The sequence below is a fragment of the Nonomuraea sp. NPDC004186 genome (assembly GCF_053603495.1).
Genome location: NZ_JBSGFQ010000106.1, coordinates 1 through 43,317 on the forward strand (window position 1 = coordinate 1; position 43,317 = coordinate 43,317).

Annotated in this window: 46 protein-coding genes and 3 pseudogenes; 13 read left to right on the forward strand and 36 right to left on the reverse strand. The window is 70.5% G+C overall.

Annotated elements, in window-relative coordinates; all coding sequences use genetic code 11:
* Positions 1-385: 385 nt before the first annotated feature.
* Positions 386-772, reverse strand: a complete 387-nt coding sequence (locus ACWEPL_RS51025) for an aromatic amino acid lyase (protein WP_452440687.1) — start codon at positions 770-772, stop codon at positions 386-388.
* Positions 773-1,066, reverse strand: coding sequence for a DUF1330 domain-containing protein (locus ACWEPL_RS51030; RefSeq protein ID WP_397374440.1), 294 nt, complete (start codon positions 1,064-1,066; stop codon positions 773-775).
* Between the two features lie 188 nt (positions 1,067-1,254).
* Between ACWEPL_RS51030 and ACWEPL_RS51035 the strand changes: the two genes are divergently transcribed.
* Positions 1,255-2,157 carry a LysR family transcriptional regulator gene (locus ACWEPL_RS51035; protein ID WP_452440651.1) on the forward strand — a complete coding sequence of 301 codons (903 nt, stop codon included), beginning with the start codon at positions 1,255-1,257 and terminating at the stop codon, positions 2,155-2,157.
* Positions 2,158-2,288: 131 nt separating this feature from the next.
* Here the strand turns inward: ACWEPL_RS51035 and ACWEPL_RS51040 are convergent, their stop codons facing one another.
* The 3 genes and pseudogenes from ACWEPL_RS51040 to ACWEPL_RS51050 form a co-directional block, all read right to left on the reverse strand.
* On the reverse strand, positions 2,289-2,624 hold the full coding sequence (locus ACWEPL_RS51040) for a MerR family transcriptional regulator (protein ID WP_452440688.1): 336 nt from the start codon (positions 2,622-2,624) through the stop codon (positions 2,289-2,291).
* A gap of 129 nt (positions 2,625-2,753) precedes the next feature.
* Complete coding sequence (locus ACWEPL_RS51045) at positions 2,754-2,912, reverse strand: hypothetical protein (RefSeq protein WP_452440694.1); 159 nt, start codon at positions 2,910-2,912, stop codon at positions 2,754-2,756.
* A gap of 136 nt (positions 2,913-3,048) precedes the next feature.
* A pseudogene (locus tag ACWEPL_RS51050) lies at positions 3,049-3,384 on the reverse strand (Tn3 family transposase); the annotation flags it as partial.
* Positions 3,385-3,600: 216 nt separating this feature from the next.
* Here ACWEPL_RS51050 and ACWEPL_RS51055 point away from each other — a divergent pair.
* A complete protein-coding gene (locus ACWEPL_RS51055) occupies positions 3,601-3,981 on the forward strand; it encodes a hypothetical protein (protein ID WP_452440653.1) in 381 nt (126 codons plus the stop codon).
* 102 nt (positions 3,982-4,083) lie between these two features.
* Here ACWEPL_RS51055 and ACWEPL_RS51060 read toward each other — a convergent pair whose 3' ends face one another.
* The 6 genes from ACWEPL_RS51060 to ACWEPL_RS51085 all read right to left on the reverse strand — a co-directional run bounded on the left by ACWEPL_RS51060 (position 4,084) and on the right by ACWEPL_RS51085 (position 9,558).
* A complete protein-coding gene (locus ACWEPL_RS51060; RefSeq protein ID WP_452440654.1) occupies positions 4,084-5,304 on the reverse strand; it encodes a tyrosine-type recombinase/integrase in 1,221 nt (406 codons plus the stop codon).
* Positions 5,301-6,194 carry a hypothetical protein gene (locus tag ACWEPL_RS51065; RefSeq protein WP_452440655.1) on the reverse strand — a complete coding sequence of 298 codons (894 nt, stop codon included), beginning with the start codon at positions 6,192-6,194 and terminating at the stop codon, positions 5,301-5,303. Before ACWEPL_RS51065 ends, ACWEPL_RS51060 begins: the two co-directional genes overlap by 4 nt.
* Positions 6,191-7,342, reverse strand: a complete 1,152-nt coding sequence (locus tag ACWEPL_RS51070) for a tyrosine-type recombinase/integrase (RefSeq protein ID WP_452440656.1) — start codon at positions 7,340-7,342, stop codon at positions 6,191-6,193. The genes ACWEPL_RS51065 and ACWEPL_RS51070 overlap by 4 nt, the downstream gene beginning before the upstream one ends.
* A 132-nt stretch (positions 7,343-7,474) precedes the next feature.
* Positions 7,475-8,044, reverse strand: a complete 570-nt coding sequence (locus tag ACWEPL_RS51075) for a Tn3 family transposase (protein WP_452440657.1) — start codon at positions 8,042-8,044, stop codon at positions 7,475-7,477.
* On the reverse strand, positions 8,044-8,607 hold the full coding sequence (locus ACWEPL_RS51080) for a hypothetical protein (RefSeq protein ID WP_452440658.1): 564 nt from the start codon (positions 8,605-8,607) through the stop codon (positions 8,044-8,046). Before ACWEPL_RS51080 ends, ACWEPL_RS51075 begins: the two co-directional genes overlap by 1 nt.
* Positions 8,608-8,610: 3 nt before the next feature.
* Positions 8,611-9,558 (reverse strand): DUF4158 domain-containing protein, encoded by a 948-nt coding sequence (locus ACWEPL_RS51085; protein WP_452440690.1) that lies wholly within the window; start codon positions 9,556-9,558, stop codon positions 8,611-8,613.
* Between the two features lie 14 nt (positions 9,559-9,572).
* On the opposite strand from ACWEPL_RS51085, the pseudogene ACWEPL_RS51090 reads away from it, so the two are divergent.
* From ACWEPL_RS51090 to ACWEPL_RS51125, 8 genes and pseudogenes are all read left to right on the forward strand, one after another.
* Positions 9,573-10,445 (forward strand): annotated as a pseudogene (locus tag ACWEPL_RS51090) (IS701 family transposase); the annotation flags it as partial.
* 1,116 nt (positions 10,446-11,561) lie between these two features.
* Positions 11,562-12,476, forward strand: a complete 915-nt coding sequence (locus ACWEPL_RS51095; protein WP_452440659.1) for an NAD-dependent epimerase/dehydratase family protein — start codon at positions 11,562-11,564, stop codon at positions 12,474-12,476.
* Entirely contained in the window at positions 12,473-12,640 is a 168-nt protein-coding gene (locus ACWEPL_RS51100) for a hypothetical protein (RefSeq protein ID WP_363985601.1), read from the forward strand. The genes ACWEPL_RS51095 and ACWEPL_RS51100 overlap by 4 nt, the downstream gene beginning before the upstream one ends.
* Positions 12,641-12,831: 191 nt before the next feature.
* Positions 12,832-13,092, forward strand: a complete 261-nt coding sequence (locus ACWEPL_RS51105) for an aldehyde dehydrogenase family protein (protein WP_452440660.1) — start codon at positions 12,832-12,834, stop codon at positions 13,090-13,092.
* A 250-nt stretch (positions 13,093-13,342) separates the two neighbouring features.
* Positions 13,343-13,717 carry a transposase gene (locus ACWEPL_RS51110; protein WP_452440691.1) on the forward strand — a complete coding sequence of 125 codons (375 nt, stop codon included), beginning with the start codon at positions 13,343-13,345 and terminating at the stop codon, positions 13,715-13,717.
* A gap of 3 nt (positions 13,718-13,720) precedes the next feature.
* Positions 13,721-14,620, forward strand: a complete 900-nt coding sequence (locus ACWEPL_RS51115; protein WP_363985597.1) for a helix-turn-helix domain-containing protein — start codon at positions 13,721-13,723, stop codon at positions 14,618-14,620.
* A 121-nt stretch (positions 14,621-14,741) separates the two neighbouring features.
* Positions 14,742-15,749, forward strand: coding sequence for a hypothetical protein (locus tag ACWEPL_RS51120; protein ID WP_452440661.1), 1,008 nt, complete (start codon positions 14,742-14,744; stop codon positions 15,747-15,749).
* A gap of 18 nt (positions 15,750-15,767) precedes the next feature.
* Positions 15,768-16,664 carry an MBL fold metallo-hydrolase gene (locus tag ACWEPL_RS51125; RefSeq protein ID WP_452440662.1) on the forward strand — a complete coding sequence of 299 codons (897 nt, stop codon included), beginning with the start codon at positions 15,768-15,770 and terminating at the stop codon, positions 16,662-16,664.
* A 105-nt stretch (positions 16,665-16,769) separates the two neighbouring features.
* Here ACWEPL_RS51125 and ACWEPL_RS51130 read toward each other — a convergent pair whose 3' ends face one another.
* The 13 genes and pseudogenes from ACWEPL_RS51130 to ACWEPL_RS51190 all read right to left on the reverse strand — a co-directional run bounded on the left by ACWEPL_RS51130 (position 16,770) and on the right by ACWEPL_RS51190 (position 28,665).
* A complete protein-coding gene (locus ACWEPL_RS51130) occupies positions 16,770-17,486 on the reverse strand; it encodes an ABC transporter ATP-binding protein (protein WP_452440663.1) in 717 nt (238 codons plus the stop codon).
* The gene (locus tag ACWEPL_RS51135; RefSeq protein ID WP_452440692.1) at positions 17,459-17,722 is read right to left on the reverse strand and encodes an ABC transporter permease subunit; all 264 of its coding nucleotides are present in this window, start codon (positions 17,720-17,722) and stop codon (positions 17,459-17,461) included. The genes ACWEPL_RS51130 and ACWEPL_RS51135 overlap by 28 nt, the downstream gene beginning before the upstream one ends.
* A 189-nt stretch (positions 17,723-17,911) precedes the next feature.
* A complete protein-coding gene (locus ACWEPL_RS51140; RefSeq protein ID WP_452440664.1) occupies positions 17,912-18,256 on the reverse strand; it encodes a 4Fe-4S binding protein in 345 nt (114 codons plus the stop codon).
* A complete protein-coding gene (locus tag ACWEPL_RS51145) occupies positions 18,253-19,836 on the reverse strand; it encodes an FAD-dependent oxidoreductase (protein WP_452440665.1) in 1,584 nt (527 codons plus the stop codon). Before ACWEPL_RS51145 ends, ACWEPL_RS51140 begins: the two co-directional genes overlap by 4 nt.
* A gap of 10 nt (positions 19,837-19,846) precedes the next feature.
* Positions 19,847-20,602 (reverse strand): DUF427 domain-containing protein, encoded by a 756-nt coding sequence (locus ACWEPL_RS51150; protein ID WP_452440666.1) that lies wholly within the window; start codon positions 20,600-20,602, stop codon positions 19,847-19,849.
* 1 nt (position 20,603) lies between these two features.
* Positions 20,604-21,629, reverse strand: a complete 1,026-nt coding sequence (locus ACWEPL_RS51155; protein WP_452440693.1) for a 2-oxoglutarate and iron-dependent oxygenase domain-containing protein — start codon at positions 21,627-21,629, stop codon at positions 20,604-20,606.
* On the reverse strand, positions 21,626-21,784 hold the full coding sequence (locus ACWEPL_RS51160) for a hypothetical protein (RefSeq protein WP_452440695.1): 159 nt from the start codon (positions 21,782-21,784) through the stop codon (positions 21,626-21,628). Before ACWEPL_RS51160 ends, ACWEPL_RS51155 begins: the two co-directional genes overlap by 4 nt.
* A 67-nt stretch (positions 21,785-21,851) precedes the next feature.
* Positions 21,852-22,298 (reverse strand): annotated as a pseudogene (locus ACWEPL_RS51165) (alpha/beta fold hydrolase); the annotation flags it as partial.
* A gap of 22 nt (positions 22,299-22,320) precedes the next feature.
* Positions 22,321-24,315: a dipeptide ABC transporter ATP-binding protein gene (locus ACWEPL_RS51170; protein WP_452440667.1), complete on the reverse strand. Its 1,995-nt coding sequence runs from the start codon at positions 24,313-24,315 to the stop codon at positions 22,321-22,323.
* Positions 24,312-25,145, reverse strand: a complete 834-nt coding sequence (locus tag ACWEPL_RS51175) for an ABC transporter permease (RefSeq protein WP_452440668.1) — start codon at positions 25,143-25,145, stop codon at positions 24,312-24,314. Before ACWEPL_RS51175 ends, ACWEPL_RS51170 begins: the two co-directional genes overlap by 4 nt.
* Positions 25,142-26,092, reverse strand: coding sequence for an ABC transporter permease (locus ACWEPL_RS51180; protein WP_452440669.1), 951 nt, complete (start codon positions 26,090-26,092; stop codon positions 25,142-25,144). Before ACWEPL_RS51180 ends, ACWEPL_RS51175 begins: the two co-directional genes overlap by 4 nt.
* Positions 26,092-27,747, reverse strand: coding sequence for an ABC transporter substrate-binding protein (locus tag ACWEPL_RS51185; protein WP_452440670.1), 1,656 nt, complete (start codon positions 27,745-27,747; stop codon positions 26,092-26,094). Before ACWEPL_RS51185 ends, ACWEPL_RS51180 begins: the two co-directional genes overlap by 1 nt.
* 423 nt (positions 27,748-28,170) lie before the next feature.
* Entirely contained in the window at positions 28,171-28,665 is a 495-nt protein-coding gene (locus ACWEPL_RS51190) for a beta-class carbonic anhydrase (protein ID WP_363985569.1), read from the reverse strand.
* Between the two features lie 126 nt (positions 28,666-28,791).
* Between ACWEPL_RS51190 and ACWEPL_RS51195 the strand changes: the two genes are divergently transcribed.
* Together ACWEPL_RS51195 and ACWEPL_RS51200 are read left to right on the forward strand one after the other, a co-directional pair.
* The gene (locus ACWEPL_RS51195) at positions 28,792-29,280 is read left to right on the forward strand and encodes a MarR family winged helix-turn-helix transcriptional regulator (protein ID WP_452440672.1); all 489 of its coding nucleotides are present in this window, start codon (positions 28,792-28,794) and stop codon (positions 29,278-29,280) included.
* An 83-nt stretch (positions 29,281-29,363) separates the two neighbouring features.
* Complete coding sequence (locus ACWEPL_RS51200; RefSeq protein ID WP_452440673.1) at positions 29,364-30,182, forward strand: SDR family NAD(P)-dependent oxidoreductase; 819 nt, start codon at positions 29,364-29,366, stop codon at positions 30,180-30,182.
* On the opposite strand, the gene ACWEPL_RS51205 is transcribed toward ACWEPL_RS51200, so the two are convergent.
* From ACWEPL_RS51205 to ACWEPL_RS51260, 12 genes are all read right to left on the reverse strand, one after another.
* Positions 30,157-30,486, reverse strand: coding sequence for a hypothetical protein (locus ACWEPL_RS51205; protein WP_452440674.1), 330 nt, complete (start codon positions 30,484-30,486; stop codon positions 30,157-30,159). The genes ACWEPL_RS51200 and ACWEPL_RS51205 overlap by 26 nt on opposite strands.
* A gap of 157 nt (positions 30,487-30,643) precedes the next feature.
* A complete protein-coding gene (locus ACWEPL_RS51210) occupies positions 30,644-31,111 on the reverse strand; it encodes a GNAT family N-acetyltransferase (protein WP_452440675.1) in 468 nt (155 codons plus the stop codon).
* Between the two features lie 39 nt (positions 31,112-31,150).
* Positions 31,151-32,200 (reverse strand): LLM class flavin-dependent oxidoreductase, encoded by a 1,050-nt coding sequence (locus ACWEPL_RS51215; protein ID WP_452440676.1) that lies wholly within the window; start codon positions 32,198-32,200, stop codon positions 31,151-31,153.
* Between the two features lies 1 nt (position 32,201).
* A complete protein-coding gene (locus tag ACWEPL_RS51220; RefSeq protein WP_452440677.1) occupies positions 32,202-33,221 on the reverse strand; it encodes an aldo/keto reductase in 1,020 nt (339 codons plus the stop codon).
* Positions 33,218-34,252 (reverse strand): aldo/keto reductase, encoded by a 1,035-nt coding sequence (locus tag ACWEPL_RS51225; protein ID WP_363985555.1) that lies wholly within the window; start codon positions 34,250-34,252, stop codon positions 33,218-33,220. Before ACWEPL_RS51225 ends, ACWEPL_RS51220 begins: the two co-directional genes overlap by 4 nt.
* Positions 34,253-34,263: 11 nt before the next feature.
* Positions 34,264-35,457: an acyl-CoA dehydrogenase family protein gene (locus tag ACWEPL_RS51230; protein ID WP_452440678.1), complete on the reverse strand. Its 1,194-nt coding sequence runs from the start codon at positions 35,455-35,457 to the stop codon at positions 34,264-34,266.
* A complete protein-coding gene (locus tag ACWEPL_RS51235) occupies positions 35,454-36,416 on the reverse strand; it encodes a hypothetical protein (RefSeq protein ID WP_452440679.1) in 963 nt (320 codons plus the stop codon). Before ACWEPL_RS51235 ends, ACWEPL_RS51230 begins: the two co-directional genes overlap by 4 nt.
* A 7-nt stretch (positions 36,417-36,423) precedes the next feature.
* Complete coding sequence (locus ACWEPL_RS51240; RefSeq protein WP_452440680.1) at positions 36,424-37,677, reverse strand: LLM class flavin-dependent oxidoreductase; 1,254 nt, start codon at positions 37,675-37,677, stop codon at positions 36,424-36,426.
* 9 nt (positions 37,678-37,686) lie between these two features.
* On the reverse strand, positions 37,687-39,342 hold the full coding sequence (locus tag ACWEPL_RS51245; protein WP_452440681.1) for a dipeptide ABC transporter ATP-binding protein: 1,656 nt from the start codon (positions 39,340-39,342) through the stop codon (positions 37,687-37,689).
* Complete coding sequence (locus tag ACWEPL_RS51250) at positions 39,339-40,214, reverse strand: ABC transporter permease (protein ID WP_452440682.1); 876 nt, start codon at positions 40,212-40,214, stop codon at positions 39,339-39,341. The genes ACWEPL_RS51245 and ACWEPL_RS51250 overlap by 4 nt, the downstream gene beginning before the upstream one ends.
* Positions 40,215-40,227: 13 nt before the next feature.
* Entirely contained in the window at positions 40,228-41,172 is a 945-nt protein-coding gene (locus ACWEPL_RS51255; protein WP_452440684.1) for an ABC transporter permease, read from the reverse strand.
* Positions 41,169-42,884 carry an ABC transporter substrate-binding protein gene (locus ACWEPL_RS51260; protein ID WP_452440685.1) on the reverse strand — a complete coding sequence of 572 codons (1,716 nt, stop codon included), beginning with the start codon at positions 42,882-42,884 and terminating at the stop codon, positions 41,169-41,171. Before ACWEPL_RS51260 ends, ACWEPL_RS51255 begins: the two co-directional genes overlap by 4 nt.
* A gap of 214 nt (positions 42,885-43,098) precedes the next feature.
* Between ACWEPL_RS51260 and ACWEPL_RS51265 the strand changes: the two genes are divergently transcribed.
* The coding region (locus ACWEPL_RS51265; RefSeq protein ID WP_452440686.1) for an LLM class flavin-dependent oxidoreductase at positions 43,099-43,317 on the forward strand (219 nt) is incomplete at its 3' end.

Here is a 43,317-nt window from a genome sequence, read left to right on the forward strand (position 1 = left end):
GTGCCCAGGACCGCGTACAGGTTGGCGTCCATCAGCCCCCGGGCGTGGGCGTCCAGGTCCACGTCGGTCATGACGCCGGCCCCCGCTGGACCCGGTGGACAACGGCCATCGGGGCCCCCGCGGCGCGTTCGGTGATATTGCGTCGAATACGGCAGGCAGAGCGGTGGCGGCGATCGGCTCTGCTGGGCCGGTCGGCCGGCCAGTCCGCGGGCGGGTGCCGCCCTTCAGCAAGCAACGGCGTCCAGCGGATCGAGAGCCCGTCCATGACGCTCACCCCGCATCCGGGAACACGGTCGGGTCGGGCATCGTGACCTCCTTGTTCGACGGTGTACGGCCAGTCTGGCGGGCGGCACGCATCTGGACATCCGCGCTGCACACGGTGCCACTACCGAGCCGCTACGGAACAGCCACTGACGTACGCCATGTTGGCTTCGATCTCCAACGTGGTACGCGCCTGCTGGACGGGGTCCAGGCAGGGGCCGAGAACCTGCGGCATGCAACGCACCGAATACGGATCCTGGATACGGTTGCCGGCACTCGCCTCCCGATAATCCCCGGATGGGAGCAGCTGTCTGAGGATGGACGCAACCCGCACCTGCCCCGGGTGCGGTCGCAATTCCTGCACGACAGAACTGAACGGAGCAATTGACCCGAGCGGTGCTTCAACCGACATCGCACCGGTGATCAGTGCGGCGGCCTCGTCTCGTGAGTCGTCGTTCAGTACCGTGTGCGTTTCAGGTGACGGATGCTCAGCGATGGCTGGGACCGCCAGTCAGTCGATGCCTTCGATGATGCGGAAGTCGCGCTCGACGCCGTCGGGGAGGGCCACCAGCGCCTTCTGGTATGCCTCGCTCTCGTATGCCGCGACGGCCTGTTCAAAGCTGTCGAACTCGATCAGAACGACGCGTTGCGTGATTCCGGCCTCGTGGGCGACGACTCGACCGCCACGGGACAGGGTGCGCCCGCCCCCAGCCCGGACAGCCGGACCGGCCAGCTTGTCGTAGGCAGTCAGCCTCTCAGGGTCGGAAATGGCGGGGTAGACACTGACCCAGTAGCCCTTAGCCATGGAAACCTCCTGTGTTCGGCCGGACAGGTCCGACTTCGAATTGACACTCAGATCGATCGATCCCGGCGACGGGTACTGCGGTCAGTTGAATCGCCATATGCGCAGGTTAGGGCTTGATGTGCGGCCGAGGGAAAGACCGGTACGGGATAGACTCAGAACGGATCGTTATCAATCGGCAGGGAGGGCACGTGGCGCCGGATACGGTGAGCCTGCGGTACTTCCTGGTGCTGGCGCAGGAGTTGAACTTCACCCGCGCGGCCGCACGGATCGGTATCGCACAGCCCGCACTCAGCGCCCGGATGCGCCGACTGGAGGCGGAACTCGGTACGGCCCTGCTGGTCCGCAACACGCGTAGCGTCGTATTGACCACGGCCGGTGCGGCTTTGGCGGAGTCCGCGCCGCCCGCGCTGGCGGCGCTGGACCGGGCATGGGACACCGCCCGGAGCGCGGCGGCCGGTGAACTGGGCACGCTGCGCATCGGATACAGCCTCAGCGCCGGGGCCGAGACGGCACCGGCCCTGGTGGACAGGCTGATTCGCGGCAACAGCGGACTCGAGGTCGGCGCGGTCCCGATGGCGACACCGGAGATCTCCCCCGCGGTCGCCGACGGCCGCATCGATGCCGGGATCACCCGCGGTGAACAGCCGGGCCGTGGCGTGCGCCGGTTCCCGCTGCGGCGTGCGCGCATCGGGGTCCAGCTGGCGCAGCACCATCCGCTGGCCGAACACCCGGAGATCGAGATCGCCGACGCGGCCGCGTATCCGCTGCGACTCCCGGACCGTGCGGCCAACCCCGTGATCCACGATCAGCTGTCCACACTGTTCCGAGACACCCGGCCACACCCCCGATTCCACACGCCCGCAGTCTCTTTCGACATGTCTCAGCGCGACCTGCGCGACGGGGTCACCCTCGCCCCGGCCGGAGAAGCCGCGGCCACGGCACAACCGGCCGGTCTCACCTGGCGACCGCTGCGGGGCGCGCCCAACCTGACGTTCCACCTGGTCCTCCCACGCGAGCAGTCGCCACTACACCGCCGCATCCGTGCCGTCGCCAAAACCCTGGCGCACGAGCTGCACTGGTTGCCGGACTGACGCGCAAGAGGTCAAGCGAGACGGACGCCTGCGGTGGCGAGGCCGAAGGCCTTGCGCCCGGCGGACTTCGCGGTGATGACGACGACGGCGGTCTTGCTGAATGTCCGACACGACCTCGCTACGCCGGCGGATCAGCATCCGAAAGCCTGAGCACGAACGCGCCTTCGAGGTACCTGCCGAGCGGCTGTACCAAGCACTCCAACGGACCCGAGCCGACTGGGCTGCCGACTGCGCGCGATGGCACCGAGACCACGAACCTGCCTAACAGACCCTTGGATATCAGTCAGGCAAGTTCGCTCCGGAGTACTTGCCTGACTTGCCTGACACCTGCTGGGCACCCTAGATGACCCCAGCTGCTTGGCCCCGCCGATGAACGCCAGCCGCTCGACCGCGTCCTCGCCGTAGACCCGGTAGCCGGAGGAGGTCCGGTCGGCCGACAGCAGCCCGGCGGCCTCGTAGAAGCGCAGGGTGGTCGCCGGGACACCGGTGCGCTTCGGCGAGCCGGGAGATCCGCATCAGGCTCATACCGGCGACCGTAGACCTTCGAGCCGACTGGAAGGTCAACCCCGGGCCACAGCGACGAGCGGCCGGCGCGGTCAGTCCTCGGCGTCCTCGTCGTCGTCCGCCTCGGCCGCCTCGCGCAGGGGCCGCAGCTGCCCTCCGGACGGGCCGGAGGGCCGGAAGCTGTAGCGGCCGAGCACGTTCAGGTTCGCGTGCCGCAGGGGGGAGAGCCGGGCGACGTCCTCGTCCAGCACCTGGTGTTCGCGTTCCTCGGCCGGCAGCGCGCGCAGCTGCTCGACCGCGGCGTCCAGGTAGCGGGTCGTCCACCGGATCGACCACCCGCAGCAGGTGCAGCGTCTTGGCGATCCGCCCGTACTCGGCGAACGCGGTGCCCAGCGGGGTGGGTCGGCCCTCGCGGCCGAACATCCGCAGCAGGTCGTAGGCGCGGACCTGGCCGGTCACCAGGGAGCCGGCCACCCGCAGCATGTCCGGCCAGTGCACGGTCACCTTGGCGAGGTTGACCCGGTTGCGGGCCAGCGGCTCCAGCGGCCCGTAGTCACCGCCCGGTGTGCCGGGTAGCTCGGCCCGCCAGAACTGCTGGTCGGCGAGGTCTCGGAAGCGTGGCGAGAAGTTGTAGCGCAGCATCGAGAACAGCCCGAACACCATGTCGGGGTTTATATGGACACTGTCAAGGCTTGTCGCCCGCTCAGGCCGACCGATCGCCATCACTCCGGTACCCGCCTGCCAGGCTGGGGCGCTCGCCGCGCGAGGCCCACCACTCGGGTCAGCCCGACCGGACGCAAGCTAGCGCTGAGTAACATCGATTACGGTCAGTGCTCGCAGAAGTGAACCAGCGCGGGCCTGCGACTCTTATGTGATCATTGGCGAGTGCAACCTGTAGGTGAGACTTCCCGGCCATCTGCGCTGAAGCGGGTGACACTCGTGGCGGCCATCGCCGCCACGCCTTTCCTCCTGCTGTACGCCGCCGCGATGGCCCCCCAGTGGATCACCGATCACCGCTTGGCAAGCCTTGAGAATCGAGCCCTCGAGCATCCGTTGCCACCAGGCACGACGTTCGGCAGGTCCGAACCTCAGGGGCCCGTGACCGGAGACTCCGGGGACTGCTGGGCCGGCTTCGCCTTCAGCCTCCGCACCGAACGCCCACCCGAGGAGATTAAGCGGTACTACGAGGCGGCTCCCTTCATGCGGACGGACGCGCACTTCTTCGAGCTGAGCGTCAGCGCCTTGCAGGAGTCCGCCGACCACGTATCGGTCGCCGTCGACACGATTTCTTCTGGCACCGGAGACCTCCGCTGCTGGTGAACGCCGCTTTCGGGTCCCAGATTCCAGATGTAACTCTCAGTTATTCTTCCTCGGGTGACATCAACCCGAGGGGTGGGTTCGCGATGGATGTGATCGGCTCGCTCAGTCCGTCGACGTGCATGACGACCTTCCTGAAGAGTTGCCGTCACCCGGAGCGGTGGTCTCGCCGAGGTCGGTGAGCAGGCCGGTGAGACGGCGGGCGACTGCGGTGTGCCGTTCGACCTCGCGGGTCCAGCCGCGTTCGTCGGCGTCCTGGACGAGCTGCTGTTCAACCTCCAGGCGGGCCAGGAGTCGTGGGGCGTAGTCCGGGGTGGTGACGAACCTGGCGCAGGTCAGGTAGAGGTCGCACTCGCAGGGGCCTTCGGCAGGTAGGCGCAGGCAGTGGCCGAGCTCGAGCTCAGTCTTGAGGAAGTTGCTCTTCAGCCAGTCAACAGCCTCGGCGGGCAGCGTCCCGAACTTCAGCTCCTCAGCCGCGGGGCCGGCGACGACGGCGCCGGGTTCGAGGACGGACTTATAGTCACGCAGCACTTCATGGTCGCTGACCTGGGCATAGACCAGTGCCATGGAGACCGAGGAGTGGCCAAAGACCTTCATGATGGTGTGCAGCTTGGCACCGCGTTCGGCGAGCTGGGTGCCGACGGTGTGCCGGAATCTGTGCGCGGAGACGGTGCCGCGTTCTTTGCCCTTCCAGCCGCCCGGGCCGACCAGGCCGGCCGCCTTGCTGGCCTTTTGGAGCGGAGTCTCGAACAGGTAGGAGCTGGAGAGGAGCTTGCCGTGACGGACGAACAGGTAGCGGATCTGTTCGCCGGTGCGCTCGTCGGTGAAGGGCTTGTCTCGCCCGGGTCTGCGTAGGTCGATGAGCTGTTGCAGAGCGTCGGCGGCGTCCTGGTGCAGCAGCACCATCCGTTCCTTGTAGGTCTTGCGGGCCGGGAGCCGGAGCCGAGGTGTTCCGTCGGGATAGCGGTCCAGGCAGTCGAGCGGGAGCCTGCGGATCTCGTCCCGGCGCGCCCCAGACCATCGGACCGTCAGTAGCGCGGCGCGCTGGAACGGGCAGGAGATTTCCTCGATCACGGGCATCAGCTGGTCGAGTTCATGATCGGGAATGAAGCGGGGCAGCCGCTGCGGCGCCTTGGGGGCATCGCCGATGGTGATGAGGGCGTAGCCAGGGACGTCGTCGTACTCCCACGCCGCAGTCTCCCGGAACAGTTGTGATAACCCGGAGATGCGCTGCTTGCGACTGATTACCCCCAACGGCTTGCCCGTCATCTTCGACGGCGTGTCGGCAAGGTACTGGATCCACTCCAGGCAGTGGTCCCGGCTCACCTCGGCCCAGGACTCGATGCCGGGTGATGCTCGCTGAGCCAGTCACCGAAATTCCGCACCGCCAGTTCCAGCTGCTCCACGGTGGACTTCGCGTCGGTCAGTCGGCGCGTCGCCAGCCACTTGTCGGCCACCGCCTGCATCCGGGGAGGCAACGCCAAGGGCGGCTTGCGGTCGGGCATCCGCTTACGCGGGCGGACCGGAACTTGCCCGCGGTGGAACAGCACGACGTGAAGCTGATGCAGGTGAGTGACCCATAGTTTCTGCGCATTGTCGCGATACCTCTGCGCCGACGGATAGAAGGAGCGCAGGTCATCGCGTTCGCTGAACAGACGGACGGCCTCCAGCGCCTCGTCGATGTGGTCCTTGGTGATGCCGTCAACATGGAGCACTCCGGTGCGCAGAGCGATGCGGCCGACCGTCCAGGTCATCGCCTGTTGCGCGGACCGCCGGTTGAAGCCGAGCTCGGCGGCTTCCTCGACGAGGGCGGCGACGCCCATGTCGATGCCCAGTGACATGGCAGTGTCGACGACTCGCAGCTGCCCGGCCGCGAGGGTGAAGGGGTAGTCCAGCGTGGTGTAGCCGTGCAGCGCCAAGTACATCAGGTAAGGGCGGGCGCGAAACGACAGCGGATAGGAAGCCTGGTGGTGAGGCTCGCCGGGAAGGCGACCGACCCGCTCCACCAGCGGCTCGTCGAACCAGTCTGCCAGCGACGGCCACCGGTCCATGAACGCCTGGTAGGAACGCAGCCGCGCTCCTAGATACTGCGGGTGCAGATTCAGGCCGTGCAGATGATCCACGTACTGCGCCGCCGGGCAGTGCTGCGGACGCGGTCGTGGAACCGGGCGTGCGGTCGCGGTGAGGGCGGCAGCCGACACATGACGGGCGCTCACCGCGTCCCGTCCTCACGATTGCCGCCGAGGGCCCGGTTGTAGTCGGCGACCACCTCGGGATCGGAGACTCGGGTGTAGATCCGCAGCGACTCCGGGGAGGCGTGGCCGAGGCGTTTCTGCAGCGTCAGCTCCCGCATGCCGCCCTCCCACATGCGTGTGGCATGGGTATGGCGGCAGGCGTGCGGCGTCACCCATGGTTCCCGGATCCCGGCCTTGGCGGCCGCCCGGGCGAACATCCGCACCAGGCCGTCGTAGCTGAGCGCCTCCAGCCGGCGCTTACCGCCCCCGCCGATCAGGAAGACCAGCGGACTGTCTGCGTCAGCTGGCCGCTCCTGCATCACGTACGCGCTCAACATCGCCAGCGTCTCGGCCTCGTGCAGGTCGACCACGCGCTCAAAGCGGGACTTGGACCGGGCTCCCTTGGGATGGTCGTCGCGATGCCGCACGACCACCCGGCGGCGACCGTAGGCGATGTCCTCCAAGTGCAGGCCGAGGACCTCACCAGGGCGCAGGCCGCCCTGGAGCATCAGCAGCACGATGGCCCGGTCACGCAGCCGCTTGAGCTGCACCAGCAGCGCTTTGACCTGGGCCTCGTCCAATGGTCGCGGGATCCGCTGGACGGTTTTGACACGGACGCTGCGGCGGATCGGCTTTTGCCGACTGGCCCTGCCCATGAACGGCCGGTGGCGTTCCGAGACGCGCTGCAGGGCGGGATCGGGGCGCTTCTCGATCGGGTTCGACCGGTCGAACTGCCCAGCCATGATCACGTACTCGTAGAAGGAGGAGACCGCGGCCAGGATCCGGTTCACGGTCGTCGCGGCGAGCTTGGTGCCCGGTCCTTCCGCATCAGCCGTGGCGACGGTCAACGTCATCCGCTGCCGAGGCCGGCGAGAGGGGACCGACCGCAGGTTCTCCAGCAGGCGCAGCGCGTGCGGCGCTGCGAACTCCTGCCAGGTCAGGTCCTCACGAACGAAAAAGTCCCACAGATGCCGAAGGTCATGGGCGTAGGAGACCAGCGTGTTGGGCGAGTAATCCCGCGCCGCCAGCGACCGCAGGAACCCCGAGACGACCTTGACCGGCTCACCTTCGTCGTCAAGGAGCTCGACATGGAGACTCCCGCTCTCCGAATGTTGCTTGCGGACCCGCATCGACACCTCCGAAGACGGTGTCCCACCCGATCGGCGAACTGGCAGGAACCAGATCCCAGTGGGGCCTGTGGGACAAGAGGTGTCCATGTAACAACATAGGAGGCGTTGTCGGTGGCGACCATCTCCGGGCGTTCAGCCACGTGATGCCGCGCTTGAAGTGGTAGTACTTCGGCGACGGCCCGGCGCTGATCGTCCGCTTGGGCACCACGAACCGCAGCCCGTCCACGGAGCGAGCAGGCCCTCGCCCCAGTGCGCGACGATCGGCACCCGGCCCAGGGCCGTGATGAGCCTGGCGTTCGCGGCGGCGATCGTGTCGGCCCGCAGGTAGTACAGGTCCACGTGCACCAGCCGGGCCCTCGTCAGCGCCTCGTCGTCCGCGTCGATGACCGGGGTGTAGCCGATGTTGCACGCCTCGGCGACCAGCAGCACCACCAGCGAGGTCTTCACCCTCTCCATCCGGGGCCGGCCGTCGTCCAGGTGCACGAAGGCGTCCAGGAACCCGGTCCAGGAGTCCACCTCGAACAGCAGGTCCGGCAGGTCGATCCGCGGCAGCATCGCCCCGGTCATCCGGCGCAGCCACCGCAGCGACTTCGACTCGCCCAGCGCGCCGAGCCGGTCCACGTTCAGCTTCAACCGGCCGTTCGGCTGCACCTCGAAGCTCAGCTTCGCGTCCTGCCCGGCCTCCTGAAGCCGCTCGGCCATCAGCCGCCAGGCCGCGTCCAGCGCGCCGACCGCTCGGCCAGGTGCTCGGCCACCGGCTGATCCAGGCTCAGGCCGTGCAGCACGTCCGCCTGCACCGCCTCCCACTGCGGCCCGTCCAGCAGCCGCGCCCGCGGATCCGACCAGCGCGCGGACGGGGTGGCGAACACGTCCCGGCGCCCGAGCGCCCGGTAGAGCTGTTCCAGCACGCACACCACGTAGGCGTCGCGGTCCACTGACCCCTGCGGCAGCTCGGGGTTGGAGAACACCGCCTTCTTCCAGGCCGGCGGCACCAGCTTCTGGTCGATCTCGCGCGGCAGCAGCGGCTTGGCCTTCACCTTGCGCCGGGCCAGCGCCGGCAGGCGCTTGACCGCCTCCGGCACCCGCCGCCCTCCCGAGGCCGCGCCCAGCGCGCTCGACTCGCCGAGCAGCGACAGGAACGGGCGCACCGTGTTGTAGCGGCCGGCAAGCTGACGGCGCATCTCCGCCTCCGCCTCGTCGTCGCCCGGCGGCAGCAGCTCGTCCAGCAGCCGGGCCGCGGCCTCGACCTCGGAGCGCGGCCCCACCTCCTACTCCAGGGCCCGGTACATCGCCACCGCGTCCAGGTCGGCCCCGGCCTCGGCGACCAGGTCCAGCTGCCCGCTCCACAGCCGGTAGGCCGCCTGCACGGTGCGCGACGCCTTCGCCAGCCGCGGCCGGGAGGCCAACCAGACCTTGTCCGTGGCCCGCTTCGCCGCGCTCAGCAGCTTCACCTGCATCAGCAGCGCGAACACGTCCAGGGCGTCGTCGATCGCGGACGCCTCCAGGTGCCGCACCATCGAGGTCAGCAGCGCGGTGCGCTTCGGCTCCGGAGTGCGCTGAAGGATCGGCGCCTTCGACCCCAGCCCGACCCGGGCCAGCGTCGCCAGCCGGTTCGGCGGCACCTTGTCCACCCTCACTCGGCCCAGCCGCAACGCCGAGATCTCCTCCACCCGCTCCAGTGCCTTGGCCATGCTCGTGCCGGTCGTGCGCGTCGGCGGCCGACGCAACCGTTCCAGCTCCGACACCCGCCGACCCTCCGGCACCTCCAGCAGCGCCACCAGGTCCCCAGGCAGCGCGCCGCCCGCCCGCCGGGCCGCGTTGGCCACCGTGGCGTGCAGCCGGTCCTCCGCGACCTTGCGCACCGCGGCGACCTGCTTGGCCAGCACCGAGACGCCCGGCAGCAGCACCCGGTGGCGCCGCAGCCACCCGACCGCCTGGTTGAACAGCGCCACCGGCCCCTCGGCGTGCGTCCAGGCCCGCCCGTGCAGGAACGTGCGGAACCGCCGGCCCCACTCGTGGTCCTCGAACGGGTGGTAGCCGTAGGCGTCCCGGATCTCCCAAGCGTGGTCGTAGGCGGTCTGCCGGCGCTCGGCGTACCGCTTCACCACCGAGGGATCCTCGACCCCCAACTGCACGGCCAGGTGCTCGACCACCGGCAACGGCACGTCCAGCGGATCGTCCATCAGGAACCGGCCCACGTACCGGACGGTGCACATCTGCACCGCGAAGCCACCGCGACGGCGTGCTGATCGTGGATGAGACCGGGTTCCTGAAGAAGGGTGACAAGTCGGCCGGGGTGCAGCGTCAGTACTCCGGCACCGCGGGCCGGGTGGAGAACTGCCAGCTGGGCGTCTTCCTCGCCTACGCCTCCCCGTCAGGCCGGGCGCTGATCGACGCCGAACTGTATCTGCCGAAGTCCTGGACCGATGATCGAGCTCGATGCGCCCAGGCCGGCATCGGCGAAGAGGTGCAGTTCGCCACCAAGCCCGTACTGGCCCGGATGTTGCTCACCCGTGCTCTGGAGGCGGGCGTACCGGCCTCGTGGGTAACGGCCGATGAGGCATACGGCCTGGACTTCAAGTTCCGGCGCTTCCTGGAAGAGCACCACCTCGGCTACGTGGTCGCGGTGCCCAAGAACCAATGGATCGGCAAGGCGTGGGGCGGCCAGATCCACGCTGAGGCCGCGACCGCCCAGGCCCCGCCCGAGGCATGGAAACGCCGCTCCTGCGGCAACGGCGCCAAAGGGCAGCGCCAGTATGACTGGGCCCTGGCCACCGTGCACTTCGAGACCGAGCCCGGCTACCAGCGGTGGCTACTGGTCCGCCGCAGCCTGACCCCCAACGCCAAGGGCGAGCTCGAGCTGGCCTACTACTTGTGTCATGCCCCCGTCGGCACCAGCCTGGAGGGCCTCATCGCCGTCGCCGGCGCCCGCTGGGCCATCGAGGAATGCTTCCAGAGCGCCAAGAACGAGACCGGCCTGGACCAGTACCAGGTCCGACGCTATGACGCCTGGCACCGGCACATCACCCTCGCGATGCTCGCCCACGCCTACCTTGCCGTCACCGCCGCACACGCCCCAAAAGCCCAAGCGGCCTGGTCCGCTGGTGGAGGACGCGACCTTGGTGCCCAGGGTGACCAGCTCTGCGACTGCCGAAAACCACATCCATGCACGTCAATCGGGCTCTGCATCACTTTCGAAGCGACTACAAGTTCTGCTGGCAAGCAAACGCACATCGCCTACTGATGGCTGCTCGGTGGTTGCTCGTACGCGTTCGATCTGCCGTGGGACTGGGGCTTCGTCACGAAATCCTGACCCTACATAGCCGTGCCGAGACAGGGGACAAATGGCACATAATGGCGATGGTCAAGCACGCATGGTTGCTCGCGTGTACGCGATACGGCGCGGTATCCACCGTCACTTCCCGGCACGATGACAGGGATGCTCTGGGACACAGTGATAGAAAGCGTCATCCCGCGGCACGGAGTAGCACCAATCGAGCCGACTCATAATCCGTGGGTCGTGGGTTCAAGTCCCACCCGCCCTACTCTTCAATACCGCGTTCGACCTGGTATTTCTCGCCGGCCTCGGATCACGTTGTTGATCTTGGTTGGTTGCTCGGTGGTACGCGACTTGCATGCCTATGACGATTTCTCTCTCACCGCGGATCGAAAGCCCGGTATGACCGTCCTCACGGTAAGCCTGGTTCATCACTCTACATACAGCCGCTGACCCTGCATGGCGAACTTGACGTCTCTTCCTCGGGTCTCATCCCGCCTGCCATCGACACGTTGATCGATACCGGTCGGCAACGCCTCACGGTGGACACCGCCGATCTGACCTTCTGCGACTCCCAGGGGCTACGGACGCAACCCTTCTCGTCCACCGGCATGTCCCCTGAACCACTGGCATGCGCCTGCCGCCGCGAAGGCGGATGCCAGCCCGCACCTCATCTCGCCATAGCCGGTGTAACCACGGGGTTGCAGCTCAGGCGCTTCCTTGCCCTCCACTCAACCCGAGGCATCCCAGAGTCTTCACCGATCCCGGAGCGGTTCAACCTGGCGCCGCGACAGCACGGCCCTCGACGAGTTGGTCATGTGCGGCCCGACCCCGTCGATCAGATCAGGGAACCGATATGAGAGCAGTGCTCTTGAATTTCGAAGCCCGATGAGAGAGCATTGCTCTCGCAAGGAAGCACCAGTATCAAATGAAGGAGACACCATGGGCAGGCACGTCATCGCTGGAGCCGGACAGGTCGGCAAGCACCTCGCCGCGCACCTTCTCGCCCAGGGCCACGAGGTCACCGTGATCACCAGGTCCGGCAACGGCCCCGCCGGAGTCGAGGTCATCGCGGCTGACCTCACCGACCGCGACCGGCTCACCCAACTCGTCAAGGGCGCCGACGCCCTGCACAACTGCGCCGGCCCCGCCTACACCCGCTGGGCCCAGGACTGGCCCTCACTGGCCGCCGCGTTACTGGCCGCCGCCCAGGACACCGGCGCGGTACTCGTCACCGCCGGCAACCTCTACGCCTACGGACCCGTCACCGGGCCGATGACCGAGGACCTCCCCCTCGCCGCCACCGGTACCAAAGGCCGCGTCCGCGCCCGGATGTGGACCGACGCATTGGCCGCGCACCAGGCCGGCCGCGCCCGCGTCACCGAGATCCGCAGCTCCGACTACTTCGGGCCCGGCGCCAGCGACCAGACCCCCGTCGGCACGCGTTTTGTGCCTTCGCTGCTCGCCGGTAAGCGCACGTCCTTCCTCGGCGACCCCGACCAGCCCCATTCCTGGACCTACCTGCCCGACGTCGCCGCCGCCATGGCCATCGCCGCCACCGACGAACGCGCCTGGGGCCGCGCCTGGCACACCCCCACCAACCCCGCGCTGTCGGCCCGCGCACTGGCCGAGCAGCTGTGCGCACTCGCCGCAGCGCCCGCACCACGCCTCAACCGTCCCCCGGCGCCGATCCTGCTCGCCCTCGAACTGACCAACCCCGTCATCCGCGAACTGAAAGAAACCCGCTACCAGTTCGACCGCCCCTTCATCGTCGACTCCTCAGCCTTCGAGAACACCTTCGGCCTGACCGCCACCCCGCTCCACGCCGCGCTCCAGGCCACGATCAGCGCCACATGAACCACCTGACGATCGACCGACCAAACGTCCGCGTGGCAGTTGAAGGGGCACGCCGTTGTGACGGTGGCGTCCTGAGCCGGCCCGACCGGCTCGCCCAGATCACCCGCGAACGCGACGACCTGGCCCGCCGCCTGACCGATCTCCAGGCGGACACGCAAGTGTGACGAGCACCAGTGTGCCGGCGACCGGTTAGAGGGAGCAGAGAGGGCCGGAGTCCTCAGCGGGGGCTGCCGGGGCGGCGAAGAGGGCGACCAGATGGCGCACCGAGAGCCAGGCCCCGCCGGGGTCGCCTACGGGCAGGTCGAGGGTCAGCTGGTAGCGGGCGCGCCGGCCGATCCGCTCGTGTGGCCACCCAATGCGCGCGGACCCTGAACCCCCATGCTGCCCGAACTCGGGAGCAACGACGCCGGGCGAAGACATCGCTCGCCGCCTCCTCGTCGGAATGACCAGCATCAACGACGCACTCGTGTTCTCGATGAACCCCGCGCTGCCCTTCGGCGGCCGAGGCGACAGCGGATACGGGCGCAAGCACGGTGGAGAGCTCCGCGAGTTCGCATACCCGCACTCCTCCTCCGGCCAAGACCGGCCCTGCTCAGCTCTCAGTCTCGAGCCTTGACAGGCCGGCCCACGCGATGGCGGCAGCCCGCGCCGCCCCAGGGTGGCTTCCGCCGGGTCGCCGGTCATCTCGCGGGTGACGTGCAGCCGGTCCGCGTCGGCCTGGGCGGCGCTCTCCCGCTCGGCCAGGCCGTGTTTCGAAAGATCACGTGTGTGAGGCGTGTCGGTGATCGTTGAACGAAGAGGTCTCCGGTAGTTGGTTCGACGACCAAGAAAAACGAAATACCAGAGACCTCGTGGCCAGCGTGGTGGTGACGAGGCGGCACGATCTCGCTGACGCGCAGTGGGCGGCGCTGGAGCCGCATCTGCCTGCCGCATCGGGCAAGGGACGTCCGAAGTGGAGCAGGCGGCAGTTGATCGACGGGATCCGATGGCGGATCCGGACCGGGGCGCCGTGGCGGGACGTGCCGGCCCGCGACGGCCACCGGTTCACCGTGTACGTGCGATGCACCCAGCCCATTCACTGGCTCGGGAAGGTCATACAGGCCGTTGAGACCGAAGAGAACGGCCGGCTCGGCGACGGGGCCCACGGTGAGCAGGCAATCTGTAGTGCGGCCACGAGAGTTCTGCCGTGCCTATCCCCGGGAGGGTGTGGCTGGGTTGCGAACCGGCCACGAATACTGTGAGCCATGAACACGAGACGACAGCTCGGGGAGTTCCTTCAGTCAAGGCGTTCCCAGCTCCGGCCCGAGGATGTGGGGGTCGCCACCTACGGTGGCCGGCGCCGGGTCCCCGGGTTGCGCCGGGAGGAGCTGGCGCTGCTGGCCGGGGTGAGCGTGTCGTACTACTCGCGGCTGGAGCAGGGTCAGGCGTCCAACGCGTCTCCTGAGGTGCTGGACGCGCTGGCCGGGGCGCTGAACCTGGACGACGCGGAACGCCGGCACCTGCACGAACTGGCCACCGGCAGCCGCCGCCGGGGCGCCAGGCGCCGGCCAGCGCCCGAACGGGTCAGCCCGGCGACGCGTCAGCTGATCGCGACGCTGGGCGACGTGCCCGTGGTGGTGCTCGGCCGGCGCAGCGACGTGCTGGCGTGGAACACGCCGGGACACGCCTTGTACGCCGGCCATCTGGCCCCGGGCGCTCCGGACACACCGCGGCAGCGGCCCAACATGGCATGCCTAGTGTTCCTGGACGCACACACCCGTGACCTGTACGCCGACTGGACCGCCAAAGCACGTGCCGTGGTGGCGACCCTGCGGATGGCCTCCGGGTGGTACCCGGACGACCCTCTGCTGGCCGCGCTGCTCGGGGAGCTGACGGTCAAGAGCCCGGAGTTCGCCACGATGTGGGCCGACCACCGGGTCAAGGCCGGCGGCGACGCGGTCTACGAGATGCGGCACCCGCTGGTGGGCACCATGCAGGTGACCCAGCAGACGCTGCGGACCGCCGACGAGCAGGCGGTGGTCGTCGCCACCACCGAACCGGAGTCGCCCTCACACTCCGCGATGACGCTGCTCGTCCACAGCGCGGTCACCGGGCGTGCCTCCATCGCCCAGGACCCTCGGCCCGACGCGCCGGCGCGGACATGACCGGCTGACTCCTTCCCCACGCTTCCCCAGGTGCTCCGGACAGAGCGCCCGATGTCGCACGCCCGCGAACCCTCGTTCGCGAAGCCATTCGTTCGCGAAGTCATTCGGAAAAGGACCAGCAATGCGCAACATAACGCTCACCCTCGCGGTCGCCGCCGTGGCAGCCGGGATCGGACTGGTGACCGTACCGCCGTCGAACGCGGCGACGATCACCACCGCATCGTCCCCCTCGACCGCGCAGGCTCGCCCGTCGGCTGCGCCGCCGGTGACGTCACGGATCGCGGTGCACTTCGACCTGGCGAAGGGCCAACTGCCGGAGAACATCGCGCTGGGCCCGGACGGCACGGCCTACGTCACCTTCGCGACCGCCCGCCAGGTCGCCGCGATCAGCCCGGCCGGCGCCACCCGGATCCTGGCGACCCTCCCCGCGCCCGCCGACGGCGGCGCCGACACCCCGGCCCTCGGGTTCGCGCTCACCACCGGCATCGTGCGCACCGCCGACGGCACGCTGTACTTCCTGTACGCCAGCGGCGACGCCGCGACCACCGGCCTCTACCGGCTGCCTCCCGGGCAGGAGCCGCGACGCATCGCCGCGTTGCCGGCCACCGGGCTGCCCAACGGCCTGGCCTATGACGAGCCGGCGAAGACGTTCTACCTCACCGACTCAGTGCACGGCACCATCACCACCGTGCCCCTGAACGGCGGCCCCGCCCAGGTCTGGTCCTCGGCGCGAGAACTCTCCGCCACCTCATTCCTCGGCGCCAACGGCATCAAGGTGCGTCATGGCGCAGTTTGGGCCACCAACCTCGACCGCGGCACCCTGTTGCGGATCCCGATCAACCGAGGCCGTCCCGGAGCCGTCCGGGTCAAGGCCGCCGGGCTGGCCGGCATCGACGACATAGCCTTCGCCGGAACCGGCGACAACCAGGTCATCGCGACCCTCAACGCGCCGAACAAGGTCGTCCGAATCGATGCGGACGGCCGCGCGAAGACACTCCTGACGACCGCCGCCGGACTGCAGAACCCGACCTCGGTGGCCGTACGCGGCCGTACCGTCTACGTGCTCAGCGCCGCCTACACCACCGCCACCGACCCCAACCTGGTGCTGGCCACCCTGCCGCGCCGCTGACCCTTGGAGACGCACACCATGCACGACATCAAGCTCGGCGACGTCACCGTCACCCGCATCGAGGAGACGCACGGCCCGATCATGCCCACCCTGGCGTTCTTCCCGACCATGCCGGACGAAGCCTGGCAAGCGCATCGCGACCTGCTCGTTCCAGACCACCTCGGCGCCGACGACGCGATGGTGCACGTCGCCATGCAGACCTGGCTGCTGCGCAGCGAGGGCCGTACCATCCTGATCGACACCGGCATCGGCAACGACAAGAACCGCCCCGCTGTCGAACCCTGGCACCGGCAACAGCTGGACTACCTCGGCCGGCTCGCCACGGCCGGAGTCCAGCCGGAGGACGTCGACCTGGTCGTCAACACCCACCTGCACCTCGACCACGTCGGCTGGAACACCCGCCTGGCCGGCGGCGAGTGGGTGCCGACCTTCCCGAACGCCACCTACCTGATGCCGGCCATCGACTTCCACCATTGGAACCCGGCCAACAATCCCGGCATCCCCGGCAGCGTCAACGAGTACGCCTTCGAGGACAGCATCGCCCCGGTGCACGCCGCCGGACAGATACGCCTCTGGGAGGACACGTACACCATCGACGGGAACCTGCACCTGGAAGCGGCGCCCGGGCACACACCCGGCCACGCCGTGATCAAGCTGGAGTCCGGCGGCGACCGGGCCCTGTTCGCCGGCGACATCATCCACACCCCCTTGCAGCTGCACCACCCCGGCCACGACAGCTGCTTCTGCGAGGACCCGGCCCAGGCCCGTGCCACCCGGCGCCGCCTGCTCGACTGGGCCGCCGACACCACCACCTTGGTCCTGCCCGCCCACTTCAGCGGCCGATCGGCCCTGGAGATCGAGCGGCGTGCCGAGGCATACGCCGTCAAGGAGTGGGGCCCATTCACCCGCTACTGACCGCTCCGCCACCGGCGCCTCACCCCGCCTGGCTCGTCGCCGGTGGCCGAGCCCGCAAGGTGACCGCGGCCGTGCCCGCGGTTCGGCCACCTGCCCTGGATCAGTTCACTCAGCGACGCTCTCGCCGTCGGCGGGCGGCCCCGCGTGCTTGTCCGGCACGACGACGAGGCTGACAATGCGACGTGTGCGGCCCTGACCCCCAGTGCGGCCGATGCGTGTGACGACCGCCTTCTCTATTTCCTCGATCATCGCGGCGAATTCATCGTCGGACAGCCACACCGCCGCCTGCCGATAGACCACCCCGTCGCCGACGGGATCGGCGTCTTCCAGGGCGGCGAAGGGCTCGTCGAGTAGCAGGATGTCGGGCTCGCGGACGAGCGCGCGGGCCGGGGCGACGCGCTGGGCCTGGCCACCGGACAGCTCCGCGGGCCACGCCCGCCCCCGATCGGCGAGGCCGACCTCCGCCAGAGCCACCTCCGTACGCCGGGAGACGTCGGGTCCGCGCAGGCCGAGCGCGATGTTGTCGGCGATCCGCTTCCACGGCAGCAGGCGGTGTTCCTGGAACACCGCCGCGGTGCGGCCGATGGTGCTCACCTCGCCGTCCGCCTCGGAGTCGAGCCCGGCCAGGATGCGCAGCAGCGTGCTCTTGCCGGAACCGTTCGCCCCGAGCAGCGCGACCACCTCGCCCCGGCGGATCCGCAGATCGACGCCGTCGAGGACCACCGCGTCGCCGAACACGCGCACGATCCCCGTGGCGGTGACCACCGTCTCCGCCGCCGCAGGGGTGCCGCGGCTCAGCTCGCCTTGGGGCCGCGCCGCCATGCCAGGGCCCTCCTCTCCGCCGTACGCAGGGCGAGGTCGGAGAGCAGGCCGAGGAACAGCGACGGCAGCGCGCCGGGCAGGACGACGTGCCGCAGCCGGGCCGCGGCGGGCAGACCGCAGGTCCGCGCCGCCTCCACCAGCCGCTCGTCGATGTTGCGGATGCCGCTGTAGGTGTTGAGATAGACAGGGAAGAAGGCCCCCAGCGCGACCAGCGAGATCTTCAGCGGCCCCCCGATGCCGACCTAGATGAGCAGCAGCGGGACCAGGCCGAGGTGGGCCAGCATCCGCGCCATCTGCACCGGAGGGTCGACGAGGTCGTCGCCGAGCCGCACCAGCCCGGCGGCCGATCCGAGCGCGAGCCCCAGCCCGCCGCCGATGCTCGGGCCGATGACGGCCCGGGTCAGCGAGTGACGGCGCCTCCCCCGTCACGAGATGATCACCTGCGACGGCGCAGGCAGCACCGGCCCGATCGCGCGCCGGGCGCCCGGGGTGCGCCCGTGTCCCCAGCCGATCTGCCGGCGGTATCCGCCCAGCAGCCCCCGCTCGGCCAGTTCCGTCACGTCGGGCGGCTCCGGGAGCGGGTGCGCGGCCGGGGCCACGTAGAGGGCGTCCACCGGGCAGTACGCCTCGCACATGAAGCACGTCTGGCAATCGCCCTGCCGCGCGATCAGCGGCACCCCGTCGTCCCCGCGCACGAACACGTCCGTCGGACAGGCCTCGATGCACTTGTCGCAGGTGATGCACCGGTCGCGCAGCACGATCTCGATCACGACGCCACCGCCAGCGGCCACCCGGTCTCCGGCAGCACCCAGACCTCGTCGAGCCCGCCGGAGATCAGCCGGTGGTGCTGGGCGGGGTCGGAACCGGGGTGGTCGGCACGCTTGTGCATGCCGCGGCTCTCGGTCCTGGCCAGCGCGCTGGCGTACATCCACCGGGCGTGGGCCGCCATCGCGGCGGCCGAGCGAGCGCGCACGACGTCGGGGCCGTCGGCGCGCAGGCCCTGCCTGGCCCGCTTCCAGGTCTCGTCGAGCGAGGCCAGCGCGGGCGCGAGCCGATCGCCGTGGCGCAGGTAGTTCTTCTCGTACGGCAGCACCTCGGCCTGGACCGCCTCGATGATCTCGCGGTGCCCGGCCGGGTCGCCGCCGGTCGGTCGCAATCCGGCGCGGCCCGCTCCGCGCACGGCCCGCGTGGCCGTCCGGGCGCCCAGAGCGCGGGCGTGACGGGCCGCGGCCTGCCCTGCCCAGGTGCCGGACGACATCGCCCAGGCCGCGTTGTGGCTGCCGCCGCCGGTGAAGCCCCCGCAGATCGGTTCCCTGGTGGCGGCGTCGCCGGCGGCGTACAGGCCCGCGACGGAGGTGGCGCAGTCGTAGCCGGTCAGGCGGATCCCGCCGGTCCCGCGTACGGTCCCCTCCGCCAGGAGCGTGACGGGGAAAAGCTCGGTGAACGGGTCGATCCCCTGCCGGTCGAAGGGCAGGAAGAAGTTGGGCTGAGCCAGTCGCATAGCCTGCCTGATCCCCTCCCCCGCCTGGTCGAGGCGGCAGAAGACGCGCTCGGACAGCAGCGCCCGCGCGATCACCGACCGGCCGCGCGTGCTGCCCGCACCCTCCAGGACGCTGCCGTCGGCATGGTAGAAGGTGGCGTAGGAGTAGAAGGCGGTCTTGGTTACGGAGGTGAACTCCGGAGCGATCGCGTAGGCGTTGGAGAACTCCATGCCGGACAGCTCGGCCCCGGTCTCCGCCGCGAACAGGGCGCCGTCGCCGGTGTTGACGTCACAGCCGAGCGCCTTGCTGAGGAAGGCGCAGCCGCCGGTGGCCAGCACCACCGCGCCCGCGCGCACCCGGTAGGAGCGGTCGTGCTGCCTGCGGTGGCCGGCCGCGCCCGCGACCGCGCCGTCCGCGTCCACCAGCAGTTCGGTGACAGGGCTGTGGTCGAGCACGCGCACCCCCGAGCGGCGCGCGCGGATGCGCATGCGGCGCATGTACTCCGGGCCCTGCAGGCCGCGCCGAATCTGCCCGCCGTCCTCACCCACCGGGAAGGGGTAGCGGCTCACCTCGGCCAGCTCGTTCATGTTCGCGTATGTCTGGTCCAGGACCCGGGCCATCCAGGCGCGATCGGCGAGGTACCCGCCCAGGGCCTCCCGGGAGGCCATCGCCGCCTCGCGGGAGGCCGGGTCGGGATCGACGTACCAGACTCCGGTGCCGGCGGCAGCAGTAGCACCGCTCGTGCCCAGGTAGCCCTTGTCGACCAGGACGACGTCGGCGCCCGACTCGGCGGCCTTGACGGCGGCCCAGGCGCCGGCCGGCCCGCCGCCGGCCACCAGGACGTCTGCGATGAGATCCAGATCGGTCATGACTTCCTCCTCATGGGAGATCCGCAGGGCGGCTCGTCAGTCCTGCGCTGAAGAAGGTGACGGGACGTTCCTGCGCGACGCCGTCGACGACGATGTCCACTGCCTCGTTGTAGAAGGCCACGTGCCCCTTGATCGGCGCGGCGGCTGGGATGGGGTCGGGGTAGGCCCAGGCGACGTCGGGCGGCGCGCCTCCGCCCTTGAGCGACCAGTAGGAGGCCGCCCCCTTGTACGGGCAGCGGGTGTGCGTCTCGGTCGGCTCCAGCAGGTCGAACCGCACGTCATCCGGCGGGATGTAGTAGCGGGTCGGCAGACCTGTCTCGAACAGCAGCACAGCGTGACGGGTGTCCGCGACCACCTGCCCGCCGATCTCGACGACGACATGCCGGGAGCTGGGGATCGGGTCCACCCGCTTGTACGGGTCGCGCGGGTGCACGAAGATCTCCTCTTCCTCCTCGTACCAGTGGTCGAGCACGACGTCCGGATGCCGGAACCACGCGAACACGATGTGGTCGGGAAGCTCCGGATACCGCCAGGCGGCGTCGCGTACGAGCGCGTCCCCGACCGCGAGGTCGTAGCGGACGCCCGGCGGCTCCCCGACGTCGCGAAGCAGGTCGGTACGCACGTCACGAGCGGGGAAGGCGTACCCGGGCACCGGCCGGCCCGGCTCCCACACGAGCACGGGGGCGCGGCTGTCCACGACGACGACGCCGTCGCGCAGACCGCGCACCCAGCGCTCGCTCGGCTCCCAGCGGAAGTCTCCAGGCATGTCAGGTCTCCGCCAGCTCGGCCACATACGGGCGGCCCTCGCGCCACGCCGCGACCTGGTCCGGCCGCCCGAACACCTCCAGATACTCCTCGACCTGCCGCTTGGCCTGGTCCCACAGCAGCACGGGCTCGTAGTCGGAGCCCTCGGGGCCGACGAACGGGGCCAGCGGCTCGATCACGGTGTCCAGGCTGGGGTGCCAGAACACGCCGGTCGAACGCCTGGTGACCGAACCACCCGCGACCACCCGGTGCGTACCCGCGGACAGGCGGCCGTTCGTCCACTTGGTGAGTATGTGACCGGAGAACACCTGCAGGGCGCCGGGCACGATGGGGACCGGGATCCACTCGCCGTCGGGGCCGCGGCCCTGCAACCCGGCGTAGTCGCCGCGCTGGTGCAGCACCGTGAGCGCGGAGCCGTCGGCGTGCTCCAGCAGGAGCAGCTTGTCCTGGTCGGTGTCGCCGCCGTCGTCATAGGTCCAGGTCGGGTAGTCGTTGACGACGAAACTGGTGTAGTAGGGGCGTCCGGAGGTCGGGAAGGTGTCGGCGGGGACGCCGAGCAGGCGCGCGTACAGGGTGAGCACCTTCTCGGCCACGCCGACCGAGGCGTCGTGGTAGCGCGCGGCCAGGTCCTTCAGGCCCGGCTCCTGCAGGGGCCAGACGTTGGGGTGGGCGTAGAGCTGCGCGTGCTCGTCGCCGAGCCCGGCCGCTTTCGCCTCCTCGACGCTGCCGAACTGGCCGATGATGAAGCGTTCCAGCTCCAGGCGGCCGAAGTCGTCCGGCCACTGCCGCCAGCCGCGGTAAGGGTGGCCGGTGGGGCTGGCCAGCTCGGCCTTATCCTCGCGGGGCAAGGCCAGAACGCGGCCGATGGAGTCGTGGAAGCCGTCGATGAGCTCGTCGGGCACTCCGTGGTTGGTCACCTGGATGATCCCGATCTGCTCGGCCGCTTCGCGGGCGGCGTCGAGCAGTTCGGGCGGGGCGTCGTCGCTGAGGGCGAGTTCGAGGTCGATGAGGGGGATCTGGGCGGTCATGAGCTGCTCCTCGTGGTCGGGCCGGTCAGCAGGAGGTCGGCGAGCCGGGCGGGCGTGAGCCCGGCCGCGGTGGGTGGTGGTCCGTCGGGAGCGGGGCTGTGTCCCTCCGAGGCGACGAGCCGGGCGGACGGCACGCGCTCGCTCAGCTCGGCCACGGCGGCGTCGCTCAGGCCGCCGCGGACGACGGTGACGGGCGCTCCCCCGGCGGCGAGCCGGGCGAGCCCTTGCCAGAGGTACTCGGCGTCGTCCGAGGGAGCGGGATGCCCCGGGGAGGGTTCCGATGAGAATGAGGGCGGGGACGAGGTGCGGGTGCCGGGCGGCCAGCGCGGCGGCGGCGAACGCGCCTAGTCCGGTCCCGGCCACTGCCTTGGCCTTCGGGGCGAACGATCTGATCGCCTCAGCGATGGGCGGCACCAGTTTGCGGGGCGCGTAGACGGCGGTATGGCGGCTGGAGCGACCGTGGCCCGGCAGGTCGAGGGCCAGCGCGGGACGGCCTAGCCCGGCCAGCGGGCCGTCCCAGTCGCGGGCGCTGCCGCCGGCGGCGTGCAGCAGGACGACTTCCGGCGGTCCCGACCCCCAGGCGACGCCGCTCACGTGGTCGCCGGTGGAGACGGTGACCCATCGGCGCTGCACGGGGCCGGGCAGACCGGCGAACTCGTGGTCGGACATGGTGCTTCCTCCCGGAGAGCGGTTATGGTGACGTGCTGTTCCCGGCTCGACGTGGGAGCCGCTCGGGATCGAGGTGACAGCGGACGACGTGCCCCTGTCCGAGGTCGCGCGCCGGTGGCGCGCTCGTGTCGCACAGTCCGCCGACGCGGCTGGGGCAGGTGCCGGCGAACGGGCATCCGGTGCCACTCACCCGGCCCGGAGGTCCGGGCCGGCGGCTGCCGACGAGCAGCGCCGTGTAGGGGTGGTGCGGGCCGTGCAGGACCTGCCCGGCCGGTCCCTGCTCGACGATCCGGCCCTGGTACATCACCGCGATCCGGTCGGCGAGGTAGCCGACGACGGCCAGGTCGTGCGAGATGAACAGGTACGACGTGCCGCCGGCCCGCTGCCGGTCGTCGAGCAGCCGCAGCACGCCGGCCTGCACGCTGACGTCCAGGGCGGACACGGGCTCGTCGCACACCACCAGGTCGGGTTCGCCGGCGAAGGCGCGGGCGATGGCGGCCCGCTGGCGCTGGCCGCCGGACAGGCGGTCGGGGCGGGCGTCAAGGATGTACGCGTCGAGGCCCGCCTCCCTCGCCAGGTCCGCCGGGTCTCGCGTGCCGCCGAGGCTGCGGGCCGCCTTGGCCAGGATGACGCGGACGGTGTGGCTCGGGTTGAGGGAGGCGTAGGGGTTCTGGAAGACCATCTGTACGGCGCGCCGCTGCCCGGGGTCCCGGCGGGTCACCGAGGGGTGGAGGGGACGTCCGTGCAACGTGATCGTCCCCGGCCCGCGTCCTGCCAGCCCGGCGACCGCCCTGGCGAGCGTGGTCTTGCCGCTGCCCGACTCGCCGACCAGCCCGACGACCTCACCCCTCCGGATCACCAGATCGGCACCGTCCACGGCCACGGTCCTGCCGTACCGGCGCGTCAGTCCCCGGATCTCCAGCAGCGGCCCGCTCTCCGGCACGGCGGGCTCCGTCTCCATAGGTTCCGTCTCCGTAGGTTCCGTCTCCGCGGGCTGCCTTTGCGGAAGCTGCGGTCGCGGTTCCGGTCGCCGGGCCTGGCCCGGGTGGTGGCAGCTCACCTGGTGGAGAGCCGCCACGCCCGAGGCGACGGGCGGCACAGGCACACCGGCCACCGCCACCGCGGACGGTGCCGGAGCGGTGGAGTGGCACAACGCGGCCGCCCGGGGGCAGCGGGGGGCGAACGAGCAGCCCGCGAGCTCCTCTCCCGGGACGGGCGGATGGCCGGGGATGGGGGTCAGCGGGTGGGTGCGCCGGGTACGGCCCAGCCGGGGCGTACCGGCCAGCAGCGCCGCCGGGTACGGGTGCGCGGGCTCCCGGAGGACCGCCCCTGCCGGTCCCTCCTCAACCAGGCGGCCCGCGTACAGGACCCCGACGCGGTCGCACAGCCGTCCGACGAGATCCAGGTCGTGGCTGATCAGCACCACCGCCGCGGCGAGCTCGACCCGCAGCTCGCCGATCAGCTCCAGGATCTCCCGCTCGACCGTCGCGTCCAGCCCAGTCGTCGGCTCGTCGAGGACGAGCAGCCGGGGGCGGGCGGCGAGGGCCGCGGCGATGACCACCCGCTGCTGCTGCCCGCCCGACAACTGGTGCGGATACCGGCGGGCGATCGCGCGGGGATCAGGCAGGCGCACCCGTTCCAGCAATTCGGGGACCTCCCGGCGGTCGCGACCGCGCGCCCGCAGCGCCTGGGTGAGCTGCGTGCCCACCCGCATGGTCGGGTCGAGCGAGGCGCTCGCCTCCTGGTGCACGACGGCCAGCGCCGCCGCCCGCCAGCGCCGCAGGCCCGCGGGCGGCAGCCCGAGCACGTCCACGCCGTCCACGACGATCCGGCCCGAGGTGATCGCTCCGCCACGCGCGACCTGGCCTCCGAGCGCCCGGCCCACGGTCGTCTTGCCGCACCCCGACTCCCCCACGAGCCCGTACGTCTGACCGGGCGCCACCGTGAATGACACCCCGCGCACCGCCGCCTTCCCCGCGTAGGCGACGGACAGATCCTCGATCCTGAGCCCGGTCATGACGCCTCCCAGCGCCCGCGTAGCGCGTCCGTGACCAGCGCGATCCCGACCACGAGTGAGGCGATGGCCATTGCGGGCCCGAGCACCGTCCACGGCGCGAGCTGCAGCCACAGTCGGTTGTCCGACACCGACGCCCCCCAGTCGGGCGAGCCCGGCGGCTGTCCGAGACCGAGGAACGACAGCGTGGCCGCGGCGAAGATCGCGTCGCCGAAGCGGGACGTGGCCTCCACGAGCACCGTCGGGGCGACGTTCGGCAGGATCTCGCGCACCGTCAGGCCCCAGGACCGCTCGCCGCGCAGCCGGGCCGCCTCCACGTAGGACTTCTCCCGCTCCACCAGCGTGGCGGCGCGCACGCTGCGCGCCACGATCGGCACGAACGACGCGGCGATGACCAGCACCATGACCGTGACCGACCGCCCGGCCAGCGCCACGACCAGCACGGTCGCGATGATCGAGGGGAACACGACGACGGCGTCGAGGAACCGCATGACGATCTCGTCCACCAACCCGCCGTAGGTGCCGGCCGCCAGCCCCACCAGGGTCCCGGCCACGACCGCCAGCGCGGTCGCCGCCGGCGCCACCAGGAGCACCGGTCTGGCGCCCGCGAGCAGCCGCGAGAAGGTGTCCCTGCCGAACTGGTCGGTGCCCAGCCAGTGCGCGCCCCCCGGCGGCAGGAAGCGGGCGGCCGGGTCCTGCAGGTCCGGCTCGTACGGCACGAGCTGTGGCCAGAGCACCGCCACGACCGCCCATGCGAGGACGATCGCCGCGCCGATGCCCAGAGCGGCCTGGTGCCGGTGCCGCCGCGCGAACGGCAGTGCGATGGCCGTCACGACGCCGCCCCCAGCCGGATTCGCGGATCGAGCAGCCGGTACGCCACATCGGCGGCGAGCACGATCAGCATGTACAGCAGCCCCAGCACCATGGCCGTGGCCTGCAGCGTCGGCAGGTCCTTGTCGACCGCCGACGACAGCAGCAGCGCCCCGATCCCGGGATGGTTGAACAGCAGCTCAACCGTGACCAGCCCGCCGAGCAGGAACTGCAGCTGCACGCCGAGCGCGCTGGTGGCCGGGATGGTGGAGTTGCGCAGCACGTGCCGCCGCACCACCTGCCACCGGGTGAGGCCGCGCAGTTCGGCGGCCCCCGCGTACGCGCTCCCGATAGCGGCCACGGCGCCGGCGCGGACGTGCCGGGCGACGTATCCGGTGCACAGCAGCACCAGTGAGAGCGCGGGCAGCGCCAGATGGCCCAGCCGGACGAGCAGGGAGGAGCCGTCCGGCGCCTGCGCCGAGGAGGGGAACCAACGCAGCCGCACCGCGAAGACCACCAGCAGTACCACCCCGGTCACGAACTCGGGCGTCGCGCCGAGCGCCAGCCCGGTCACGCTCACCAGCCGGTCCACGGGCCGGTCGTGGTTGACGCCCGCGACCAGCCCGAGCCCGACCGCGACCGGCACGAGCAGGGCGAACGCCAGCGCCGCCAGCAGCATCGAGGCCGCGAGGCGGTCGAGCACGAGGTCGCGGACCGGCACGCCGAGCGTGTAGGACTGGCCCCAGCGGCCAGTGAGGAAGCCGCCCAGCCAGTCCGCGTACCGCTCGGGCAGGGGGCGGTCCAGGCCGAGCTGGGAGCGCAGGCGGGCGACGGACCCGGCGCTCGCCTCGCGGCCCAGGATGGTGCGGGCGACGTCGCCAGGCACCAGCTCGGTCGTGACGAACACCAGAACCGACACCCCGAGCAGGGTCAGCGGCACGGCCACCAGCCGGCGCAGCAGGAAGCCCATCACACGACCTGCGAGACCGAGCTGAAGTCGACGTAGCTGGAGGGGTGGGCCTGGATGCCGGTGAACTTCCTGCCGTTGTAGGCGCGGACGGTCCCGCTCCACACGGCCACGATCACCGGGATGTCCTGGTGCAGGGCCTTGGCGATGATCTCGGCCTGGACCGCCCGTTCGCCGGGGGTCTGGGCGGCGTCGTAGGCGTCGGCGGCCGCATCGAGGGCGGGGTTGGCGTACTTGGAGCCGTTCCACACGCCGCCGCCCTTGACCATGGGGATGATGAACTGGCTGGGGGTGGCGCGGCCGGCCCAGCCGACGAGGTTCGCGGTGGAGAACAGCCAGGGGGTGTCCTTCTCCTGGTCGCCCCCGTAGAAGTCGGCCGAGGTGCGCTGGTCCAGCTCGACCTGGATGCCGGCCTGCTTGAGCTGGTTCTGGACGGTGAGCGCGTAGTCCTTGCTGGGCGGGTCGTACGTCAGGGTGAACTTCAGCGGCTGCCCGCCGAGCAGCTCGGCGACCTTGGCCGGGTCCTTGGCGCGCTGGGCGATGCCGTCCGGCGCGGCCGGGAACAGCGGGGCGAACAGGTGGTCGTTGCCCAGAGCCCCGATGCCGTCGTAGACGGTGGCGTTCACGCCGGGCCGGTCCAGCGCGTACGCGACCGCCTGCCGCGCCTCCTTGCGGTCGAACGGCGGCCGGTCCGTGCGCAGCGTGAACGCGGTCAGACCGGTGCCCTGGACCTGGTCCACGGTGATGTCACCGAGCCCCTTGAGCGGGCCGACGAGCTGCGGGCGGCTGAGGATCTGCGCATCGATCTCACCGCTCTGCAGCGCCAGCAGGTCAGCCTGGTCGTCGGCGTAGAAGGTGATCTTCACTCCGTCGAGGTACGGTTTACCCGGCTCCCAGTACTTCGGGTTGCGGGTGAACGTGGCCCCCGACGACGCGTCGTACGACTCCAGCAGGAACGGCCCGGTGCCGATCGGCTTCTTCGTGAAGTCGCCCGCGTAGTCCTTCTTCAGGATCACCGCGTTGTAGTTGCCCGCCGAAACCAGATACGGGAAGTCGGAGAAGGCCCGTTCGAGCGTGAAGACGACCGTGGCGGCGTCGCGCACGCTCACCCCGCCCTTCGCCAGCACCGTGTCGAAGGCGGACAGCGCGGCGGACTTGGACTTCGGGTCGAGCAGCCGGTCGAAGCTCGCCTTGACGGTCTCCGCGTCGAGCGGCGTGCCGTCGGAGAAGGTGACGCCTTTGCGCAACGTGAACGCCCACCGCTTGCCACCGTCCTCGGACTCCCACTTCTCGGCCAGCCGCGGCTTCAGCGTGAAATCCCGGTCGAGCCAGATCAGGTAGTCGGCGACGAGCTGGACGATGGCGATGGCCGAGCCGTCGTACATGGTGACGGGGTCCACGGCGGTCGGCGGTGGAGGGGAGCCCGCGCGCAGGGTCCCGCCGCGTCGGGGTGGCGCGGACGCCGCGGCGTTGGCGTCCGCGCCGGACTGAAGAGCCCCGCTGTCCGCGCCGGTCAGCGGAGCCCCGCCGCCTGCGCCACAGGCGGCCAGCAAGAGCGAGAGGGCTCCCCCTCCTGTCCCGGCGAGCAGGACCCGCCTGGTCAAATCGGTGGCCCCCGGAAGGGCGGGCCGGTTGAAGGGATGGGGGAATTCCCTCATGGGTGCTCCTTCATGGCGAACTCTAACCCACTATTCAGGTAGGAATACTCGGATGTCAACCCATCGAGACGTCATAGTGGCGGCTGTACAGCGGACCCGGTCGGCCACCTCGGAGAGACGGAGCTGGACCCCTGGCCAGCGCGGCACGATCCCCATCGAGCGGCGCCGGCAAGCTCGCCGCCATCGCCCGGTGGCGGGAGCAGGCCACGGCGGAGAACCTGTCGATCCTGCAGTTCGCCCGCCGGATCGCGCCAGCGCGCCTTCGACGGCGCTGCGTCGCACATCGCCGACGAATGGGTGCGGCACTTAGGCAGCCCCGATCGAGCACGGCGATCTCATCGTGCAGAGTGGCGGCCACGGCCGGGCCGTGCCGTGCGCTCGAATACGTTCACCGACCGGGGCTGGAGCTCATGGCGGGTGCGGCTACGGCTTGACCTCGCTGAGCCGCCCGGTCCTGACGTCGTAGACGAACCCCCGGATCGCGTCCTTGTGCGGGATGAACGGGTCCGCCCGGATGCGCCGGACGGACTGGATCACGTCCTCCTCCAGGTCGGTGAACGCCTCGGCGGCCCAGTCGGGCTTGATGCCGACGTCGTCGTAGACGTCCCGCTTGAAGCCGTCGTCGGTGAAGGTGAGCATGCCGCAGTCGGTGTGATGGATCAGGACAATCTCGCGAGTGCCCAGCAGCCGCTGGCTGATGGCCAGACTGCGGCGCTCACCCGCCGTGATGACGCCGCCCGCGTTGCGGATGACGTGAGCGTCCCCTTCTCCCAGACCGAGCAGGCCGTAGACGTTGAGCCGCGCGTCCATGCAGGCCACCACGGCGACCCGTTTGGCAGGCGGCAGGGCCAGCGCCCCATGCCGGAAGGACTCGGCATAGCGCTCGGCGTTGGCGACCAGCTCGTCGGTGATGCTCATCGGGCCTCCCTCTACCGGTCCTCTTACCCTTACCCGCAATTCCGATATGGTCAACAGGGATTTCCGTCGGAGGCCTCGCTCCCCATGCGCCGGGACCGCTGCCGTAAGGTGGCGCTCTACGATGGCATGGTGAGTCATTCCGACCGGGCGGCACTGGCTCGACTCGAGGTAGCGGTGTCGGCCGTCGTGCGGTGGAGTGAGAGCAAGCACGTCAAGGCCGAGGTGGCGCGTCGCTCGGGGTGCGATCTGCCCGGCAGCGAGCTGCGCCTGCTGGAGCACTTCGACGTCGCCGAGCCCATGCGCGTCTCCGACATCGCCGAGTGCCTGCACATCGACATGTCGACGGTCTCGCTGCAGCTACGCCGGCTCCGCACCGACGGCCTCGTCGTACGAATACCGGATCCGCACGACCGCAGGGTCACCCTCATCGCCATCACCGACGCGGGCCGCGCCACCGTGGCCCAGGTCCGCACCACGCGGCGCGACCTGCTCCAGGACATCCTCTCCGGCACCGACCCGGCCGAGCTCGACCGAGCCGCCGATGTCCTGCTGCGGGTCCAGGAGCACATGCTCGACGGCATGCGCACCACGCCTGGTCTCACCGATCCTCACTGACCCCGGCCGAACCCGAGCCGCTTGTGGTGCCGCCACTCCCAGTGCTTTGATTTCTCAAAGTAAATATATGGAGGTGGGGGATAATGTCCGCAGCAGTGATCACCGGCGGGAACGACGGCATCGGCAGGGCACTGGCCGACACCTATCTGGAGCGCGGATACCAGGTCCTCGTCATCGGCCGCGACCGCGGGAAGGGCCAGGCCTTCCTCGACGCCGCCACCGGCCACGGGGCGGGCGGCCGCGCCCGCTTCCTGCGAGCGGACCTGAGTCTCGTCACCGAGAACGAACGTGCCCTCGCCTGGATCACCCGGACCTACCCGAGCATCGACGTCCTCGTACTCGGCGCGCGGTACCACCGCTCGAACCGCGTGGAGACCGCGGAGGGATTCGAGAGCAACTTCGCGCTCTACTACCTCAGCCGGTTCCTGCTCAGCCACGGCCTGGTCGGGCCACTGAGCCGGGCACCGCACCCGATCATCCTCAACTTCGGCGGAGCCGGCCAAACCGGCCCCGTACGCTGGGACGACCTGCAACTGCGGCGCGACTACCCGGGGACCGGCGCACTGGGCCACAGCGCGAAACTGTGCGACCTGCTCGGCGTCAGCTTCGCCCGGATCCACCACGACACACCCATCCGATACGTGCTCAACCATCCCGGCGTCGTCACCACCAGCTTCGCCGGCGAATACGACCAGGCAACCGCAGCCCAGATAGAACGCCTGAGAACCATCGGCAAGACCACCGCACAGGCGGTCGCACAGATCCTGCCCTACCTCGACAATCCGCCCGCACGACTGACCGCGGTCCTGGAAGGCGAACGCGTTCCCACCGACACCGGCGCCTTCGACCCTGCGGAGGCGACCCGCCTGCACGAGATCACCCAAAAGCTCCTCGCAGGATAATCGAGTTGCCGCTCAGTCCGCGGCTGTCCGCGCCGCCGGCGGCAGCGGCGGGGGACCCGGCGGCGACCAGCCCGGCGATCGGTGACACCTTGCGCCGAGCGATCAGCCACCTGCCCTCGAAGCGTCCGAAGTCGTCCTCGACCAGGCCGATCGTCGTCCAGTCCGCCGGGCGGAGGTCACCTTGAGAGGCCTGCGCCATCTGGAGGATGCCGCCCGCCACTCCGGCCGCCTCCGCCGGCGCGTGCTGGAGCACCGACGCCTGGAGAGGCGAGATGACCAGCCCCGCGGCGGCGCTCTGGCACATGGCGCACACCGCCAGCAGCACGGGCAGGCGGCCCGGGGAGCGAACAGCCCGGCGAGACCGCTCGCGAGCATGGCGCAGGCCGACAGCGCGAGCCCTGCCGAGACCGTGTGGCGGCCGAAGCGCCGTGCCACCCGCCAGGCCAGCGCGGAGCTCGCCGTCATCGCCGCGGCCGCGGGCAGCGTGACGCGGGCGGGAAGATCGGGATGCGAGTGTAGCCCTCCCGCTCGTACAGGCGGATCGCGTCGGGCTGCCGGTCCCCCGTCTGCAGGATGACGCGTCGCGCGCCCAACTCGCGCGCGGCCTCCTCGGCCGCCGCGAGCAAGAACCGCGCCACCCCGCTCCCCCGGAGCGACGGCGCCACGTACATCCGCTTGAGCTCGACCTCCTCGCCGAGGCGGCGCAGCAGCACATGCCCGACAGGTCGCCTGGCGTCGAAGGCGACGCCGGTGAACAACACGGACTCCGCCCGCACGGCCATCCCGGCGGGAAGGCGGCCGGGGTCGGCCGCCGGCCTGTCGGCGTAGCGCCGGCCCATCTCCTCCCGCATGGCCGCGCGCAGCTCCCCGGCCGCCGGATGGTCATAAGGCAGGGTTCGGACGGTGAACGTGGCGTTGTCAATGGTCATGCGTCCCCTCCCGTACTCGTTCGCCGGCCAACCGCCGGATCATGGCGCGGGACGCCAGCCGAGCAGGGGCGCCAGCTCCTGGGCGCCGGCGGCGAGCAGCCGGACGTGTTCGTCGAACTCGGGCACACCAGGGACGAAGCTCACCAGCAGGTCGGTGATCTCCCGCAACGCGGGATCGGCGGCCAGCTCGGCCGCGAGATCCTCCGGCGGTCCAAGGAGAGCGCGGTCGGCCTCCAGGTACTCCTCGACGCTCAGGCCCGCGACCTCACGCTTGGAGGACAGCCAGTTCTGCCAACGACGGGCGCCGGGCGTGACCAATCGGATCGCTTCAGCCCGGTCGGGGTGGGGGTAGACGGCTCGGGAGACCTGTACCCGGGGCCGACGACCGGACTCCCCCCATGCCGCGCGGTAGGCCGCGATCCACTCGGCCTGCCGCTGCTGAGCCTCACGCACGGTGCTGCCACGCCAGCCGGTGGCGCGCGAGAGCTGCAGCCCGTCACCGGCGCGGGCGGCGGCGGCCGCCGCCGCATGGGCCAGCGCCGGGTCGCCGGTGGTGGCCTGCCACAGCCGCTGCCGTACACCGGCCCCGGGCGGGTGGAGCACCTCGCCGAGGCTGTTGAGCGCCACCCCCTCCAGCACCTCGTGGAGCCGCTCCACCGAGGCGTCGAAGAGCTTGTGCCGGTCGGCCAGGTCCTTCCCGAACGCCTCCCACGCTCCGGGGAAGGGACCCGATCCCACCCCGAGCTCGAGCCGGCCGCCGCTGAGCTCGTCGAGCGTCGCGGCGTCCTCAGCGATCTTGAGGGGATCCTCCAGCGGAAGCACCAGCACGCCGGTGCCCAGCCGGATCCGCGTGGTGTGCTCGGCGATCGCGGCGAGCACGACCAGCGGCGCGGAGACGTGCTCGTTGCCCTGCCGGAAGTGCCGGTGGATGACCCATCCGGAGTCGTAGCCCAGCTCCTCCGCGGCCACGAACAGGTCGATCGCCTCCCGGTAGGCCCGGGCCGGCGGCACGTCGCTGTCGAGGTGCAGCAGGAAGCCCAGGCGGAACGGCCGGCCGTCCTCGACGCCGGTCCCTATCAGGTCAGCCATGTCAGAGCTTCACCCCGGTCCCGTGCACGCCGTGTTCGTCGATCAACGTCAGCTCCTCCTCCGTCAGCGGCGGGAAGTCGAGCGCCTTGACGTTGTGATCCAGTTGCCAGGTCGAGCTGGCTCCGATGAGTGCCGAGGTCACCTGCGGCTGCCGCAGCACCCACTGCAGCGCCAGCTGCGCCAGCGACTGGCCGCGCCGCTCGGCGATCCGGTTGAGCGCGGTGGCCCGCTGCCGGTAGGTGTCGTCGATGACGTCGGGCGAGAGGAAGGTGCTGTTCCCCGCACGCGCTCCCGCCGGAACGCCGTCGAGGTACTTGCCCGTGAGGAGCCCTTGCGCCAACGGCGAGTAGACGACCAGGCCGAACCCATCCTCGGCGGCCAGTTTGAGAAGGCCGTTGAACTCGGGCCGGCGGTCGAAGATCGAGTACCGCGGCTGGTGGACCAACAGCGGCACTCCCGCCTGTCGCAGCAGTTCGGCCGCGTCGTGTGCCCGCTCGGGGGCGTAGTTGGAAATGCCGGCGTACAGCGCCTTGCCCTGCTCCACGGCGCTGACGAGGGCGCCGACGGTCTCCTCCAGCGGCGTGGACAGGTCGGGGCTGTGGCTGTAGAAGACGTCGACGTAGTCGGTGCCCAGGTCGCGCAGGCTGTGCTCCAGCGAGGCGAGCAGCGACTTGCGCGAGCCGCCCTTGAAGTAGGGGCTGGGGCCGATGGGGTTGCCGGCCTTGGTCGACAGGATCAGCTCGTCACGGTACGGGGCCAGGTCCCGCTTGAGCACCTCCCCGAAGAGCTGCTGCGCGGCGCGGTGCGGCGGGCCGTACCGGTCGGCGTTGTCGAAGTGGGTGATGCCCAGGTCGAAGGCGTGCAGCACAATTTCGCGCTGGGTCTCGTAGGGGTGGTCGGTGCCGAAGTTCTGCCACAGGCCGAAGGAGAAGGCCGGAAGGTCGAGACCGGAGTTCCCCGCGCGCCGGTACTCCAGCTTCTCGTAGCGGTCCTCGCTCGCGGTGTAGGTTTCGCGGCTCATGAGCGGATCCTCCGTCGGAGGGCGGCCGGCTGGAGGGACGGGGTGTCACGGCCGGTGTCGCGCTCGAGGAAGTGGGTGCCCGGGTCGACGATCTCGTCGATGCGGTCCAGGATGTCGTCGCCGAGCTCGACGTCGGCCGCTTTGAGGTAGCTCTCCAGGTGGTCGAGCGTGCGCGGGCCGATGATCACGCTGCTGACCGCCGGGTGGTTGAGCGCGAACGCCAGGGCCAGGTCGACCAGCGTCAGGCCGTTGTCCTCCGCGAGGCGGGCCAGCGCGTCGGCGGCGGCCAGCTTGCGCCGGTTGCGCTCGAGTCCGATGTCGAACCGGCCGGGGATGAGGTCGGCGCGTGCCGACTCCGGCTGTTCGCCGTCGATCCGGTACTTTCCGGACAGCCAGCCGGCGGCCAGCGGGCCGTAGGCGAGAATGCCGACGCCGTGCTTCCGCGCCACGGGGAAGACCTCCCGTTCGGCACTGCGGACGAGGAGGGAGTACGGCAGCTGCTCGGTGTGCGGGGCGATGAGCCCGTGCTTCTCGGCCAGCCAGTGTGCCTCGACGAGCTGGTGCGCGGGGAAGACCGAGGTGCCGTAGTAGAGAATCTTGCCCTGGCGGATCAGGTCGTTGAGTGTTTGCAGCGTCTCCAGCAGGTCGGTGTGCGGGTCCGGCCGGTGCGCCTGATAGAGGTCGATGTGGTCGGTGCCGAGCCGGCGCAGGCTGTCCTCCACGGCGCGGGCGATCCAGCGGCGCGAGTTGCCGGCGTGCTGGGGGTTGTCACCGATCTGTCCGTGGAACTTGGTGGCCAGGAAGACGTCGTCGCGGCGGCCCTTGATCGCCTTGGCGACGATCTCCTCCGACACGCCCTGGGCATAGACATCGGCGGTGTCGAGAACCGTGATGCCGGCGTCGAGGGCAGCATGGATGATCTTGATGCTCTCACCCTCCTCCTGCCACCGGCCGAAGTTCATGGTGCCGAGCGTCAGAGGAGTGACCAGGACGCCCGTGCGGCCGAGTGTCCGGCCGGCCTTGATGGTCATCGGATTCCTTTCTAGAACAGGCCGGTGGTCGGCGGGTCCTCGCCGGTCAGGTGGTACGCACCCGCCACCGCCGCTTTCCACTGCCTGGGGTTGTGGTTGGCGACCGTGCGGGCATTGCGCCAGTGCCGGTCGAAGCCGAGGTCACGGTTGGTGATCGAGCCGCCCGCGACGTCGAAGAGCAGTTCGGCGGCGCGCAGCGCGGAGTCGATGGCGATCACGCCGGTCTGTGCCACGGTGACCGCGGCCTCAGCGCCGGCGGCACGCGCCCGCGGGCCGGTCAGGCCACGCACGCCCTCCAGCACTTCGGCGGCGACCAGGACCGCCGACCGGGCGGCCAGGGCCCGGGCGCCGATCTCCCCCACGGTCTCGCGCACGTACGGGTCCTCCACGCTTTTGCCCGCCGTGCTGTGCTTGATCGGCCGGGCCTTCTCACGGACGAACCAGATCGCGTCGTCGAGCGCCGCGGCGGCGATGCCGGCCTCGACCGCCGCCAGGTAGAGCTGGGCGAACGAGCCCTGCCACGGGTTGTCCAGCCGGGCGTTGTCGCGGGCCACGACCTCGTGCCCGTGGGCACGCACGTTCTTCAGCCGCGTGGTGCCGCTCGCGGTCAGCCGCTGGCCGACCGCGTCGAAGTCGTCGAGCCGCTCCACGCCCTCGCGGTCAACCGGAACCGTGAAGCTCAGCACGGTCCCGTCCTCGTCCCTGGCCAGGCCCGAGAACCACGACGCGTACAGGCCGCCGGTCGAGTAGTACTTCTCGCCGTCGATGACGTACCCGTCGCCGTCACGCCGGATGGTGGTGTTGACGGATCCGTTGGCGCCGCCGGTGCGCTCGTTGGCGGTGCCGGCGAACAGGTCGCCGTCGAGCAGCCGCCGCAGGGTCACCGCCCGGTTGGGCAGATCACGCCGGCTCGCCACCTGGTTGGCGGTGAGGAAACTGCTGCGCAGCGCCTGTGCCACGTTGGAGTCGGCTCGGGCGATGGCGATGATCAGGTCGATCACGTCCCGCAGCGTGCCGCCGGCGCCGCCGTCGTCCTCGGCGATGCCGATCAGCGTGATCCGCTGCTCGGCGAGCGCGCGGACGTCGTCGAACGCGTACTCGCGGGCGAGCTCCCGCGCATGTGCCCCGGCGCGCAGGCGTGCCAGGACCGGGGAGACCGCGGCGCGGATTCCTTGGACCGCGTAGATCACAGGGCTGTCGATCATGCCGCCACCGCCACGAGCTCGGGCAGGCCCAGCGCGGCCCGCAGGGTGGGAGGCGCCGACACGGGCCTCGGCACCAGCGCCCGCAGGGCGGCGATCACCGCTGTGGCGCCGCCCGTGGGCACCAGCTCGAATCCGTCCAGCCGGTGCTCCTCGGCCCAGGCGCGAAGATCGTCACCGGTGGCCGGGCCCTTGAGCCCGAGCTCGACCCGGCCGAGCAGCGCGACGTCCTTTCGGGAACGACCGGCTCGCCGCAGCGCCTCCGTCAGCGCGGCGTCCGCATCGGCCACCTGCTCCCGATCCACCACGACGACGTCCGCGGACTCCGCGACCGCCGTCGCGTCGAGGGTGCCCAGATCGGCGACGATGACCGGGCGGCCCTGCACCGACGACGGCCCGTCCAGCGGACCGGCGACACGGTAGAAGGCGCCCTCGTGGTCGATCGGCCTGATACGCGTGTCCTCGACGACGATGCCGGCTTCCTGATCGCCGATCAGCGCCGTACGCGGGAAGGACTCCCACAGCCGGGTCAGCAGGTGGGCGTACTCCGTCCAGCGCCGGGCCGGGTCGGTCGCACCGGGGTCCGGAGCGGTGGCCTGGCTCACCTCGTCGCCTCCGCCCGCGCGCAGAGCGACGCCTGACCGGCCGCCGGTGGCCCGGTCGAGGGAGAGCACCCGGCGGGCGAGGTTGTACGGCGCGTTGCGGGTCGTCGGGACCTCGGCGATGTAGCCGACGCCGCCATGGAGGCCGGCCAGGTAGGCGCCCACCACGGTCGGGTCGAGCGCCCGGCCGGCGGCCCCGCTGTCGTCGGGGCCGTCGATGAGCCGGATCGCCGCGACCCCGACCTCTTCGGCCACCGCCGCGATGACGGCGGCGTCGGAGAGCGACACCAGCGCCGGGCCGCCGGGCCGCCGGCCGGTCGGCTCCCCGACCGCGAGGGCGAGCTGGATGGCTGTACTCATGAGGAGATCACTTCCGATTGAGGGACAGGTCGCGGAGCGAGCCGGCGGTCCTCGGCCGGCCCCCGGACGGCACCGCGGGGAGACCGAGCCCGAGGTGGTCGCGCAGGGTCGTCCCGTCGTACTCGGTCCGGAACAGGCCACGGCGCCGCAGCTCGGGAATCACGTGGTCGGCGAAGTCATGGAAACCGGACGGCAGGACGTCGGGCATCACGTTGAAGCCGTCCGCCGCACCCGCACGGAACCAGCGCTCGATGTCGTCGGCGATCTGCTCCGGCGTCCCCACGACGATCCGGTGACCGCCGCCGCCGGAGAGCTTCTTCAGCAGCCCGCCGAGCGTCGGCTGCTCCCTGTCGATGATCGCCTTGACGACCCGGTAGAACGTCTGCGAACCACCGGCCTCGTCGGGGTCGACGAGCAGCTCGGCCGGGATCGGTTCGTCGTCGGACAGCCCGTCGAGGGAGATCCCGAGCTGACCGGCGAGCCGGCTGCGGGCATAGGCGTCGGGGAGGATCTCGTCCAGCAGCTCACGCCGGGCCCTGGCCTCGGCCTCGGTGCTGCCCACGACGGTGGACAGCCCGGGGAGGACCACGATCTCCTCGGGTCGCCGCCCGAACTCGACCGCGCCGCCGCGGATCTCGGCGCGGAACGCGCGGGCGTGGTCGAGGTCCTGGTCGGCGGAGAAGATCACCTCACCGACCCGCGAGGCGAGCCGGCGGCCGTCGCCGGAGCCGCCGGCCTGGACCACGACCGGCCGGCCCTGCGGCGAGACGAGCTCGGTCCGGGCGGCCCAGCCGGCGATCACCTGCTCGGTGAACTCCGCGGCGCGGCGGTAGCGCAGCGCGTGCTCGGGTTCGACGGCGCGCCCGAAGTTGCGCGCCGCCACCGGACCGGCGGTGGTCACCACGTTCCAGCCGAAGCGGCCACCGCTGACGTGGTCGAGGTCGCCGAGCCGGCGCGCCAGCTCGACCGGATCGTTGTAGGACGACGACAACGTCCCGATCAGGCCGATCCGCTCGGTCTGGGCGGCGATCCGCGCCAGTACCGTCGTCGGCTCCAGGTTGTTGGCGGTGCGGTGCCTGATGTTCGGGTCGAGCGACGGGCCGTCCGCCAGGAAGACCGCGTCGAGCTTGGCCTCCTCGGCCTTCTTCGCGATCGAGGTGTAGTGCTCGATCGTGTAGCCGGCGGTGCCGTCGGTGTTCGGGAACCGCCACGAGCCGCCGAAGACGCCCGCGTTGAGGATGTTGACGTTGATGTGCAGCACGATCGCTCCTTAACGTGCGACGGCGAGCCGGGCTCCCGGGATCGCCTCCAGCAGTTCCCGGGTGTGGTCGTGCTCGGGCGCGCGGAACACCTGCTCGACCGGGCCGGTTTCGACCACGGCGCCGTCCTTCATCACCGTGACGTCGTCGGCGATCAGCCGTACGACGCCGAGATCGTGCGTCACGAACACGTAGCTGAGCCCGAACCCGGCCTGCAGATCCACCAGCAGTTGCAGGATCTGGGCCTGGACCGACACGTCGAGCGCGCTCACCGCCTCGTCGAGCACCAGGATCCCGGGGTTGAGCGCGAGCGCCCGCGCGATCGCGACCCGCTGCCGCTGCCCGCCGGAGAGCCGGCCCGGGAGCCGGTCCAGGTAGCTCTCGTCCAGCGCCACCGCCTCCAGCAGCTCGACCACCCGGGCCCTGCCTGCGGCCAGGCCGAAGGCGCGCAGCGGCTCGGCGATGATCCTGCCGACCGTGAACCGCGGGTCGAGCGAGGTGAACGGGTTCTGGAACACGAACTGCAGGTCCCGGCGGATCTCCCGCAGCTGCCCGCGGCGCAGTCCGGTCAGCTCGCGGTCGCCGATGTGCACCGTGCCGCTGTCGGCTGGGGTGAAGCGGGCCAGGATGCTCGCCAGCGTCGACTTGCCCGCGCCGGATTCACCGACGATGGCGTGCGTGGTGCCCTTGCGCACGACCAGGCCGGCGCCGTCCAGCGCGCGCAGCTCGCGCCGCCGGCCGCGGCCGCGCAGGTGGTAGGTCTTGGTGAGCGCGTGCGCCTCCAACGCCACCGACGCGGTGCCAGGGATCGGCCGCGTGACCGCCCGTGTGCCCGACGTCGGCTCGAGCCGGCCGGCGTGCCGCGCGGGAGCGGCTTCGAGCAGCCGGCGGGTGTAGTCGTCGGCCGCGTTCTCCAGGACCTGGCGTACCGGGCCTTCCTCCACGATCTCGCCGTCCCGCATGACCAGGATCCGGTCGGAGCGGTCGAGCGCGACGCCGAGGTCATGGGTGACCAGGAGAATGCCGATGCCGAGCTCCTCGCGCAGCCGCACCAGGTGGTCGAGGATGACCTTCTGGACGGTGACGTCGAGCGCGCTCGTCGGCTCGTCGGCCACGATGATCTTCGGCTTGCCCGCCAGCGCGATCGCGATGAGAGCACGCTGCTTCATGCCGCCGCTGAGCTCGTGGGGGTACTGGTGGAACACCCGCTCAGCGTCCTTGAGACCTGCCGTGCGCAGGCTCTCCAGCGCGGCATCTTCGTGCTGCGCCGCGTTGCCGGCTTCGGGCTCGTTGAACCGGACCGCCTCGATCACCTGCTGCCCGATTTTCTTGACCGGGTTGAGCGAGGTGTTGGGGTCCTGCGGTATGAAGCCGACGTAGTTGCCCCGTACCAGCGCCATCCGCTGGTCGTTCCAGTCGGTGACGTCGACGCCGGAGTAGGCGATGGAGCCGGCCCGGATCCGCGCGGAGGCCGGAAGCAGGCCGAGCGCGCCCTGGACCAGGGTGGTCTTGCCGGAGCCGGACTCCCCCACGAGCGAGACGAACTCGCCGGGCCCCACGTGGAGGCCGACGCCGCGGACGGCGGGCGTCCACTGGCGGCGCCCCGTCCGATAGTCGATCGCAAGGCCGTTGATCCGCAGCAGCGGCTCCTTGGACGGGTCGGTCATCGGCGGTGCTCCTTCCGGTACGAGGTGCTGATGCGGTGAGTGGCGATGACGACGATCGCGAGCGCCACGCCGGGCATGATCGAGGCCCAGGGGTGGACCGCGACGTAGTCACGGCCCTCGGCCACCAGCAGGCCCCACTCCGGCTGCGGCGGCGGCGCGCCGTAACCGAGGAAGCCGAGCGAGGCGACGGCGAGCACGGCCGTTCCGACCTCCAGCGCGGCCAGCGCGATCACCGAACTGAGCGAGTTGGGCACGACGTGCCGGATCATCACGCCCAGCCGGCCGACGCCGAGGCCGTACGCCGCCTTGACGTAGTCCTGGGTCACGACCGCCAGCACCTGGGCTCTCATCACCCGCGCGAACGACGCGATGGAGGAGATGCCGACCGCCAGGGCGATGTTCTGCGTGGAGTAGCCCAGGACCGAGACCACCACCATCGCGAGCAGCAGGCTGGGGATCGCCAGGAACACGTCGACCACCCGCATGACAGCGGTGTCGACGACCCCTCCGAAGAAGCCGGCCACCAGCCCGGCGACCGTGCCGAGGCCGAAGGCGATGAGGACCGCCAGCAGGGTCGCGGTCAGCGTCGTGTGCGCGCCGTACACGCTGCGGGCGAACAGATCCCGGCCCAGCCGGTCCGTGCCGAACCAGTGCTCCGCGCTCGGCGGTGCGAAGTTCGCGGCGGTGTCGCCGTCGTAGGGGCCGTACGAGGTGAAAAGGCCGGGGGCGACGGCCCAGCCGATCACGACCAGCACGACGATCCACGAGGCGACGAGAATCGGCTGCCGCGCGAGCTCGCCGAGGCGCTTGACGAGCGGGCGGGCGAAGCCGGGCCGGCCACCCGCGCCGAGCGCGTCGAGTTCGACGGTCATCACGATTCTCCGTTCACGCGGCGGCGAGGGTGGCCCGCAGCCGCGGATCCAGCAGCGGGTAGATCAGGTCGACGATCAGGTTGATCAACGCGAAGCCGGCCGCCGTGAGCACGACGATTCCCTGCACCAGCGGGACGTCCAGCGTGTTGATCGCGGACTGCGTCAGCCGGCCGATGCCCTTGCGGGCGAAGACGGTCTCGGTGATGACAGAGCCGGCGATCAGGTTGCCGAACGTGACGCCGGCGATGGTGAGCGCCGGCAGGCCGGCGTTGCGGAAGACGTCGCGGATGATGATGCCGCCGCGGGTGGCGCCCTTCGCTCTGCTGGTCGTGACGTAGCCGGAGCGGAACTCGGTCGCGAAACTGCGGACGAGGAGCTGAGCGATCGGGCCTGACACCGGGATGGCCAGCGTGACCAGCGGCAGGACGACGCTCTTCGCGCCGCTGTCGCCGAAGGCCGGGAACCAGCCCAGCCGGAACGAGAAGATCTGCAGCACCAGGATGCCGGACAGGAAGACCGGCACCGACACCGCACCTGACGGCAGTGCCTCGACCAGATGACGCACCCATTCACGGCGGGTCCAGGTCGCGACGAGCGCGATCACGAAGGCGATGAGCAGTGCCAGCGCGAGGGCGCCGGACGCGAGGACGAGTGTGCTCGGCAGTGCGTCCAGGATCGTGGCGGCGACCGACCGCCCCGACTGCACCGAGTTGCCGAAGTCGCCGGTCAACGCGTGTCCGAGCCGGCCGAGGTACTGCAGGATCACCGGCTTGTCGAAGCCGTAGCCCGCCGCCACCTGCTCGCGGACCTCCGGCGGAATGCTGTTGATCTCGGCGGGGTCGAAGAGCAGGTCCACCGGGTCGGCCGGCAGCACGAACAGCAGGACGAAGGTCAGGGTGAACGCGGCCCAGACCACGAACAGGGCCCGGCCTGCCTTCAGAGCGAGATAGCGCGTCACTTCCCGTTGCTCTTCCACGCGTCCACGAAGTGGTTGCGGGACTGGGCGTCGAAGACGATCCCGTGCACGTAGTCCGCGTGGGCGATTACCTGCGACGGGTTGTAGACCGGGTTCACCAGCGCGTACTTGTCGAGCAGGAGGTCCTGCGCCGCCTTGGCGTACTGCGTGCGCGCGGCCGTGTCGAGCGTGGTGTCGAGCTTGCCCACGGTCTGCGTGACCTCGTCCAGGTCGATCCCGGTGGAGTCCTTCGTGAGATACGTGACGTTGCCGAGCTGCGGGCTGTACTGGAGGTTGAGGACCGCCGGGTCGTTGCGCGAGCGGTTGGACGCGGTGACGTTCCAGTCGGTCGTGGCCTTGGCCAGGGCGGCCGTGTAGTCGGGGATCGGGACGACCGTGAGCTGCAGGTCGACGCCGATCTTCTTCAGGTCCTGCTGGATCGACTCGTAAGCCGGCTTGTTCACCACCAGGTTGCTGATGCCGAGCAGCTTGACCACGAGCTTCTTGCCGTCCTTGACCCGGATCCCGTCCGGCCCCTCCTTCCAGCCGGCCTCTTCGAGGATCCGCCCCGCCTTGTCGGGGTCGTACTTCAGGACCGAGCCGCTGTAGTCCGCGTATCCGGGAACCGACGGCGCGAGGACGGAGGTCGCGATGGAGTAGGAGTCGGTGAGCACGGTCTTCTTGATCGCCTCACGGTCCCAGCCGAGCTGGATCGCCTTGCGCACCGCGACGTCGCTGGTCGGGAACAGCTGGGAGTTGAAGTTGAACAGGATGGCGGTGCCGGAGACGCCCCGGTAGATGATCTTGAAGCCTTGGCCGGCCAGCGACTTCTCGTCCGTGGTGCCCACGTCCAGCGTGGCGTCGATGGCGCCGGACGTCAGCGAGCCGGTCCGAACGCTGGCCTCCGGGATCGTGTTGAGCACGACCCTGTCCAGGTACGCCTCGCCCTGGTGCTTGAGCGCCGGCGGGGCCCAGTTGTAGCCCTTGCGCTTGACCAGGACGGTCTTGACCTGCGGCTCCCACGACTCGTACACGAACGGGCCGGTGCCGATCACCTTCTTGGGGTCCGTCCGCTCCTGCGCGCTGAGCTTCAGCGTCGAGAGCGACAGGAAACCGGGCTGCGCGTTGGCGGTGAAGGACGAGGCCTGCAGAAAGCTCGCGAGCGGCTTCTTGAAGCGGACGACGGCGGTGTACGGGTCAGGGGTCCGCGTGTCGATGTACCCGGACAGCAGGGCGGCGCCGTTGGGGAGGATGTCCAGCTTCTGGTCGCCGTGCACGTACTGGTCGAAGTTGGCCTTGACCGCCTCGGCGTCGAACGGGGTCCCGTCGCTGAACGTGACGTCCTTGCGCAGGTGGAACGTGAACTCGGTCAGGTCATTGTTGTACTCCCACGACTTCGCCAGCCACGGCGTGATCTGGCCCGTCTTCGGGTCCTGCCAGGTCAGCTTGTCGGTGATGTTGTTGCCGATGAGCGACTCGGCATAGTTCGTACCCCATTGCGGGTCCGGGCTGCGCTGGTAGTCGATCAGTGCGAACTGCAGCGTGCCACCGCGAACGGGTGTCCCGTTGCCGACGGCCTTGGCGCTGGAGCCGTCGCCCCGGGTGAGGGCGAAACCCGTCCCGGTGATGAGGAGGACGGCGACGGCGCCGGCGACCCAGGGCCACTTCTTGCGCTTCGGCGCGGCGCGCTCGATGGAACTGCGAAGGTCTGACATGAACTTTCCTCGTTGCTTGATGGGCACTCACATGCGGACGGGTGCGACAGCCAGTCAGCGCTGACACAGCGCGCCGGCGAAGAAAGCGAAGTCAATCTCGCGCCTGGAGTATCGAAGCAACCTGAACGCAATCTACACTTTACCTACATGAAGACTAGGTTTTTTACGTGATCCGAGTCACACCGCACGCCGAGCAGAACAGGAAGATCCACCGATGAGCCTTCAGTTCCTCTGGTACATCCCGAACCAGGCCCAGCCGGGGCATCGCGGCGACGACGTGGTCGCGGACCACAACAGCCTGGAGACCCTCAGCGGCCACGCCAGGGCCGTCGAGGAGTACGGGTGGAGCGGGGCGCTCATCGGCGCCGGCTGGGGGCGGCCCGACACCTTCACGGTCGCCGCCGCGCTGGCCGCGCGGACGACGACGTTCCAG

Excerpts from the sequence above, each read along its gene's own strand:
- ACWEPL_RS51030 (WP_397374440.1), bottom strand. The coding sequence starts at position 1,066 with ATGGCTAAGGGCTACTGGGTCAGTGTCTACCCCGCCATTTCCGACCCT.
- ACWEPL_RS51070 (WP_452440656.1), bottom strand. The coding sequence starts at position 7,342 with ATGCGGGTCCGCAAGCAACATTCGGAGAGCGGGAGTCTCCATGTCGAG.
- ACWEPL_RS51075 (WP_452440657.1), bottom strand. The coding sequence starts at position 8,044 with ATGGCCGAGCGGCTTCAGGAGGCCGGGCAGGACGCGAAGCTGAGCTTC.
- ACWEPL_RS51085 (WP_452440690.1), bottom strand. The coding sequence starts at position 9,558 with ATGTGCACCGTCCGGTACGTGGGCCGGTTCCTGATGGACGATCCGCTG.
- ACWEPL_RS51095 (WP_452440659.1), top strand. The coding sequence starts at position 11,562 with ATGGGCAGGCACGTCATCGCTGGAGCCGGACAGGTCGGCAAGCACCTC.
- ACWEPL_RS51100 (WP_363985601.1), top strand. The coding sequence starts at position 12,473 with ATGAACCACCTGACGATCGACCGACCAAACGTCCGCGTGGCAGTTGAA.
- ACWEPL_RS51105 (WP_452440660.1), top strand. The coding sequence starts at position 12,832 with ATGCGCGCGGACCCTGAACCCCCATGCTGCCCGAACTCGGGAGCAACG.
- ACWEPL_RS51115 (WP_363985597.1), top strand. The coding sequence starts at position 13,721 with ATGAACACGAGACGACAGCTCGGGGAGTTCCTTCAGTCAAGGCGTTCC.
- ACWEPL_RS51120 (WP_452440661.1), top strand. The coding sequence starts at position 14,742 with ATGCGCAACATAACGCTCACCCTCGCGGTCGCCGCCGTGGCAGCCGGG.
- ACWEPL_RS51125 (WP_452440662.1), top strand. The coding sequence starts at position 15,768 with ATGCACGACATCAAGCTCGGCGACGTCACCGTCACCCGCATCGAGGAG.
- ACWEPL_RS51130 (WP_452440663.1), bottom strand. The coding sequence starts at position 17,486 with ATGGCGGCGCGGCCCCAAGGCGAGCTGAGCCGCGGCACCCCTGCGGCG.
- ACWEPL_RS51145 (WP_452440665.1), bottom strand. The coding sequence starts at position 19,836 with ATGACCGATCTGGATCTCATCGCAGACGTCCTGGTGGCCGGCGGCGGG.
- ACWEPL_RS51150 (WP_452440666.1), bottom strand. The coding sequence starts at position 20,602 with ATGCCTGGAGACTTCCGCTGGGAGCCGAGCGAGCGCTGGGTGCGCGGT.
- ACWEPL_RS51155 (WP_452440693.1), bottom strand. The coding sequence starts at position 21,629 with ATGACCGCCCAGATCCCCCTCATCGACCTCGAACTCGCCCTCAGCGAC.
- ACWEPL_RS51170 (WP_452440667.1), bottom strand. The coding sequence starts at position 24,315 with ATGACCGGGCTCAGGATCGAGGATCTGTCCGTCGCCTACGCGGGGAAG.
- ACWEPL_RS51180 (WP_452440669.1), bottom strand. The coding sequence starts at position 26,092 with ATGGGCTTCCTGCTGCGCCGGCTGGTGGCCGTGCCGCTGACCCTGCTC.
- ACWEPL_RS51185 (WP_452440670.1), bottom strand. The coding sequence starts at position 27,747 with ATGAGGGAATTCCCCCATCCCTTCAACCGGCCCGCCCTTCCGGGGGCC.
- ACWEPL_RS51190 (WP_363985569.1), bottom strand. The coding sequence starts at position 28,665 with ATGAGCATCACCGACGAGCTGGTCGCCAACGCCGAGCGCTATGCCGAG.
- ACWEPL_RS51195 (WP_452440672.1), top strand. The coding sequence starts at position 28,792 with ATGGTGAGTCATTCCGACCGGGCGGCACTGGCTCGACTCGAGGTAGCG.
- ACWEPL_RS51200 (WP_452440673.1), top strand. The coding sequence starts at position 29,364 with ATGTCCGCAGCAGTGATCACCGGCGGGAACGACGGCATCGGCAGGGCA.
- ACWEPL_RS51205 (WP_452440674.1), bottom strand. The coding sequence starts at position 30,486 with ATGTGCCAGAGCGCCGCCGCGGGGCTGGTCATCTCGCCTCTCCAGGCG.
- ACWEPL_RS51210 (WP_452440675.1), bottom strand. The coding sequence starts at position 31,111 with ATGACCATTGACAACGCCACGTTCACCGTCCGAACCCTGCCTTATGAC.
- ACWEPL_RS51215 (WP_452440676.1), bottom strand. The coding sequence starts at position 32,200 with ATGGCTGACCTGATAGGGACCGGCGTCGAGGACGGCCGGCCGTTCCGC.
- ACWEPL_RS51220 (WP_452440677.1), bottom strand. The coding sequence starts at position 33,221 with ATGAGCCGCGAAACCTACACCGCGAGCGAGGACCGCTACGAGAAGCTG.
- ACWEPL_RS51225 (WP_363985555.1), bottom strand. The coding sequence starts at position 34,252 with ATGACCATCAAGGCCGGCCGGACACTCGGCCGCACGGGCGTCCTGGTC.
- ACWEPL_RS51230 (WP_452440678.1), bottom strand. The coding sequence starts at position 35,457 with ATGATCGACAGCCCTGTGATCTACGCGGTCCAAGGAATCCGCGCCGCG.
- ACWEPL_RS51235 (WP_452440679.1), bottom strand. The coding sequence starts at position 36,416 with ATGAGTACAGCCATCCAGCTCGCCCTCGCGGTCGGGGAGCCGACCGGC.
- ACWEPL_RS51245 (WP_452440681.1), bottom strand. The coding sequence starts at position 39,342 with ATGACCGACCCGTCCAAGGAGCCGCTGCTGCGGATCAACGGCCTTGCG.
- ACWEPL_RS51250 (WP_452440682.1), bottom strand. The coding sequence starts at position 40,214 with ATGACCGTCGAACTCGACGCGCTCGGCGCGGGTGGCCGGCCCGGCTTC.
- ACWEPL_RS51260 (WP_452440685.1), bottom strand. The coding sequence starts at position 42,884 with ATGTCAGACCTTCGCAGTTCCATCGAGCGCGCCGCGCCGAAGCGCAAG.